General features: G+C 66.3%; 46 protein-coding genes (2 of these 46 cut by a window edge). 26 read left to right on the top strand and 20 right to left on the bottom strand.

The genetic code is table 11. From position 1 onward, the window contains the following. Together AAFP35_RS15135 and AAFP35_RS15140 are read right to left on the bottom strand one after the other, a co-directional pair. Positions 1–537 carry the 5' portion of an LLM class F420-dependent oxidoreductase gene (locus AAFP35_RS15135; protein WP_419222449.1) on the bottom strand. It extends 495 nt beyond the left edge of the window, so 537 of the gene's 1,032 nt are visible here — the first part of the coding sequence; its start codon is at positions 535–537; its stop codon lies beyond the left edge, outside the window. 68 nt (positions 538–605) lie between these two features. Then, positions 606–1,700, bottom strand: a complete 1,095-nt coding sequence (locus tag AAFP35_RS15140; RefSeq protein WP_419222450.1) for an NAD(P)/FAD-dependent oxidoreductase — start codon at positions 1,698–1,700, stop codon at positions 606–608. Positions 1,701–1,800: 100 nt separating this feature from the next. Here AAFP35_RS15140 and AAFP35_RS15145 point away from each other — a divergent pair, with 100 nt between their 5' ends. Then, positions 1,801–2,154 (top strand): nitroreductase/quinone reductase family protein, encoded by a 354-nt coding sequence (locus AAFP35_RS15145; protein ID WP_419222451.1) that lies wholly within the window; start codon positions 1,801–1,803, stop codon positions 2,152–2,154. A 24-nt stretch (positions 2,155–2,178) separates the two neighbouring features. On the opposite strand, the gene AAFP35_RS15150 is transcribed toward AAFP35_RS15145, so the two are convergent. The 3 genes from AAFP35_RS15150 to AAFP35_RS15160 all read right to left on the bottom strand — a co-directional run bounded on the left by AAFP35_RS15150 (position 2,179) and on the right by AAFP35_RS15160 (position 7,891). Further along, on the bottom strand, positions 2,179–4,779 hold the full coding sequence (locus AAFP35_RS15150) for a LuxR C-terminal-related transcriptional regulator (RefSeq protein ID WP_419222452.1): 2,601 nt from the start codon (positions 4,777–4,779) through the stop codon (positions 2,179–2,181). A gap of 119 nt (positions 4,780–4,898) precedes the next feature. Then, positions 4,899–6,038 (bottom strand): catalase family protein, encoded by a 1,140-nt coding sequence (locus AAFP35_RS15155; RefSeq protein ID WP_419222453.1) that lies wholly within the window; start codon positions 6,036–6,038, stop codon positions 4,899–4,901. Then, the gene (locus AAFP35_RS15160) at positions 6,035–7,891 is read right to left on the bottom strand and encodes a peroxidase family protein (protein WP_419222510.1); all 1,857 of its coding nucleotides are present in this window, start codon (positions 7,889–7,891) and stop codon (positions 6,035–6,037) included. The genes AAFP35_RS15155 and AAFP35_RS15160 overlap by 4 nt, the downstream gene beginning before the upstream one ends. Before the next feature lie 322 nt (positions 7,892–8,213). On the opposite strand from AAFP35_RS15160, the gene AAFP35_RS15165 reads away from it, so the two are divergent. Next, positions 8,214–9,029 (top strand): hypothetical protein, encoded by an 816-nt coding sequence (locus tag AAFP35_RS15165; protein WP_419222454.1) that lies wholly within the window; start codon positions 8,214–8,216, stop codon positions 9,027–9,029. A 14-nt stretch (positions 9,030–9,043) separates the two neighbouring features. On the opposite strand, the gene AAFP35_RS15170 is transcribed toward AAFP35_RS15165, so the two are convergent. Both AAFP35_RS15170 and AAFP35_RS15175 read right to left on the bottom strand, forming a co-directional pair. Next, positions 9,044–10,564, bottom strand: coding sequence for a catalase (locus tag AAFP35_RS15170; RefSeq protein WP_419222455.1), 1,521 nt, complete (start codon positions 10,562–10,564; stop codon positions 9,044–9,046). Between the two features lie 178 nt (positions 10,565–10,742). Continuing rightward, on the bottom strand, positions 10,743–10,916 hold the full coding sequence (locus AAFP35_RS15175) for a hypothetical protein (protein ID WP_419222456.1): 174 nt from the start codon (positions 10,914–10,916) through the stop codon (positions 10,743–10,745). Between the two features lie 90 nt (positions 10,917–11,006). Here AAFP35_RS15175 and AAFP35_RS15180 point away from each other — a divergent pair, with 90 nt between their 5' ends. The 4 genes from AAFP35_RS15180 to AAFP35_RS15195 all read left to right on the top strand — a co-directional run bounded on the left by AAFP35_RS15180 (position 11,007) and on the right by AAFP35_RS15195 (position 15,788). Continuing rightward, a complete protein-coding gene (locus tag AAFP35_RS15180; RefSeq protein ID WP_419222457.1) occupies positions 11,007–12,290 on the top strand; it encodes an alpha-amylase family glycosyl hydrolase in 1,284 nt (427 codons plus the stop codon). A 61-nt stretch (positions 12,291–12,351) separates the two neighbouring features. Beyond that, complete coding sequence (locus AAFP35_RS15185) at positions 12,352–12,795, top strand: helix-turn-helix transcriptional regulator (protein WP_419222458.1); 444 nt, start codon at positions 12,352–12,354, stop codon at positions 12,793–12,795. Between the two features lie 10 nt (positions 12,796–12,805). Further along, the gene (locus AAFP35_RS15190; RefSeq protein WP_419222459.1) at positions 12,806–13,213 is read left to right on the top strand and encodes a VOC family protein; all 408 of its coding nucleotides are present in this window, start codon (positions 12,806–12,808) and stop codon (positions 13,211–13,213) included. 157 nt (positions 13,214–13,370) lie between these two features. Continuing rightward, positions 13,371–15,788, top strand: coding sequence for an ATP-binding cassette domain-containing protein (locus tag AAFP35_RS15195; protein ID WP_419222460.1), 2,418 nt, complete (start codon positions 13,371–13,373; stop codon positions 15,786–15,788). A gap of 29 nt (positions 15,789–15,817) precedes the next feature. On the opposite strand, the gene AAFP35_RS15200 is transcribed toward AAFP35_RS15195, so the two are convergent. Further along, positions 15,818–16,114 (bottom strand): hypothetical protein, encoded by a 297-nt coding sequence (locus tag AAFP35_RS15200; RefSeq protein ID WP_419222461.1) that lies wholly within the window; start codon positions 16,112–16,114, stop codon positions 15,818–15,820. A gap of 25 nt (positions 16,115–16,139) precedes the next feature. Beyond that, positions 16,140–17,735, bottom strand: a complete 1,596-nt coding sequence (locus tag AAFP35_RS15205; RefSeq protein WP_419222462.1) for an alpha/beta hydrolase — start codon at positions 17,733–17,735, stop codon at positions 16,140–16,142. A gap of 253 nt (positions 17,736–17,988) precedes the next feature. Between AAFP35_RS15205 and AAFP35_RS15210 the strand changes: the two genes are divergently transcribed. From AAFP35_RS15210 to AAFP35_RS15220, 3 genes are all read left to right on the top strand, one after another. Further along, the gene (locus AAFP35_RS15210; protein ID WP_419222463.1) at positions 17,989–19,428 is read left to right on the top strand and encodes a cytochrome P450; all 1,440 of its coding nucleotides are present in this window, start codon (positions 17,989–17,991) and stop codon (positions 19,426–19,428) included. Positions 19,429–19,610: 182 nt separating this feature from the next. Continuing rightward, positions 19,611–20,441, top strand: a complete 831-nt coding sequence (locus AAFP35_RS15215; RefSeq protein ID WP_419222464.1) for an alpha/beta fold hydrolase — start codon at positions 19,611–19,613, stop codon at positions 20,439–20,441. A gap of 143 nt (positions 20,442–20,584) precedes the next feature. Further along, positions 20,585–21,556 (top strand): helix-turn-helix transcriptional regulator, encoded by a 972-nt coding sequence (locus AAFP35_RS15220; protein WP_419222465.1) that lies wholly within the window; start codon positions 20,585–20,587, stop codon positions 21,554–21,556. A 10-nt stretch (positions 21,557–21,566) separates the two neighbouring features. On the opposite strand, the gene AAFP35_RS15225 is transcribed toward AAFP35_RS15220, so the two are convergent. Next, complete coding sequence (locus tag AAFP35_RS15225) at positions 21,567–22,499, bottom strand: LysR family transcriptional regulator (RefSeq protein ID WP_419222511.1); 933 nt, start codon at positions 22,497–22,499, stop codon at positions 21,567–21,569. Positions 22,500–22,679: 180 nt separating this feature from the next. On the opposite strand from AAFP35_RS15225, the gene AAFP35_RS15230 reads away from it, so the two are divergent. The 4 genes from AAFP35_RS15230 to AAFP35_RS15245 all read left to right on the top strand — a co-directional run bounded on the left by AAFP35_RS15230 (position 22,680) and on the right by AAFP35_RS15245 (position 26,903). After that, positions 22,680–24,476, top strand: coding sequence for an acyclic terpene utilization AtuA family protein (locus tag AAFP35_RS15230; RefSeq protein ID WP_419222466.1), 1,797 nt, complete (start codon positions 22,680–22,682; stop codon positions 24,474–24,476). Further along, on the top strand, positions 24,473–25,987 hold the full coding sequence (locus AAFP35_RS15235) for a CoA transferase (RefSeq protein ID WP_419222467.1): 1,515 nt from the start codon (positions 24,473–24,475) through the stop codon (positions 25,985–25,987). The genes AAFP35_RS15230 and AAFP35_RS15235 overlap by 4 nt, the downstream gene beginning before the upstream one ends. An 89-nt stretch (positions 25,988–26,076) precedes the next feature. Beyond that, positions 26,077–26,472 (top strand): hypothetical protein, encoded by a 396-nt coding sequence (locus AAFP35_RS15240; RefSeq protein WP_419222468.1) that lies wholly within the window; start codon positions 26,077–26,079, stop codon positions 26,470–26,472. 2 nt (positions 26,473–26,474) lie between these two features. Continuing rightward, a complete protein-coding gene (locus AAFP35_RS15245) occupies positions 26,475–26,903 on the top strand; it encodes a MaoC family dehydratase (RefSeq protein WP_419222469.1) in 429 nt (142 codons plus the stop codon). Here AAFP35_RS15245 and AAFP35_RS15250 read toward each other — a convergent pair. The 3 genes from AAFP35_RS15250 to AAFP35_RS15260 are packed head-to-tail and all read right to left on the bottom strand — an operon-like array spanning position 26,888 to position 29,210. Then, on the bottom strand, positions 26,888–27,358 hold the full coding sequence (locus tag AAFP35_RS15250) for an SRPBCC family protein (RefSeq protein WP_419222470.1): 471 nt from the start codon (positions 27,356–27,358) through the stop codon (positions 26,888–26,890). The two genes, AAFP35_RS15245 and AAFP35_RS15250, sit on opposite strands and share 16 nt — an antisense overlap. Positions 27,359–27,415: 57 nt before the next feature. Then, complete coding sequence (locus tag AAFP35_RS15255; RefSeq protein ID WP_419222471.1) at positions 27,416–28,747, bottom strand: aspartate aminotransferase family protein; 1,332 nt, start codon at positions 28,745–28,747, stop codon at positions 27,416–27,418. A 52-nt stretch (positions 28,748–28,799) separates the two neighbouring features. Beyond that, positions 28,800–29,210, bottom strand: coding sequence for a nuclear transport factor 2 family protein (locus AAFP35_RS15260; protein WP_419222472.1), 411 nt, complete (start codon positions 29,208–29,210; stop codon positions 28,800–28,802). A gap of 138 nt (positions 29,211–29,348) precedes the next feature. On the opposite strand from AAFP35_RS15260, the gene AAFP35_RS15265 reads away from it, so the two are divergent. After that, positions 29,349–30,929 carry an aspartate:alanine exchanger family transporter gene (locus tag AAFP35_RS15265; protein WP_419222473.1) on the top strand — a complete coding sequence of 527 codons (1,581 nt, stop codon included), beginning with the start codon at positions 29,349–29,351 and terminating at the stop codon, positions 30,927–30,929. An 11-nt stretch (positions 30,930–30,940) separates the two neighbouring features. Here the strand turns inward: AAFP35_RS15265 and AAFP35_RS15270 are convergent, their stop codons facing one another. Beyond that, positions 30,941–31,822, bottom strand: coding sequence for an LLM class flavin-dependent oxidoreductase (locus AAFP35_RS15270; RefSeq protein WP_419222512.1), 882 nt, complete (start codon positions 31,820–31,822; stop codon positions 30,941–30,943). A 63-nt stretch (positions 31,823–31,885) separates the two neighbouring features. On the opposite strand from AAFP35_RS15270, the gene AAFP35_RS15275 reads away from it, so the two are divergent. Next, the gene (locus AAFP35_RS15275; protein WP_419222474.1) at positions 31,886–32,956 is read left to right on the top strand and encodes a threonine aldolase family protein; all 1,071 of its coding nucleotides are present in this window, start codon (positions 31,886–31,888) and stop codon (positions 32,954–32,956) included. A gap of 31 nt (positions 32,957–32,987) precedes the next feature. Here the strand turns inward: AAFP35_RS15275 and AAFP35_RS15280 are convergent, their stop codons facing one another. Beyond that, on the bottom strand, positions 32,988–34,103 hold the full coding sequence (locus tag AAFP35_RS15280; RefSeq protein ID WP_419222475.1) for an alpha/beta hydrolase: 1,116 nt from the start codon (positions 34,101–34,103) through the stop codon (positions 32,988–32,990). A 17-nt stretch (positions 34,104–34,120) separates the two neighbouring features. Next, complete coding sequence (locus AAFP35_RS15285) at positions 34,121–34,474, bottom strand: VOC family protein (RefSeq protein ID WP_419222476.1); 354 nt, start codon at positions 34,472–34,474, stop codon at positions 34,121–34,123. 178 nt (positions 34,475–34,652) lie between these two features. Here AAFP35_RS15285 and AAFP35_RS15290 point away from each other — a divergent pair, with 178 nt between their 5' ends. The 4 genes from AAFP35_RS15290 (at position 34,653) to AAFP35_RS15305 (ending at position 40,732) form a co-directional block, all read left to right on the top strand. Beyond that, positions 34,653–35,054, top strand: a complete 402-nt coding sequence (locus AAFP35_RS15290) for a VOC family protein (protein WP_419222477.1) — start codon at positions 34,653–34,655, stop codon at positions 35,052–35,054. Between the two features lie 115 nt (positions 35,055–35,169). After that, positions 35,170–36,630 carry a DUF3375 domain-containing protein gene (locus tag AAFP35_RS15295; protein ID WP_419222478.1) on the top strand — a complete coding sequence of 487 codons (1,461 nt, stop codon included), beginning with the start codon at positions 35,170–35,172 and terminating at the stop codon, positions 36,628–36,630. Continuing rightward, the gene (locus tag AAFP35_RS15300; RefSeq protein ID WP_419222479.1) at positions 36,627–37,376 is read left to right on the top strand and encodes a DUF4194 domain-containing protein; all 750 of its coding nucleotides are present in this window, start codon (positions 36,627–36,629) and stop codon (positions 37,374–37,376) included. Before AAFP35_RS15295 ends, AAFP35_RS15300 begins: the two co-directional genes overlap by 4 nt. Then, entirely contained in the window at positions 37,373–40,732 is a 3,360-nt protein-coding gene (locus AAFP35_RS15305) for an ATP-binding protein (RefSeq protein WP_419222480.1), read from the top strand. The genes AAFP35_RS15300 and AAFP35_RS15305 overlap by 4 nt, the downstream gene beginning before the upstream one ends. 16 nt (positions 40,733–40,748) lie before the next feature. On the opposite strand, the gene AAFP35_RS15310 is transcribed toward AAFP35_RS15305, so the two are convergent. After that, positions 40,749–41,501: an alpha/beta fold hydrolase gene (locus AAFP35_RS15310; RefSeq protein WP_419222481.1), complete on the bottom strand. Its 753-nt coding sequence runs from the start codon at positions 41,499–41,501 to the stop codon at positions 40,749–40,751. Between the two features lie 291 nt (positions 41,502–41,792). Here AAFP35_RS15310 and AAFP35_RS15315 point away from each other — a divergent pair, with 291 nt between their 5' ends. The 6 genes from AAFP35_RS15315 to AAFP35_RS15340 are packed head-to-tail and all read left to right on the top strand — an operon-like array spanning position 41,793 to position 48,561. Further along, entirely contained in the window at positions 41,793–42,773 is a 981-nt protein-coding gene (locus AAFP35_RS15315; protein ID WP_419222482.1) for a phosphotriesterase, read from the top strand. Positions 42,774–42,823: 50 nt separating this feature from the next. After that, positions 42,824–43,777 (top strand): phosphotriesterase family protein, encoded by a 954-nt coding sequence (locus AAFP35_RS15320; protein WP_419222483.1) that lies wholly within the window; start codon positions 42,824–42,826, stop codon positions 43,775–43,777. 43 nt (positions 43,778–43,820) lie between these two features. Beyond that, on the top strand, positions 43,821–44,936 hold the full coding sequence (locus tag AAFP35_RS15325) for an FAD-dependent oxidoreductase (RefSeq protein WP_419222484.1): 1,116 nt from the start codon (positions 43,821–43,823) through the stop codon (positions 44,934–44,936). Positions 44,937–44,939: 3 nt separating this feature from the next. Next, on the top strand, positions 44,940–45,884 hold the full coding sequence (locus AAFP35_RS15330) for an alpha/beta hydrolase (protein ID WP_419222485.1): 945 nt from the start codon (positions 44,940–44,942) through the stop codon (positions 45,882–45,884). Then, positions 45,881–46,822: an MBL fold metallo-hydrolase gene (locus AAFP35_RS15335; protein ID WP_419222486.1), complete on the top strand. Its 942-nt coding sequence runs from the start codon at positions 45,881–45,883 to the stop codon at positions 46,820–46,822. The genes AAFP35_RS15330 and AAFP35_RS15335 overlap by 4 nt, the downstream gene beginning before the upstream one ends. 23 nt (positions 46,823–46,845) lie before the next feature. After that, positions 46,846–48,561 carry a CocE/NonD family hydrolase gene (locus AAFP35_RS15340; protein WP_419222487.1) on the top strand — a complete coding sequence of 572 codons (1,716 nt, stop codon included), beginning with the start codon at positions 46,846–46,848 and terminating at the stop codon, positions 48,559–48,561. 7 nt (positions 48,562–48,568) lie between these two features. Here the strand turns inward: AAFP35_RS15340 and AAFP35_RS15345 are convergent, their stop codons facing one another. The 3 genes from AAFP35_RS15345 to AAFP35_RS15355 all read right to left on the bottom strand — a co-directional run bounded on the left by AAFP35_RS15345 (position 48,569) and on the right by AAFP35_RS15355 (position 53,278). After that, positions 48,569–49,831: a DUF2235 domain-containing protein gene (locus AAFP35_RS15345; protein ID WP_419222488.1), complete on the bottom strand. Its 1,263-nt coding sequence runs from the start codon at positions 49,829–49,831 to the stop codon at positions 48,569–48,571. Between the two features lie 180 nt (positions 49,832–50,011). Continuing rightward, positions 50,012–52,249, bottom strand: a complete 2,238-nt coding sequence (locus tag AAFP35_RS15350; protein WP_419222489.1) for an NADP-dependent isocitrate dehydrogenase — start codon at positions 52,247–52,249, stop codon at positions 50,012–50,014. A 177-nt stretch (positions 52,250–52,426) separates the two neighbouring features. After that, on the bottom strand, positions 52,427–53,278 hold the full coding sequence (locus AAFP35_RS15355) for a 3-hydroxybutyryl-CoA dehydrogenase (protein WP_419222490.1): 852 nt from the start codon (positions 53,276–53,278) through the stop codon (positions 52,427–52,429). 359 nt (positions 53,279–53,637) lie between these two features. Between AAFP35_RS15355 and AAFP35_RS15360 the strand changes: the two genes are divergently transcribed. Beyond that, positions 53,638–57,671 carry the 5' portion of a carboxyl transferase domain-containing protein gene (locus tag AAFP35_RS15360; RefSeq protein WP_419222491.1) on the top strand. It continues 1,480 nt past the right edge of the window, so only the first 4,034 of its 5,514 coding nucleotides appear in the window; the start codon lies at positions 53,638–53,640; the stop codon falls past the right edge of the window.

Genomic DNA, 57,671 nt, shown 5'->3' on the forward strand with positions numbered 1-57,671 from the left:
GACGTTCTTGGGCCCCTCGGCGCCGAGCATGACCGGGATGTCCGACCGCAACGGGTGGGTGATCGGCTTGAGGGGTTTGCCAAGCCCGGTGGTGCCCTCGCCGGCCAAGGGCAGCGGATAGTGGGGTCCGGAACTGGTGACGGGCGCCTGGCGTGCCCACACCTGCCGCATGATGTCGATGTACTCCCGGGTGCGGGCCAGCGGCTTGGCGAACTTCTGTCCGTACCATCCCTCGACGACCTGCGGCCCGGACACGCCGAGGCCGACGATGTGCCGTCCGCCGGACAGGTGATCGAGGGTCAGTGCGGCCATCGCACACGCGGTGGGCGTACGGGCCGACAGCTGGAGGACAGACGTGCCCAGGCGCACCTTTTCGGTCGCCGAACCCCACCAGGCCAGCGGTGTGTAGGCGTCCGACCCCCATGCCTCGGCGGTGAAGATGCTGTCGAATCCGGCCGACTCCGCGGCGGTGACCAGTTCGGCGTGGTTGGCGGCGGGCTGTGCACCCCAATATCCCAGTTGTAGACCGAGTTTCATGATTCTCCTGTGTTCCGACGGTTTCCTCACCCTAACGTCGGCGGTAGTGGCGCAGATCTCCGACCGCATCACACCATCGTCGCCACGTCCCGGGCCAGCGCCAGGCACGACGTGAGACCGGGTGATTCGATGCCGAACAGCTGGACCAGCCCGGGGACACCGTGATCGGCCGGCCCCTGCAGCAGGAAGTCGGCCGCAGGCGCTCCGGGGCCGCTGAGTTTGGGCCGCACACCGGCATAGTCGGGCCGTAGGGCGTCGTCGGGGAGTGCAGGCCAGTACGTCCGGATCGCCGCGGTGAACACCCCGGCGAGGGAATCGTCCACGGCGAGGTCGACCTCGTCCGTCCAGGCCACGTCCGGTCCGAACCGTGCCCGGCCGTCGAGGTCCAGGGTCAGGTGGACCCCGAGACCACCGTCGACGGGCACCGGGTAGATGAGCCGTCGAAACGGCACCGACCCGTGGGCGAGGGCGTAGTAGTTGCCCTTCGCGTACCGACGTGGCGGGACACGGTCCGCGGGGAAGCCACGCAACGATGCGGCGACGTCCCAGGCGCGCAGGCCGGCACAGTTGATCAGCGTGCGACAGGCCACCGGGCCGGAGCCGTCGACCTCGACGGTGATCGCGTCGTGGCCGACCGAACCTCCGGTGACCGTGCTGTGCACCGCGACGACGGCGCCGGCATCTTCGGCATCGCGCCGCAGCGAACGCATCAGGCCGTGCCCGTCGATGATGCCGGTCGACGGGGAGAGCAGCGCGGCGACTCCCGAGATGTCCGGTTCGAGTTCGCCCAGTTCGTCAGCGTCGACGGCACGGACGTCGGTGACGCCGTTGCGATGTGCTCGCTGCGCGATCCGTTCGAGGTGCCCGAGGTGGTCGGGTTCGGTCGCGACGATCAGTTTGCCGAGGCGCCGATGAGCCACGCCGTGGTCGGTGCAATACCGGTAGAGCATCTCGCGGCCGCGCACACACGAGTCGGCCTTACGGCTGCCGGCGGGATAGTAGATGCCGGCGTGGATCACCTCCGAGTTGCGTGAACTCGTCTGGGTACCAACGGAATCCTCGGATTCACAGATCACCACCTGACGCCCGTCGCGGGCCAGCCGCCGGCCCACCGCGAGACCGATCACACCGGCGCCGACGACGATGACATCGACCTTCTCCACAGGGCGAGCCTAGGACATCCGGGCCTCTCAATGCGGTCGTGTGTGGGTTCGATCTTGGTAACGTCGACAGCGTTCACCTTCCATGCACCACGCATCACCCATGAGGTTGCCAATGAACGGATTCCAGAAGACCGCCGCGATCTTCAACAAGGGCGTGACCCCACTGCTCCGCCTGCCGGGTATCGGCTCGGCACTGAGCGGGTCGATGACGGTGCTGCATTACACCGGACGAAAGTCCGGCAAGCAGTTCGAACTCCCGGTCGGATACCGCCGCAAGGGCGACGAGGTGATCGTCGGTGTCGCGATGCCCGATCGTAAGACGTGGTGGCGCAACTTCTCCGGCGACGGTGCACCGATCTCCGTCGATCTCGACGGTGGCACCCGGACCGGGCATGCGGTCAGCAACCGCAACGAGCGCGGCGAGGTGTCGGTGCGGATCACCTTGGACGCGTAGGCGACACGTCGACGACGCGGTTGCTCAGCGGCTCTCGCCCTGCCAGACGATGCGGGCGAGAGCCTCTCGGTCGTCGACGTCGAGTTTGATGCATGCCCGATAGATGTGGCCCTCGACGGTACGCACCGACACGGTCAACCGCTCGGCGATCTCCCGGTTGGTGAGGCCCTGTGCGACCAGTGCCGTGATCTCCCGTTCGCGGGCCGTCACCGGGAGCGGCCGGGCGGTTTCCCGGATCGCCGCGGTGGTCGCCCCGTCGCATCGCGCGGAGAGCCGCAATGCACGCGCGCTCGACTCGGCGTTCTCGCGCCGTCGTCCGGCCCGTTCGTGCAGGGCGGCCGCCTGCGCGGCCGTGTCCGCCGCCGACAACAGCATCCCTGCTTCCTCGAACTCCTGGCTGACCTTGTCCAGAGCGATCGCGTCGCCGTCCGCGACACCGATGGCGTGACGGGCATACAGGGCGCCCGCACGGCCTTGCAGGCGTTGTGCGATCTCACCGAGACGCGCGGCGACGGCCCGGTCACCGAGGCGGGCGGCGAGGTGCAGCGCGTCGGCCTCCACGGCATACTGGCCCGAGTCGTGGGCGAGATCGGCCGCCTGGTGAGTGAGGTCGAGTGTGTTCTTTCCACTGCCGGTGGCGGCAGACACCCACGCCCGCGACACCATGCGCTGCGGGTCGTGGATGGCCTCGTGCGGGCCCACGTGCTCCTCGGCGTCCGACAGCACACGTTCGGCGTTGGCGATGTCGCCCAGGGCCGCATAGGCGCGGACGAGTACCAGCCGGGCCGGAAGCATCCACGGCAGCGAGTTGTCGGCGTTGAGTGCCGCGAGGGCCTGTTCGAGACTGTCCACGGCCTCACGGAATGCGCCACGATAGGTGGCGACGACACCCCCCATGATCTTCGCGATCGCCCACCCGACGAATTGACCTGCCGACGAGAATTCCGCGTACTCGTCGGCCCGACGCTGGGCAAGGTCGAGTTCGCCGGTGGTGACCAGCGCCAGCACGTCGCCGTAGCGGACCATCGCCTTGATCATGCCGTCGGTCGCCTTGTGTTCGGGACGACAACGGTCGGCGATCAGTCCGAAATCGCGGCCACGGCCGGCCACCGGCATCGCCAGACCAGCGCCGAACGCGGCGAAATCGACGGCCTGCGAGGGTGCGTTCGGATCGGCGAGGACGCGCTCGGCTTCCGCGATGCCCTCGTCGATCCGGTTCTCGTGCACCGACATCGCGCTCGCGGCGGCATCCACCACGAGGCGAACTGCCGGGTGGGTGACCCTGGCCCGCAGGAGATCCAGGATGCGATGGGACTGCTCGACATCACCCATCGACCAGAACAGCAAGCTCATCCGGGGCAGACCCCACTGTGCGAGTTGCAGTTCGTCGAGTGTGTCGGGGTCGAAGGGCGCCAGGGCATCGGTGGCCTCGGCGATGCGGCCCTGCCACATCAGGGCTCGCGAGAGGAGTTCGGCCGCAGGCAATCCGCCGCCACGCTCGTATGCGGCACGTGCCAGGCGTTCGCCCAGTGGGAGATTCGTCAACGCGACGGCATCCTTGGCCGCGGACACCAGCAACTTGACGTCGAGCTCCTGGTCGCCGTCGACACACAGTTTGGCGAGTCGGATCCGATCGGCCGCGGTCTCGACGGAGTGATCACGCAGCACTGCGACGATCCGTGACCGGAGAGTGCGTCCTGCCGCGGTTCCGATCCGCCGGCGCATCACGTCGCCGTAGAGCGGATGGCTGAAGCGCGCATTGACCACCGACCCGTCCCGGGTCACCCGGATGAGACCGCGGACCTCCGCGGCGTCGACCGCCTCGTCGCCTGCCAGGCCGATCAGGGTGTCGATGTCGAGCGGCTCGTAGAGCGCCAGCAATTTGAGCGCGTCGACGACGCCGTCACCGGCCCGATCCATCCGATCGTCGAGCAACGCGACGAGACCCGACGGCACCGCGGTGGGCCCGCGTAGCTGCCAGACGCCGTTGACCTCCGACAACGTGCCCGCATCGACGGCACCCTCGACCATGTTCCGCAGGAACAGCGGGTTGCCGCCCGACGACTCCCACATCACATCGGCGCTGAGGCCCTCGAGCGTGCCACCGAGCACCATCTCCACGAGGGCGGTGCATTCGTCTTTGTCGAACGGCTCCAATTCGATTCGGGTGAGGTACCCGTCCTTCCAGAGCGAGGTGATGGCGTCCGGGACGGGTTCACCGCTGCGGACGGTGGTGATCACACGCGCCGACCGTTCCACCGCGATCTGATGTAACAGCGTCGCCGACAACGGATCCAGGAGATGGGCGTCGTCGACACCCAGGACGGTGTCAGGCTCGGCCAGCAGGGTTTGACGCGCCGACGTCAAGGCCGCGATCGGGTCACGCGATGCGGTCCGTTCCACCCAGGGAGCAAAGGCGCCCAACGGGATCGCGCGTGACGACTGGGTACACGCAGCCCAGTGCACGGGGCCGGCGAACTCGGCGGTGACGTTGCGGGCCAGGGTGGTCTTGCCGACCCCGGCGGTGCCGACGAGCACGACGCCACTGCCGTCTGTGCTGGTCAGCGCAGAACGGATCGCCTCATGCTCGGTGGGCCGGCCGAGCAGCTGCCAACGGCCACCCATGGGGCCAGAGTATAGAGCTCCCAGGTGTGTCACGGCACCGGATTCGCCGAGGTGAACGGCCCCGGGCACGCTGGCGTCGGGCGCGCCTCCGCCGTTGTCGTCCGCCCAGGTGACCGTGCTCATCGAGGCAATTCGCCGACATCAGAGGGTTCGATCCGGGGTGCGTTGTTCGCCTGGTGCCGGAAGTCGCTCGACGCGTCGTACACGCGACGCTTGAGGCGGTTGATCGAGCCGAGTGGTCGATGCGCTTGCAGCCCGCGCCACGAGTTGAACGAGAGCACGTCGTCGGCGAACGCGACCCGCTCCGGCGTGGCGGGATCCTGGCTCGGGAATCGGATGGTCGCCACCGTGACGTACGGCGACTCGCTCTCCTTCCATTCCGCGGTCGCGTCCTCGATCGGCATGGTCGCGAGGTCGGTGCACAGCTGGACCTGCAGTGCGTACTCGGCACTGTGCAGTGCGTAGAAATCCACGATCGAGTCGCGCAGCGCGTTGACCCCGGGGTCGTCGCCGATCAGATGTCCGCTCAGCGCTTTCACCTCCGGTGAGCTGGGCACGATCTGCATCTTGGCGACGTGGCGGCCGTAGCGCAGTGGCGCCGACGTGTGGAACCAGTCGCCGAGGATGTGCGTGTTGGGTTTGACGAACACCATCAGCGATTCGGGAAGCGAGCAGCGTCCCGGGAGACGTGCCAGGACCTCCTGGTCGAGCGCCGCCAGGAGCTTGCTGCCCACTTTGAGAAGGGGATCGGGCAGGCGGGCGAGCCAAAACGCGAACACCATGCCCTTCGTGGCGTAGTCCCGAGCGCCCTTGAACAGGAACTCTCGATGCGTGACCATGATGAAGTCCTGGGTGGTCGCATCGTCGTCCTGGAGGCGGTCGCCGTCGACACCGATCACCTTCACGCCGAGCCCGCGCACGCCCCGGACACCGTCATTGCGGATGGCCCCCGACGTACTCGAATAGCGGGCCACGATCGGGTACGTCTTCGACTCGGCGAACATCCCCTGGGCGAACTCGGGCGGCAGATCGGCCGCCACCTCGAGTTCACCTCGCAACAGTCCGTGCCCCTTGGCATGTGCGTCGCGGATGCCGTGCTTGTACTTGCGGTAGGCGCGCTCGTTGTTGAGTCGGAGCACGCGCACCATCGTCTCGATGTCCTCGGCCTCGCGAGGTTCCGGCGTCTCGATATCGTCGTGGTACTCGACGTAGGTCCGGTTCGGATCGGTCGATGTCGTGACCGGGTCGGTGTCGGTCATCGCGGTGCATCCTCTCCGTCGCGGTTCGGGACATGCCAGGGGGCAAAGGGATTGGCGACACCGGCCAGGGCGGGTGCCAGGGTGGGGAAGTGGCGCAGCAGCAGCGTCCGCATCGAGTTCGTGCGCAGCCAGGTCATACCGACTTCCGTGTAGTTGCCCGGTCCCAGGCCGTCGGTGAAGAACCGATCGCACGACAGTCGCCGCGACGCCATCAGGATGAACAGCCGAAAGGCGGTGTCGCTGAACCCGAATCCGTCCGGCTTCGGCTCCGCGTACAGCCCGATCATCAGATCGACATCGTCGACATGGCCGTAGACACCTTCGAGCTCGGCCGCTGCCGTGACGTCACCACCGGTCAACTCGAGGAAATCGGACGCGGGTGCCAGACGCAGCAATTCACGGAACTCGTTGTAGCGCGGCACCCCTCGCTCGCGGACACGCATGATGTCGATGGTGGCGAGATCGATCGGGTCACCTATGGGCCGGGCCAGATTCTGCAGTGCACCCGGAAAATTGTGCAGGCTCAGGCTGCCGGGATGGGCGCGCCCGAACGAGTAGAGCAGATCGGCCATCGACGCCTCACCGAGACGCTTGCGCACATCGCCGACCATGACGTCGGCAATGGGGTGCCGCACCTTCACCTCATCGGTGGCCAGGTCTCGGACGGCGATGTCGTCGGGCATCAGGGGATGCATGCGGTAGATCGCCACGAACTCTTCGGTGAGCGAGAACGGAACCCCGTGGGACTGTGTCCTGCTCCCGGGGATGCCGCTGATCAGCTCGTTGTCGACGACGTGCCCCCAGCGGTTGGCGAACTTCTCTCCGAGCAGCCCGAACCAGTTGCCCCGCAACGAGAAGGCCGTCGTCGGATGCGCGATGATCGCCGGGGTCCAGTCGACCGTGTGGATCTTGGCCATCAGTGCGCAGTTGACGAGTCGCGCCGTGTCGTAGACCTCCTGGCCGGACATGTGCGGATAGGCGGTGATGAGACGACGACAGATGGCGTTGTGTTCGCGCAGGAACAGGGAGTGGATCAGTGCGAGTCCCACCCAGAAGTTGGCGGCGGGGCCCTCCTTGTCGAGAAGGTCGTCGGTCTCCACGGGGGGTAGTCCGACCTCGTCGAGATCGATCTGCCCGTCGGGCAATCGGATTGCCTCGGCATAGGCCGGGTCGTCGCCGTAGATCTGCGACCCGTCCCACCAGAACGTGGCGGTGGTCGTGTGTGTCGGCGGATGGTGGGGTTCGGCGCCGGCGATCGGCTCGTTGCGGGGAAAGGTGATCGGTGCGGTCCCGAACGGATCGCCAGGCGGGCGGGGAATCTCCCAGGACGCGTACCGGTCGGGCTCGTTCGGGGGAACACGGTGATTGAACCAGTCGTGCACCTCGAACTGAATCCAGGCCGCCGCGAGCAGGTTCAGACTCTCGGCAGGCCGAAACTCGCGGCGGTCCAGCAACGTCAGGCTGACCAGACGCGGATTCGGTTCGAGGATCGTCTCCTCGGTCTCCGGGAAGCCGCGATCGAGCGGGATGTTGCGTCCGAATCGGCTGCCGGTGGACCCGATGCGGGGGACGGCGACGTCGTTGTAGGTGCCGGGCACCGTGCGCGCCCGATACTCCTCGATCGTGCCTGCCGGGAGCGGACCGGCGGGGTGCGAACCGGTGTCGAAGAGGTTCTTGGCGCGCAATTGGCTGCGCAGGCCGACCAAGATGGCCACACCCAAGGGGAGGGGCAGGTTGGACCAGCCGAGTATCCCGTCGATCCTCTCTGCGGTACCCGCCAGCGTGCGCGTCAGTATCGGCCGACGATCGGTTTCGTCGGATCCTCCCGACCACAGGCCCCCGAGCAGGGACATCACACGTGCCCGTCCGAACATCGCCACCTCCGCACCAGCGCCTCCCGACGCTGGATTCTCGTGGATTCGCCCTGGTGATCTCGCTGTACCGCCAAGTATGGACGTGTGGGGGTCAAGCCACATGAGTAGTCGACTACTCGTTCCGGAGCGGTCATCCGCGCGTGTCCGCCGTTCACGCCGCCGATCCCATTGACCACAGCGAATCCACCATGTCCGGACATACGCCGTGACGCCGGGCGACGATGCCGTCGAAGCAAGGTCTGGGCGCCTCGAAAAGTGAGGTAGTGGCGTACTCGCGCGCCCGTCGACCTTCCCGACGACGATGGGCCGTACCGACGTGGTTCGGATCGTCCGCGCGTCGTCATGGCACCCGAAGAAGGGCGGTAGCGTGGTGATCCCACCGATCGAGATCAAGGTCAACCTCGACGGCGAGGTGCCGTATGCACTCGATCGTCTCGGCATGACGTCGCCACCGGCGGAACGCCGAAAGATCTGGTTCGCCGAAGCACGCAGCACTCCCGGGAGCTGTGCGCTACCGCTGCTCGACAGTCATCTCATCATCCGAATGCGCAGCGGAGAGCATCACGACGACCTGACCGTGCGGTTACGGCCCTGCAGTCCGCGGCAGCTCCCGGCGCGATGGTCGGAACCGTTCACCGACGGTGATTTCTCATACCGACTCGAGGGCGACTGGTGTGGCTCGCACCGAGCCACCGCGGCGTCGGCGATCAGTCGTCGGGAGCCCGGATCGCTGGCCGAGGCGATGAGCGCCGGAGCCGATCCCGCTCACGTCCTCGATTCCGGACAACGACAGTTCCTGGTGACCTGCACCCCGGCCGGTGTGCCGATCGACCATCTCGTACCGCTGGGACCGATCGACTCCTGGCGTTGGTCGGATGTGCTCCTCGACGGGGCCGAGGTCGCTGTCGAACGCTGGTCGGTCGCCGACGTCGACATGCTGGAGATCTCCACCGTGGTGCACGCCGAGCCCGGGGAGTCGGCGGACGATCTCGAAGCACGGGCAGATGCGGCCCAGGTCGCGTTGGAGAACGCGGTCAGGACGCGCGGTCTCACACCGTCACCGACGGACATGAAGACCCAGCGTGTCCTGACCGCGTTGTCCTGTCTGCTCGCCTGAGGCGGGTCCCAGGATCAGACCTTGTGCTGCATGGACGTGCGCGCCGGATTGCCCTGGTCGGCTGCCTTGGGATCCGACTCGTCCTTCTGCGCCTGCACACCGGCCTTGATCCGCGCACCGATGTTCTCGTCGACGCGCGCCCAGTATTCGAAGGCACGCTCCAGGACCGGCTCGGACACGCCGTTGAGCAGATGGCCGACGACGTTGTCCACGAGGCGTTCTCGCGCGGCGTCGTCGAAGACCTCCCGCACCATGGTGCCCGGTTGGCCCCAGTCGTCGTCCTCGGGATGATCCACGTAGGCGCTGCGGACGATGTCACCGTCGGCCGCCCACTGGGGCTCGGCCTGTCCGGGATAGACCGCCGCAGGCCCGCCCTTCGAGTTCGGCGCGTACACGGGATCACTCGCCAGATCGATCCGCATCGCGCCGTCCTTCGAATAGCTGTGGACGTCGTTGCGCGGGGCGTTGACCGGGATCTGCTTGTAATTGCCGCCCAACCGTGCGCGATGCGCGTCGGCGTAGGAGAAGACCCGGCCGAGCAACATGCGATCCGGGCTGAATCCGATGCCGGGGACGACGTTGTTCGGCTCGAACGCCGCCTGCTCGATCTGGGCGTGATTGTCGGTCGGATTGGTGTGCAAGGTCATCTTCCCGACCTCGTGCAGCGGGTAGTCGCCGTGTGGCCACACCTTCGTCAGGTCGAACGGATTGAACCGGTACGCCGTGGCATCCTCGTACGGCATGAGTTGGACCTTCAGCGTCCAACTCGGGTGATCACCTGCGGCGATCGACTCGAAAAGGTCGCGGGTGTGGAAATCGGTATCCGCCGAGGCCATCTGATCGGCCTCGTCCTGGGTGAAGCACTCGACTCCCTGATCGGTGATGAAGTGGTACTTGACCCAGTGTTTGACGCCTTCGGCGTTGACCCACAGATAGGTGTGTGAGCTGTAGCCGTTCATGTGTCGCCAGGTCTTCGGGATCCCGCGGTCGCCCATCAACCACGTGACCTGATGCGCACTCTCCGGGGACAGGGTCCAGAAGTCCCACTGCATGTCGTGATCACGCAGGTTGTTGTCGGCGCGCCTCTTCTGCGATCGGATGAAATGCTGGAACTTCATCGGATCCTTGATGAAAAAGACCGGGGTGTTGTTGCCGACCATGTCGTAGATGCCCTCGGTCGTATAGAACTTCAAGGCGAAACCCCTTGGATCGCGCCAGGTGTCGGGGCTACCGCGCTCGCCGGCCACGGTCGAGAATCTGGCCATCATGTCGGTCTTCACGCCCGGTTGGAACAGTCCGGCACACGTGTAGGCAGAGACGTCCTGCGTGGTCTCGAACGTACCGAAGGCCCCGCTGCCCTTGGCATGTGGTTGGCGTTCGGGGATACGCTCGCGATTGAACTGCGCCATCTGCTCGATCAGATAATGATCGTGCAGGACGATCGGCCCACCTGCCCCGACCGTGAGCGAATGTTCATCACTCCCGGCGGGCGCTCCCGAATCTCGGGTCGTATACAAAGGATTGTTGTCGGACATATCGCCTCCGAAAAGGGTTGATCCGGTACAGGGCTGACTGTGCGTACCCGGACTGTTTCAGGTCCTCACAGCATCTTACGCCGGTGGTCGAGCACTCGTTGCACGTTGCGGGTTTCGGCCACCTCGAACTGGATCGACAATCTATGCAGCACAGTGATTCTCACACACCGCCACCACGTCAGATGGCCATCACGTCGGCGCCACGCGCGGTCCAGCACATCGGCACCCGCGCCCTGGCGCACGCAGATTCACCGATCGTGCTGGTGTGACTCCTGTGATTCCAGTGCTCGATGAGGACACCGTCGAATCCGGTCTGCCCGGTCATCGGTGCGTAGCCGAATCGTGTCTGCATGGAACGAGGTTTACCCGAACAGCAGACCGGCAAACCGGTGCCAGCGCCAGGGTGCTCGCATGCCACCGTCGAGATCAGTAGGGTGCACCCATGCGAGTGCCAGAGCCCGACTGGGTTGCGACGTCGATCTGGTGGCATGTCTATCCGCTCGGAGCACTCGGGGCCGACACGACCGGGGTGGATCGCACCTGCCACCGACCGTTGTCGGCGTTGATCGACTGGCTCGACCATGTGATCGATCTCGGCGCCAACGGACTCGCGCTGGGACCGATCTTCCGTTCGGCCACACATGGATACGACACTCTCGACCACCTGGCAATCGACGAGCGCCTGGGCACGATCGACGATTTCACCCAGTTGGTCGACGCGTGTCGGTCGCGCGGCATCCGCGTGATGCTCGACGGTGTGTTCAACCACGTGTCCAAACATCATCGCGCCGTTGCCGATCCGGGTGGGACGGGGCATTCCGGGTGGGCGCGACGCGGTGACGGGCCGGACGGTGTGGCGGCCTTCGAGGGGCACGCCGACCTCGTGGAACTCGACCACTCGCGACCCGAGGTGGCCGATCTCGTCGTGGAGGTCATGACGCACTGGGCGCAGACCGGCATCGACGCATGGCGCCTGGATGCCGCTTACGCGGTCCCGAATGACTTCTGGCACAGCGTGATACCCAGAGTTCGCGCCGACTTTCCGGATGTCTACGTGGTAGGCGAGATGATCCACGGTGACTACCCGGCGGCAGTACGCGAGGGTGGGCTGAACTCCGTCACCCAGTACGAACTGTGGAAGGCGATCTGGAGTGCCGTCACCGACGTCAACATGCACGAGCTCGCGTGGTCACTGCAACGCCACAACGACATGCTGGACACCTTCGTGCCGTGGACGTTCGTGGGCAACCACGACGTCACCCGGATGGCGAGCAGGCTCGACACGCAGATGATCGACCTGACCACCGTGATCCTGGCGACCGTCGGTGGCACGCCCGCGGTCTACTACGGCGACGAACTCGGCTGGACCGGCGTGAAGGAAGAGCGGTTCGGTGGCGACGACGCAATCCGGACGGCATTGCCCGACCACCCCGACGAAGCACTGCCGGACAGGTATCGAGTCCACCAACGACTCATCGGGCTGCGTCGACGGCATCCCGGCGTGCATCAGAGCCCGGTCACCTGCCAGACCGTCGATCAGGGCCTGCTCGTCTACCGTGTCGAGATCGATCCGGCGCTGGTCGTCGCCGTGAACGCCAATCCCCACGCGGTCACCACCGAGTTGCACCACGTCGACGAACTCGACGGGGATCGGTCGAATCATCATGACGGACAGCTGCATCTGGATGCCGGTGGCTGGTTCGTCGGTGTCGTCGCCGCTCACTGACGTCGGCCCCACGTGCGCCGCACGCTGGGAAACCCCCACGCGACATGGCACGATCACTTCCGTGGCCTCAGCGACAGACGACGAGCAACGCCTCCGCGATCTCACCCGATTGCGACGCGTGCGCGACCGTATCGATCGCGAGTACGCCCAACCGTTGAACGTGGAGGCGCTCGCGCGTGGTGCACACATGTCGGCCGGGCACCTGAGCCGGGAGTTCCGTCGGACCTACGGCGAGTCGCCGTACAGCTATCTGATGACGCGCCGCATCGAACGGGCGATGACCTTGCTGCGACGCGGGGACATGAGCGTGACCGACGTCTGCTTCGAAGTCGGTTGCTCGTCGTTGGGCACCTTCAGCACTCGGTTCACCGAACTGGTCGGGATATCTCCCAGCGCCTACCGCAACGGCGCGGCGGTCTCCACCGACGGCATTCCCGCGTGTCTGGCGAAACAGGTCACCAGACCGATCAGGAATCGAGAAGCACAGGGCACCGGCCGGAACTAGCGTGGTGGCCATGGCAATCAAGATTCAGTACGCATTCCTCCCACAGACCGATCCCGAGGCAGCACTGGCGTTCTACCGGGACACCCTCGGATTCGAGGTTCGCAAAGACGTCGGGTACGAGGGCATGCGGTGGCTCACCGTCGGTCCCCCCGATCAGCCCGAGACGTCGATCGTCCTGTACCCGCCGGCGGCCGAACCCGGGATCACCGATGATGAACGTCGGACCATCTTGGAGCTCATCGCGAAGGGCAGCTACGGCGCCCTGACCTTGTCGACCGACGACCTCGATGGCCTTTTCGATCGCCTGGTGGCAGGCGGCGCCGAGGTGTTGCAGGAACCCACCGATCAACCGTACGGGGTCCGGGACTGCGCTTTCCGGGACCCGACCGGCAACCTGCTGCGTATCGACCAGGTGTGAGCGCGCATGTGCGGACACCTGCTGGGCCGTTTCCACCCCGGCGACCCACTCATCTCCTCGAGCCAACCCGTCTCGTTCAGTCCGCTGCCGCCACCACGCGACACCGGCCACACACCACCTGTCCACCCACTGACCAGCGCCGATGGATGGAGAACCCATGAGTACCGCCTCGCGAACCCCGACGTCGGCGAAGAGACCGACGAAGAAGTCGACGTCGCCTGAGCCGCACGTCGCCGACAGCCACGATCTGATCCGCGTGCACGGGGCGCGCGAGAACAACTTGAAGAACGTGAGCCTCGAGATCCCCAAACGCCGGCTGTCGGTGTTCACCGGGGTGTCCGGCTCGGGCAAGAGTTCGTTGGTCTTCGCGACCATCGCCGCCGAGTCGCAACGCATGATCAACGAGACCTACAGCGCGTTCGTCCAGGGGTTCATGCCGACGTTGGCCCGTCCCGACGTGGACGTCCTCGAAGGACTCACCACCGCGATCATCGTCGACCAGGAACGTATGGGCGCCAACCCGCGGTCGACGGTGGGTACCGCCACCGACGCGAACGCGATGCTGCGGATCCTGTTCAGCCGTCTGGGCACCCCGCACATCGGGTCACCCCAGGCGTTCTCGTTCAATGTGGCCTCGATCAGTGGAGCGGGCGCCGTGACCGTCGAGAAGGCCGGGCGAACGGTCAAGGAGCGACGGAGTTTCTCCATCACCGGCGGCATGTGCCCGCGTTGTGAAGGGCGCGGTTCGGTGTCGGATTTCGACCTGACCGCCCTCTATGACGACTCGAAGTCGCTCAACGAGGGTGCACTGACCATTCCCGGATACAGCATGGAGGGCTGGTACGGCCGGATCTTCAAAGGCTGCGGGTGGTTCGATCCGGACAAGCCGATCCGCAAGTACACCAAACGCGAGCTCAACGACCTGCTGTACAAGGAGGCGACCAAGATCAAGGTCGAGGGGATCAACCTCACCTATCTTGGCCTGATCCCGCAGATCCAGAAATCGTTCTTGTCCAAGGATCGCGAGGCGATGCAGCCGCACATCCGGGCATTCGTCGACCGCGCGATCACCTTCCAGACCTGTCCCGATTGCGACGGAACCCGCCTGACCGCCCAGGCACGGTCGTCGACGATCGGCGGGCTCAGCATCGCCGACGTGTGTGCGATGCAGATCAGCGACCTGGCCGATTGGGTGCACGGTCTCGACGAGCCGTCCGTCGGTCCACTGCTGACGACGCTCGGTGAGACCTTGGATTCATTCGTCGACATCGGGCTCGGATACCTCTCGCTGGAACGGCCCGCGGGCACTCTGTCCGGCGGTGAAGCCCAGCGCACCAAGCTGATCCGGCACCTGGGATCGTCACTCACCGACGTCACCTACGTCTTCGACGAGCCCACGATCGGACTGCATCCGCACGACATAGCACGAATGAACGACCTGCTGATCCAGTTGCGGGACAAGGGCAACACCGTACTCGTGGTGGAACACAAGCCCGAGGCGATCGAGATCGCCGACCATGTGGTCGATCTGGGCCCGGGCGCCGGCAGTCTGGGCGGGGAGATCGTGTTCGAGGGCACCGTCGAGGGGTTACGCAACAGCGGCACCCTCACCGGCAAGCATCTCGACGATCGCGCCGCGCTCAAGTCCGAGGTCCGTTCGGGCAACGGCGCGATGGAGATCCGCTCGGCATCGACGCACAACCTGCGCGACGTCGACGTCGACATCCCGCTGGGTGTCCTCGTGGTGGTCACCGGTGTCGCAGGCTCCGGCAAGAGTTCGCTGATCGACGGGTCGGTCGCCCGGCGCGACGACGTGGTGTCGATCGACCAGACCGCGATCAAGGGCTCGCGGCGCAGTAATCCGGCCACCTACACCGGCCTGCTCGAACCGATTCGCAAGGCGTTCGCCAAGGCCAACGGCGTCAAGCCCGCCTTGTTCAGCGCGAACTCCGCGGGCGCCTGCCCCAACTGCAAGGGCGCCGGCGTCATCTACTCCGATCTGGCGATGATGGCCGGCGTGGCCACCCCGTGCGAGGTGTGCGAGGGCAAGCGCTTCCTGGCCGAGGTGCTCGACTACACGTTCGGTGGCCGCGACATCAGCCAGGTGCTCGGCATGTCGGTCGCCGAGGCCGAGCAGTTCTTCGCCGACGGTGACGCCAAACTTCCTGCGGCACACAAGATTCTCGTCCGACTCAACGACGTCGGCCTCGGTTATCTGACGATCGGCCAGCCTCTCACCACCTTGTCCGGCGGCGAACGCCAGCGCCTCAAGCTGGCGTCACAGATGGGGGACAAGGGCGACATCTACGTGCTCGACGAGCCGACCACCGGTCTGCACCTGGCAGATGTCGACCAGCTCCTCGAACTGCTCGATCGTCTCGTCGATGCGGGCAAGTCGGTGATCGTGATCGAACACCACCAGGCCGTGATGGCACATGCGGACTGGATCATCGATCTCGGTCCGGGGGCCGGTCATGACGGCGGCGCCATCGTCTTCGAGGGCACGCCTCATGACCTGGTGGCAGATCGTTCGACGCTGACCGGACAGCATCTCGCCGACTACATCGCGGGATAGAACCCGTGTTCGCGGCGGACGGTCGGAGATCAGGGGGAAGAACGTGGGTCATCGAGCAGGGGAGAGGTTGCGATGTGCGTTGTACCGTCGGCCTCGCGATATCGGAGGGTGGCCAACCGGGTCGTTCGGTAGATGGCGTCCGCATCGCCGGCGAGACGGTGCAGGTCGGCCCGTCGGGCCGCGACGTAGTCGGAGATCGCAGCCCGTACCCGTGGTGGCCACGTGAGTCCGTCGTCGAGCATCGACGCGCTCGACGCCGACAGGTCCGTTGCGGCCTGCCGCCACGCGTCGACGATCCGTCCAATCGCGACCGGATCGATGTGCATGGGGCACAGTCCTTTCCGTCAGGGATCACCGGTCGCGCCGGCGGGCCGGGTCGGTGCCCGCGAGCACATCCCAGGTGCTCTTGCGGTTCTCGTGGGTGATCTGATCACCGTGTCCGCTGATGATCCGCGCCAGGTTGCCCAACGATTCGGTGTCCGTTGTCACGTATCCGCTGTGTGAACCACCGAATCGGGTGGTCGGGCCGCCTTCGGCGCGGAACCGTTCCGCGCCGAAATACGTCGTCGCCGGATCCACGCCTAGGCCACCGAGCCCCGTCCAGCGCTGGGATCCGGCGCCACCGAGACGGGCGACGACGTCATCGGACGCCGAGCCGACGTACACGTGCTCGGCGCCGATGCCGAACTCCGCGGCCCGGGTGACTCCACCAGCGCCCGGAGAACCGATCAGGGTCACCGTGTCGACGAGCCCTGCGAGCCGCCCGTCGTCGCCGGCCCACCCGACCGTCGTCGCGCCGTAGCTGTGCCCGACCAGGTGCACGTCGAGATGATCGGCTGCACCGGTGCCCTGCCCGCGGCCCATGCCCGCCCGGTCGGCGACGAATCGCCGTATGTCGGCGGCCAGCAGGTCACCGCCGTCGCGAGCGGCCCCGGAGGTGAGCACGGCGCCGGTGTCGGAGTCACTCGGTGCGTCGTATCCGATCCAGCTGATCACCGCGACGTCGGCGTGCGCTCCGCCCGCGGCCGCGAACAGTGTTGCCGCCGTGGTCACCCCGGGGCCCGCCTTGGTGATGTCGGTGGACATGCCCGGCACGTGCCACGCGACATGACGAGCGGAGTCCAGATCACCGATACCGATGAGCGACCTGCCGTCGCCGCCGTTCGCGTCGGCGTCGTAGCCATAGAGCAGGACATCGGCGCCCGCCGCCGCGTGCTCGGCCTGCGCGAGTGCGTCGAGCACCGACCGTGCATTACGCAGCACCCGTTCGGCGTCACGGCGACGACCGGGATCGTCGGATTCGGCCAGCGCACGGCGTGCGTGTGCGATGTCGGACTCGAGTCGTCGCCGGTTGACGACGTCGCGGGCATGGGCAGGGAGATCGGGGAGCTCACCGCTCAGCCTGCGGCCGGCCTCGCCGCCGATCCCGTTGCCCCTGACGATCCCCTTGTCGATGACACCCGCCATCGACAGTTCGTCGACGAGTCCGTCTTCGGCCGCACGGGTCGACTCCTGCAGCGCGGAGTTGTCGGTCGTGTACGCGGCGACATGTGCGGTCAGCATCGCCACGCGTGCGTTCGTGTCATCGGCGTGCGCCGCGCCCGCGCGCGCCGCGAGATCGTCGATCGCCCGATTCAGCGCGATTTGACGACTCGACAGATCCCGGTGTAGCGACTGCAGAGCGGACAACGCGTCACCGTATCGGGCCAGCGAAACGGCACCGCGTGTCAAGCATCCACGCACACTGTCGGATTCACGATCGAAGGCCCGGCCCACACCCATGTGGCCCTGTGCTCCGTGACCCGCCCACGGTGCGTCGGTGGCCACCACCGGTGGGTTCTCGAGCAGTTGCGCCGCCCGGGTCAGCAGACGCACCAGGATCTCCACCTCGTCGGCGACGTCGGCGATCGGCGCGGGTGGCTCGGGCCGTGGCGGAAACACGATCACGGGCGTACCTCCTGTCGTCGCAGCCTGCGTTGGTTTGGCAGCCTGCCTTGGTTTAGATGTGTCGGCCGCCCGAACGGTTCCGCCGGTGCCGCGACCTCGAGACGCGTACGACACGGATATTCGCCCCGGAATTCCCTCTACAGACATCTCGACGAGTCGTACACTCAACCTTGAGACAAGTTTCACCTTTCGTTCCAACGATTCGGGGGTACCTGCCTCGGGTCAGCGACGACCAGAAGCTGGGGAGTGGCACATGCAAACCGCGACACGAGCCTTTCAGTCGGTATTGGCGGGTATGTCCCGCGCATATCCGACGCGCGTCGAACCACTGGCGGAACCACCCGCGGGTTCCGGCCTGAAGCCGGTCATGGGGGATTTCGGACTGCCGGTGTTCGGTCACGGCCTCGAGAGTCTCGCCGAACGCGGATCGCTGGCGATCGCGATGGAGCGCTACGAGCGTTTCGGACCGATCTCGTGGTCCGGGACGGTGGGCATGCGTGTGGTCAGCCTCATCGGTCCCGAGGCGCTCGAGGCAGCGTGGATGAACCGGGACAAGGCGTTCTCGAGCGAGCGGGGATGGGAGCCCGTCATCGGGCCGTTCTTCCACCGCGGGATCATGCTCCTCGATTTCGAGGAGCACATGCAGCACCGCCGCATCCTGCAACAGGCGTTCACACGGCCCCGGCTGTTGGCCTACCTCGACCTGATGACGCCGATCATCTCGCGCACCCTGTCCGAATGGGAAGTCGGGCAGGGCTTCCCGATGTACACCCAGACCAAGGACATGCTGCTCAAACTCGCCAGTGAGGTCTTCGTCGGGATGACACTCGGCGACGAGGCCGATCGCCTCGAGAAGGCGTTCGAGGCCGCCGTACGTGGGGGACAGGGCCTGATCCGTGCGGACATCAAGTTCGGGACTTGGTCGCGCGGCCTGCGCGGTCGCGAGACCCTGCAGAAGTACTTCCGATCGGAGATCCCGTCACGGCGTGCCGGTGACGGAGACGACCTGTTCAGCGTCCTCTGCCACAGCGAGAGCGAGGACGGGCACACCTTCACCGACGAGGACATCGTCAACCACATGATCTTCGCGATGATGGCGGCACACGACACGAGCACGATCGCACTGTCGATGATGACGCACTTCCTCGGACGCCATCCCGGTTGGCAGGACCGGCTGCGCGAGGAGTCCCTGGCGCTCGGCAAGGAGACACTCGACTACGACGACCTCGACGCGCTGCCGAGTCTCGATCTGGCCTTCAAGGAGACGCTGCGGTACAACTCGCCGGTCGGTCTGCTGTTCCGAAAGACGGTGAAGGACACAGAGATCATGGGGTACTACATCCCCAAGGGCACCGAGGTGGTGATCGACCCCTGGGCCACCATGCACCGCCCGGAGTGGTGGCCCAACCCGGAAGTGTGGGATCCGGGGCGTTTCTCTCCGGAACGTCGCGAGGACAAGGTCCACCGGTTCGCGTGGGCGCCGTTCGGAGGCGGCGCGCACAAGTGCATCGGCATGTACTTCGGCGGCATGGAGGTCAAGGCGATCATGCATCAGATGTTGCAGCGCTTCGAGTGGTCGGTGCCCGCCGACTACGAACTCGACCTGACCTACGGCACCGGACCGCAGCCTGCCGACGGACTACCCATCGACATGCGTCCGCGTGTCACCGGTGCGGTGCCGTTGACCACGTGAGCGCCTGACGCGCGGACCCGGCTGTACGTGCACGGTTGTGTGTCCTGCGTGCACACCTCGCCGATCCGGGGGCTCGGCCCGTCCGAGCCCCCGGGATTCATGCTGCACTGATGGCACATTCGCACGTCTGCGACGGCACGTCCGTTGGCACGGCGTGCATCGATTCGAGAGGAATCCGCGCCATGCCAGTCCCCAGAGACCCCTCCGGCCGCCCGCTCGTGGTGCGCACGATGATCGTGGTGTTCGCAGTCGTGCTCGGTGTTCTCGGGTTCACCGCACCCGCGGCGGCCGCGCCCGCGAAACCGACGATCGTGTTGGTCCACGGGGCGTTCGCGGACTCGTCGGGATGGCGTGACGTCGCCGCGACACTCACCGGCCGCGGCTATCCGGTGCAGACCTTCGACAATCCGCTAAGGGGTCCAGCCCATGACTCCGCGCTTCTCGAAAAGAAGCTCGCCACGATCTCCGGACCGATCGTCCTCGTCGGTCATTCCTATGGAGGCATGGTCATCACGAACACCCACGACCGCGACGTGGTCGCCAACGTCTACATTGCCGCCTTCGCGCCCGCGCAAGGCGAGTTCGTCCAGGGGCTGCTGAATCCCCTCACGTTCCCGGGCAGCCGATTGCTCCCGCCGGCGCTGGCACTGAAGGTGGTCGACGATCCGTCCGGTCCGGGTGGCAAGAACCTCGACGGTTACATCACTCGTGAGTACTTTCACGACATCTTCGCTCAGGACGTCAGTGCGGCCACGGCGGCAGACATGTTCGCACACCAGAAGTCCGCAGCCCTGGTCGCCAATCTCGAGCCCTCGGGCTCACCGTCGTGGCGCACCGTGCCGAGTTGGTATCTGGTGTCGCGTCAGGATCGCGTGATCCCGCCCGCCCTCCAGCGATTCATGGCGCAGCGTGCGGCGCGCGGACACTTCCGAGGAGTTGACGCCGGACACGCGTCCCTCGTCTCGCAACCCGACGACGTGACGGCCATCATCCTCGCGGCGGCCCGCAGCTGACGTCCGTGTATGGGGAGATCGAACCGCGGATCACCGATCCGTGATCGATCTCCCCAGATACCGCTCGCGGGCGGCTGTTTTCACCGATAATCGTCTCCACGACGGGCCCACCGAGAGGGCCCCACGGGAGACGACGGACCGGCATGACACTGCTCCTGGATACATCGACGATCGGTGTTCGTTCCCTGCGCGCCGAACTCACCTGCGCATTTCGCAGCGCCGGCATGGCCACCGGGACGACGATCACACCGCTGGTTCCCGACCATCGGTTCCATGCCCGCCTGCACCGCTGGGACATGGGCAGCGGCTGTTCGCTCGTGCATGTCGAATCCGGTCCTGTTGCGTTGTCGCACAGCATCTCTGATCAATCGCCGGATTCTCGACAGGTGGCGCTGGTCGCGCTCTCGCCGGGGGATTGGATGCACTGTCGGCCCGGCGGTCCGGCGGGGCCGGACGCACGAGGGGCCGGACTCGTCATCCTCGACTCGGACGGACGATTCGAGTTCCGTCGCAACGACCACGGGACCGCGACCGCCCTCGTCGTCACCACGTCCACTCTGCACCTGTCGCCGGCGACCGTTCGCAAGGCTGCCGAGCGTTCTGGTCCATCGGGCCCGCTGTACGCGCTGTTCGTGACCTACCTGGCCGAGCTCCGCACCATTGCGTACGCCTCTCCGGGACTCCTGCCCGAACTCGGCCCGACGACCATCGCCCTCGCCGACACCGTGCTCCGCGACATCGCCGACTGCGGAGCCGCCGACGTCAGGGGCGATCTGGTCCGCCGGATCCGTGCTCACATCGACGCGTCCATCGCCGACCCGGACCTGAACGCGGCGAGTATCGCGGCCGCCCACCACGTATCGATCCGCACCGTCTACAACGCATGGACGGTCACGGGCCGCAGACTGCAGGACTACATCATCGATCGTCGCCTCGATCATGCCCGTGAGATGCTTCGCGACCAACCCCATCTGAGCATCGCCACCGTCGCACACCGGCACGGTTTCGTCGACGCCACGCATTTCGCCCGTCGGTTCCGCACGCGCTTCGGCGTCAGCCCGCGTGAATGGCGCCGACGCTTTGAGCACCGGACCGCACCTGTTGCGAGCGATTGACCGCGGCTCCCTAGGGGTCGACTCGGGATCCGGCAGTCGGGGAGGGCGCCGGGATCTCGAGGGTGTCGGCGACCGCGACGAGATCTGCCACCAGAGAGTCGGTTTCGGCCCGAGTCGCGCGCCACGCGGCCACCGTGCTGATACTCGCTCGCATGCCGTCGATCGGCAGGATGCGCACCGGCTCGCCGTGGAACAGCCGGCCGGCCATCCCCTCGCCGAGGCCCACCAGGGTGAATGCCTGCCCCGTCGCGACCAGGTGCGCCAGTCCGGCAAAGTTGTCGCCGGTCAACGTGATCCGTTTGCGCACCCCGTGACGATCCAACAGGCCGTCGAGATTGCGGTAGATTTCCGGTGCGGCGTCGTGATTGATCGACGCGAACGGGATGTCGGCGAGGTCGCCCAGCGCCACCGACTCACGGTCCGGTCCGATCGCCTTGGCACCCACCGCAACTCCGACCGGCTGTCGGTCCAGCAGTCGGGTGCGGACGTCGGCACCACTCGCCGGTCCGTGCACCAGTGCGATGTCGATGTTGTTGGCGCGCAACTCCCGCAGCAACGGCTCGGAACTCGCAGGAAGCAGTCGGGCCCGGATGTCGGGGTGTTGACGGGCGAGATCGTCGAGAAACGTGTCGCGCACCGTCGCGGAGACCTCGGGTGCGATCCCCACCACCGCCTGGCGGGCCCGCCCACGGTCCGCCGCGCGGACGACGTCGGGGATCGCGTCGAGGCGTTCGAGGATGTCGACGGCGCGGGGCAGGAGTGCTTCGCCCGCATCGGTGAGATCCACCCGACGGTGCGCACGCACGAACAGTTCGGTCCCGAGTTCACGCTCGAGATCCTTGATGCGCTGGCTCAGTGGCGAGGTGGCCATGTGCAAACGGGCCGCGGCTCGGGTGAAACCTCGTTCTTGCGCGACCGCGACGAAATACCGCAGATGGAGCATGTCCACATCGGCAACCATAGCCGTGGCCGCCGCGCGGGTGACGCGATGCCCACCCGCCGCCGGCTTGCGTGACCGATCCGGTCATCCGTGCGTTCGCGAATCGATGATGGTGGCCCACGACCGCGGCCCCTAGCGTGGAGGCACGGTCGGTACCTGCCGGCCCGTGTCGAGGAGGTGTGCATGAGCCGCGAACCGATCCGGATCGCGAATTTCTCCGGCTACTTCGGTGACCGCCGCACGGCGATCGACGAAGCGATGGCCGGAGATCGGTTCGACGTGCTGATGGGCGACTACCTCGCCGAGATCACCCTGGCGTCGCTGTCCGCGGCTCATCAACGGGACCCGAGTCGCGGTTACGTCGAGTACTTCGTCGACCAACTACGGCCGCACCTGGCCGACATCGCCGACCGTGGCATCAAGGTGGTCACCAACGCCGGTGGCTTCCATCCGGCGCGCCTGGCCGACGTCCTGCGTGCGGAGATCGCCGCGGCCGGCGCCGATCTGCGTGTCGCCCACGTGGAGGGCGACAACATCCTCGCCGATCTACCACGCCTGCGTGCTGCCGGCCATCGACTCGACAATCTCGACGGCGGAGCGCCGCTGACCGACTGGTCGGCGACGCCGATCGCGGCGAATGCGTATCTGGGTGGCTGGGGGATCGCGGCGGCACTTCGGGCAGGCGCGGACATCGTGGTGTGCGGACGGGTCACCGATGCGTCGCTCACCGCCGGCCCGACTGCCTGGTGGCACGGTTGGGCCGTCGACGACTGGGATCGCCTGGCCGGCGCCGTCGTGGCCGGCCACATCATCGAATGCGGCCCGCACGCCGTGGGGGGCAACTTCTCCGGGTTCCTCGACATCCCACACCGCAGGGTGCCCGGCTTCCCGATCGCCGAGATCGCCGCGGACGGCAGTTCGGTGATCACCAAGCACGCCCGCGACGGTGGGGCCGTCACTGTCGACACCGTCACCGCGCAAATCGTGTACGAGATACAGGGCCCGCTGTATCTCAATCCGGACGTCAGCGTCCACCTCGATCGTGTGCGGGTCGACGATGCGGGTCCGGATCGCGTCGAGGTGTCCGGTGCCACCGGTTCGCCACCGCCCCCGACCACCAAGGTCGCCATGTTCGGTCCGATCGGGTTCAGCGTGGTCAACAGCGTTTACGTCACCGCCCCACATGTGCAGGACAAGGTCGCCCTGATCAGAGAGCAGATCGAATACGATCTGCCCGAAGGCGTGGCCTTGGAGGTCACACCACTGGGCACTGCCGCCGACGATCCCGAATCACAGTGGGCCGCAACGGTTCCACTCCGGATCATGGCCACCGCACCCACCGCGGAGCCGCTCGCCGCTGCGGACATGACGGTACGGTTGGGCAGCCTGTACCTGCAGAGCATCCCGGGGTTCTTCCACGACGTGGTCGCGGGGTTGTCGTCGACACCACGCCCACGGATCGACTACTGGCCGGGATTGCTGCCGATGACGGAGATCGCCCATCGTGTCGTCCTCGACGACGGCCGCGCGATCGACATCGACGTGCCACCGCAGACCACCACGCTGATGCAGCCGCATCATCCCGAACCCGAGGAGGTACCGCTCTCCGACCGTGTCACGCGCGTGCCCCTGGGCACCGTCGTCCATGCCCGAAGTGGCGACAAGGGCGGCAACAGCAATGTGGGCGTGTGGACGCCCGATCCGCGGGTCTGGCTGTGGCTGCGCCGTTTCCTCACCACCGACGAGATCCGGCGTCTGGTTCCGGAGACCAAGGACCTCGACATAGTCCGCCACGAGCTTCCCGAACTGCGTGCCGTGCACTTCGTGTTCCGGGGGTTGCTGGGCACCGGCGGTTCGTCCAACACACGAGTCGACCAGGTCGGAAAGGCCATCGGCGAGTATCTGCGCGCGCGACAGGTTCTGATACCCGACGATCTGCTCGTCCACGAAGTCGATCCCGGAACGGACACGGCCCGATGAGCACATTGACCGAGCGACTCCGAGCATCCATCGCCGAGCCGCTGACCGACGATTGCTTCGACCCGGCAACCGAACTCGCCGATGTCCTCGCCGGCATCGGCATGGTCCCGGCCGACACCGGCGGCGCCGTCACCTTCCGTGGCGCCGATCCGGTGGTGCCCAGCACTCTGCGGCTCGGTGGCGCCGCGGCGATCGCTCTCGCCGCGAAATCCGCGGCCATCGCCAAGCTGTGGAGGCTGCGCGGCGGCGACGGTCAGGACATCGCGGTCGACCTGCGCAGCGCACCTCACCGGCTGTGCCCGTTCTATGACCGCCGCTGGGAACTGGTCAACGGGTATGCGGCCGGCACCCCGGCCAACCCGTCCAACGCCCTGGGATTCCGGTTCTACCGCACCGGCGACGACCGATGGATGATGCCGCTCAATCCCTACCCCAAGATCAAGGTCGGCGCACAGAAACTGCTCGACGTCCCCGACGACGAGTCCGCAGTCGAACGTGCGATCGCGACCTGGAAGGCACGTGAGCTCGAGGAGGCCGCCGCCGATGCCGGGGTCGTCATGCCGATGCTGCGGTCGGTGTCGGAGATCCTCGACGAACCACACTATCGCGACGTGTTTGCCGACATGCCCCTGATCGAGATCACCAAGGTCGCCGACAGTGATCCGGTTCCGCTGCCGCACAACGGTACTCAGCAGATCGTTGGGGCCGCGCCGCTCGACGGCGTCCGCGCACTCGGTATGGGACATGTGATCGCCGGTGCGGGAGTGGGTCGCGCGCTGGCCCTGCACGGCGCCGACGTCCTGAATCTGTGGCGGCCGAACGAACTCGAACACGATGCCACCTATGTCAGCGGGAACGTCGGGGTTCGGTCGGCGACGGTGAACCCCTACCGACCCGAGGGGGCACAGCGCATCCGTGAGCTGTTGGCCGAGGCGGATGTCTTCTACGCCAACCGCAGGCCCGGATACCTCGCCGACATCGGGCTGTCGGCCGAACAGGCCGCCGATGCCCGACCGGGCATCGTGTATGCGACCGCCTCGCTCAACGGCGAGACCGGGCCGTGGTCACGGTGGGTCGGGTTCGACCAGACCGCGGGCAGCCTCGCAGGCATGATGTTGCTCGAAGGGGGTGGGACGGTTCCCGCATTGCCGCCGATCCTCGTCGTCAACGACTACATCGTCTCGTGGTTGCTGACCGCGGGCATCGTCGAGGCGTTGGCCCGGCGTGCACGTGACGGCGGCAGCTACCGAGTCCACGTGTCGCTGACGCGTGCGGCCTTGTGGATCGTGGGGATGGGGGTCTTCGACAAGGACTATGCGGCCGCGATTTCCGGACATTCCGACCGCGAACACCCGCACCACTATCTGGATCCGGAGACCTTCACCGCGGACACACCCCTCGGCCGTTATCAGGGCGTCACCGACCAGGTGACCATGACGGGCACACCCGGCGGCTATCGGACGATCCTCGTCCCGCGCGGCTCGTCACGCCCGGAATGGCTCACGGCCTGAGCCGACCACGACAGTGCTGCTCGGATCGTCGCCGACGGGGAGACCGATTGGATGATTGGCAATCATCCGCCGATTCGCTAACGTGAATCATGGCAAGAGACCTGGTGGAGGGCATGACCTTCGCCACCCCGGCCGCCATCGCCGTCGACACCGACCTCGTGGCCGGGTTCGCTGCGGTGCTCGGCGGTTCGGATGACTTTCTCCTGCCGGTGCTCTTCCGGGTGTCGACGGTTCTGGCGCAGACCGCGATCCGGTCCGGCACTGTTCCGCACGACGGCCTCGTGCACACCGCGGAGTCGATGCGGATCCGCCGCGAACCACGGCTCGGTGACCGACTGAGCGGTTTGTTGACCGTCGAGACGATCACGCACCGGGCCGGAGCCACATGCCTTCAGGTGCGTAGCGACATCGTCGCGGAGGGGGAGTCGGCCCCGATCGCGGTCGCCACCTCGACCTTGGCCTTCCGTACCCCGACGGGGCCGTGACCGTGTCCGGCACTCAGACCGGGATCTCGGTAACCGAACCCGCGCAACTGATCTGGGATGTGATCGAAGAGATCACACCGATGCGGGTGCGGCAGTACGCAGACGCCTCCGGCGATCACAACACGATTCACACCGACGTCGAGGCCGCCCACGCCGCCGGCCTGATCGCGCCGGTGGCCCAGGGGTTGCTCGTCGTCGGCATAGTCCTCGGCCACGCCGACGTGTGGGCACGACGCCACGGTGTCCGGCTCACCGGTTACGACACCCGATTCGTACGGCCGGTCTATCTCGGCAGTGAGTCCACCGCCCTGCACGTCACCGGTCGACTGGTGTCGCCGGGCCATCTGTCGGCGACGGCCGCCGTCCTCGACGACGACGGTGCCTCACGAGCTGTGCTGCGACCCATACGGATCCTCTACACCGCCGACTGATCGGACCCCAGGATCGCCGCGGCGCGGTCGAGATCGTCATGCACCACACGCGGGGCGACACGCTTGAGCGGCGCCACACACGGCATCAGACCTACGGGTACGGTCACGAAGACCTGCGCCCCCACGAGCGTCGAGCGGTCCGAGCGTGCGTTCAGATCCAATGTCAGCCGCGCATCGACGAACCACCACCGCCCGATCTCGGTCCACGTGCGGGGCGGCATCTCTTCGGTGACCTCCATCCGCGGGGCGACGCCGGGGATCACCGTGACGTCGGTCCACGTGGTGCCCGCGCCACCCGGGCGGCGCCCGACCGGCGCGAACCGATCGATCCGCTGGAGACTGGATTGCCACTCGGGCCGCATCTCCGGATCGACGAGATAGTCGAAGGTGACGTCTGCAGGGCTCTCGAAAAGCACTGAGACATCAGCGATACGCGCGCGGTAGGTCTGTCGCATGTGAGCTCCCGATCGACGAGAGCAGTCTAACGCGTCGTCCGCGCACCGCAGTCCGATTCACGAGTCGTGATCGGTACAGTCGGCGATCGCCTGCTCCAGGATCGCCATGCCCTCGCCGAGTTCTGCGTCGGTGATCGTCAGCGGGGGCGCGATCCGGAAGATGCCGCCCATCCCGGGCAGCTGCACCACGTTCATGTGCAAACCGAGGTCGAAACACCGTGCCGTGATCGCCGCTCCCAAAGCGTCGGTACGCGAATCGCTTCCGGATGCGTCGGCGAGTTCGATGCCCTGCAGCAGACCACGACCCCGGACGTCGGCGACGACCCGATGGCGTCGCCTGATGGCCTCGAGGCCATCGCGCAGCATCGTCCCGGCTTCGACGGCTCGTACGTCGAGGCGATCACGGATCAGCACGTCGAGCACCGTGTTGCCGACCGCTGCGACCAACGGATCGGAGACGTGCGTGGTGAAGAACAGGAATCCGCGTTCGTGGGCGAGTGCCTCGATCTCGGCCGACGTGATGGTGGCCGCCAACGGCAGTCCGGCACCGAGTGTCTTGGACACCGTCAGGATGTCGGGCACGATGCCGTCACGTTCGAACGCATACCAGCTGCCCGTTCGGCACAGTCCGGTCTGCGCCTCGTCGACGATCAGCAGCATGCCCCGCTCGTCGCATTTGCGCCGGAGGGCGGCGAAGTAGCCGAGGGGAGGTTCGATCACGCCACCTGAGGACAGGATCGGCTCCACGATGCAGGCGGCTAGTGAGCCCACCGACTGGGCGTCGATCAGATCGAAGCCGAAGTCCAACTGACGCTGCCAGTCCAGGGTGCCGTCGGGATGGGTGAAGTCGGGGCGGAACAGGTCCGGGGTGGGCAGGACCAGGTTGCCGGCCGCGACGGGGCCGTAGCCGATGCGCCCGGAACTGTAGGTCGCCGCCGCGGCCGCGTGCGTCATGCCATGCCATGAACGGCTGAACGAGACCACCTCGTGCTTGCCGGTCACCAGCTTCGCCATCCGGATGGCAGCTTCGTTCGACTCCGCACCGGTGGTCAGCAGTAACACCTTCGACAACGACGGGGGCAACGAATCCGACAGCCGCTCAGCAAGATCCAGCACGGGTTGGGAGAGCATCCCGCTGAACAGATGATCCAGCGTCGCGACCTGACGTGTCACTGTCGCGACGATGTCGGGGTGCGAGTGGCCGAGGATCGCCGACATCTGACCGGAAGTGAAGTCCAGGATCCGCCGGCCGTCGACGGTGTGCACGTAGCTGCCCTCGGCGCCGGCGATCAACGCGGGAGTGAAGGAACCGCCGTACCTGACGAGATGGCGGGTGTCGATACCGGTATCGATCGAGGGGCCCAGGTCGTCTGTGCTGCCGATGGACATGGGCTTCACGGTACGTTCGTCGAGCTCGTCGGGCGAATCCGGCGAGCCTACGTCAGAGGTTCGTGTTCTCGGTCTCGGCGGCAGCCTCGGCGGCGATCCGCTCGAACTGTTCGCCCATCGCCTCGGCGAGCGCGGTGGCGCCCGACAGGGGACGCACCATCACCATGAAGTCGTCGATCTTGCCGTCTGAGTCGACATGCAGGAAGTCGCAGCCGGTGATCTTCTTGCCGCGCACCACCGTCTCGAAGATCAATGCGTGATCGTGGCCGTCGGCGGCACCGATCTCCCGGACGTATCGGAAGTCCTCGAAGACACGGAGCACCCCGCGCAGAATCGCGGAGGTGATGGCCTTGCCGGTGTAGGGCGCGAACGCGACGGGACTGGTGAAGACGACGTCGTCGGCCAGCAGGTCGGCGATCGCTTGTTCGTCCCGACGTTCGACCGCTTCGCGAAACGCATGCATGAGTGAACCTCTCGTTCGGTACGGGCCTCGCGGTGGACGATACCCGGGTCGGGGGCACGGAAATCTGCAGATGTCGGTGGTTGTCCCGTTACGCTCGTGGTGATCATGCTCACCGAGTGACCGACCCCTGGAGACTCGATGCACTGGTTCGTCGACAGTCCGCTGCTCACCCTCTTCTTCTGTGTCGGGGTCGGAGCGCTGTTGGGCCGCATACCATTCGGGCCGGTCTCGTTCGGCCCGGCGGGCGCCTTGTTCGTGGCGTTGGCGCTGTCGGCGATCGACGAGGACGTGGCCCTGCCCGCGATCATCACCAACCTGTCACTCGGTGTCTTCTGCTACACCGTGGGAATCGCGGCCGGGCCCTCGTTCGTGCACGCACTGCGCACCGGCTGGAAGCCGGTCCTGGTGTCGTTGACCGCCATCATCGCGATGGCGGCCACGGCGCTCGGCGTCGGCAAGGCACTGGGTTTCGACATCGGCACCATTGCGGGCGCTTTCTCCGGCGCCGGTACCGCCACCGCCGCGCTCGGGGCCGTTCAGCAGCAATTGGCCGGCGAAGGCGACATCCCGCCAGAACCGGCCATCGGATATGCCGTCGCGTATCCGATCACCGTCCTGCTCACCATCCTCGCCTGCGCCTACCTGATCGGTGCCGGACGTCGGAAGCCGACCACCGAGGATCGTGAGAAGGTCCCGCCGATCGTCGTACACACCCTGGAGATCGTGGGCGCGCCAGACCTCACCGTGCACGCTCTCACCACACGGTACGAGGTCGTCGTCTCGCGTATCACCAGGGACGGCGAGACCGTGGTGGCGCACGACGACGAGTCCTTGGCCTCAGGCGATGTCGTCACCGTCACCGCGCGCGAGGACGTCTTCGGACGTCTGGTCGCCGATCTCGGCCGCCCGGCCACCGACGATGTGTGGCTGAATCGATCGACCATCGATTTTCGACGGATCACCTTGTCCAACCGTGGGTATGTCGGAAGAGAGTTGCGGCAGTTGCGCTTCGAGGAGCGCTTCGACGCAGTCGTCAGCAGGGTGCGCCGTGGCGATGTCGATCTGATCGCCACACCGGACCTGGTGTTGCAGAGCGGGGATCGGCTCCGGGTGACGGCTCCACGGGAGCGGCTGCCGGAGATCACCGCCGACCTCGGTGACTCCGAACGCTCGGCGGGCGACATCAACCCGATCGGTCTGGGACTGGGACTGACCATCGGTCTGATGCTGGCGTTCGTGGAGATCCCGCTGCCCGGTGGCGGGACGCTCGTCCTGGGGACGGCCACCGCACCGCTCATCGCGGGAGTCGTGCTCGGTGCTCTCGGCCGTACCGGTCCGGTGGTGTGGACGTTGCCCGGCAACGTCACCAACACCCTCAACCAGTTCATGCTGATGGTGTTCCTCGTGGCGGTGGGCACCGGCGCCGGCTCGGGGCTGGTCTCCGCGCTCGCCGACGACGGCGTCGCGCTCGTGGTGCTCGGCGTGCTGATCTCCGCCGCGCATGCACTTGTCTGCGTCATCGTCTTACGGTCTGTGCTGCAGTACGGCACCGCGCGGTCACTCGGCGGACTGACCGGCTCACAGCTCAATCCGGCACCGTACGCCTACGCGATGGGCAAGGTGCCCGATCAACGTGTGGCGCTCGGCTATGCGGTGCTGTTTCCCGTCAGCATGATCGTCAAGGTGTTCCTGGCGCAGTTGATGGTCGTGTACTTCTGACGTCGGTGAGGTCAGCTGAACTCGCGTGCGATCTCGGTGGCCCGGCGCAGCTGATCGAGATCCGAGCTCGTCGGGATGAGCTGCACCTCGTCGGTACCGATCTCCGCGAATCGGCGTAGGACGTCGACGAGTTCGTCGTCGGTACCCGCCCAACCGGTGGTCGGCGCCATGGCGTCGACGAAGTCGGCGGGAATCCAGTTCATGTAGCGGCGCAGGTGACGGTGAATCTGTTCACGTGGCTCGTCGCCGGTACCGAGTGCGAACCAGAACGACGTCGCGAGGTGCGGTGCCGGCTTGCCCGCCTCCGACCAAGCCGTGCGGGCGATGTCGAAGAGTTCGGCCTGACGGACCAGATCCAGATCCAGTGTCACGCCTGCGACACCCGTGGCCCATGCGGCGGCGCTGCGAATGGTCTTCGGCCCCGTGGTGCCCACATGCAGTTCGGGACCGCGCCGACGATGTGGTCGCGGCCCCACCGGCAGCACCGATTCGGTGATCTTCTCGCCGGCCCACACCCGACGCATGATCTCGGCGCGCTCGGCCATGCCCCGCATGGTCTGGGTTTCGGTGTCGGCTCCGACGGCGCGATAGTCCTCGTCTCGACCTCCGATACCCAGACCGACGGTCAAGCGGCCCTCGCACAGCATGTCTCCCGTTGCCAGCGATTTGGCCAACATGACCGGATCGTGGAGTTGCGGTACGACCACCGTGGTCACCAAACTGACCCGCTCGGTCCACGCGGCGAGCGCGCCGAGAAATGTGAGGCAGTCCGGATTGTCGAAGGCGATCCGTTCGCCCCAACACAACGAGGAGAACGGCCCGTCGTCGATGGTGGTGGCCCAGGACCGCAGCAGCTGCCTGTCGAGTTCCGGTTCCATCACCGGCATGGTCATTCCGATACGCACACGCTCGATTCTGACACCCCGTACGGCTCGTCCACCAATAGACTGATTCCGATGTCTGCATCCCTCGACGACACAAAGATGTTCGCCAGCGACAACGCGGCCGGTGCGTCCGGTCAGATCGTGGACGCGGTGGTCCGGGTGGCCTTCGATGCGCAGCCTGCCTACGGGCTCGACCCCGTGACCGCGTCCGCCCGCATGCGCATGAGCGAGGTGTTCGAGCGAGACGTCGACCTGCATTTCGTCGCAACCGGGTCGGCCGCCAATTCGCTGGCCCTGGCCGCACTGGCGCGACCGTGGGGCTCGATCCTGTGTCATCGCAGCAGCCACATCCAGGTCGACGAATGCGGTGGACCGGAGTTCTTCACCGGGGGAGCGAAACTGGTACTGCTCGACGGGGACGACGGCAAGGTCGATCCCGCCGCCCTGCAGCGAGCGGCGCGTGACCGGGTGGGGGACGTGCACAGTGCGCAACCTCAGGTACTGAGCATCACCCAGGCGACCGAGACCGGTTCGGTGTACACGCTCGACGAGATCGGCACCCTCACCGACATCGCCCGCGACGCGGGGCTGCGAGTGCACATGGACGGTGCTCGTTTCGCGAATGCTCTTGTGTCCGTGGGGGCGAACCCGGCCGAGATGTCGTGGCGAGCCGGTGTCGACATCCTCTCGTTCGGTGTCACCAAGAACGGCGGCATGACGACGGACGCCGTCGTCTCGTTCGATCCGACGCTGGCCGGCGAACTCGCCTTCCGCGTCAAACGGGCCGGCCAACTCGGTTCCAAACTCCGATTCGAGGCGGCTCAGGTCGATGCCTACCTGGCCGACGACCTGTGGCTACGCAATGCCCGACACGCCAACGCCATGGGCGAACGTCTGCGCACCGGTCTCGGGGCGATCCCGCAGGCGCGTGTGCAGGGCAGCCCCCGCGCCAACATGGTCTTCTGCGCGTTGCCCGATCCCGTCGTCGACGCTCTCATCGACCGGGGATTCGTCTTCCATCACGGGATCGGCGGCCCGGGCGTCGCGAGGTTCGTGACCTCACACGCGACCACACCGGAGGGCGTCGACGGGTTGCTGTCGGCGATAGGGGATCTGACCGAAGCCACTCGGCCACAGACCTGACCGGGCGCCATCTACCAGGTGGACCCCGGCGTCAATGCGTTTGCTGCGCTTCGGGATCCGGCGTGACATGACCGCCGGTCAGCTCGTGCAGGGCACGGAAGACCCGTCGCGACGACTCGGCCCACGGCATCAGGATCGGGAACACGTGGAACATGCCGAACTCCTCCATGGCGTACACCCGGACGCCGGCACCCTCCAGTGTCTTGGCGAACTCGCGGATCCCGTCGCGGAACATCTCGTCGGCACCCCAGCAGACGAAGGTCGGCGGGAACCACTCCGGATCCGGCTCGGCATGCATGATCGACACGCGCGCATCGTTGGGCTGGATGCCCTGGAGGTAGGCGGTCACCGGCACGTTCCACGGAAGGATGTCCAACGGAGCGTTCTGGGTGATCGACGGATGATCCAGATCCAGATCCACCTCGGGCGAGAACAGCGCCACGGCAGCAGGCACCGGCATGGACTGCGCATGCAGATGTGAGATCAGCGAGGTGGCAAGTCCGCCGCCACCCGAGTCGCCTGCGATGACGAGATGGGTCTCGGGCACCCCACGATCCAACAACCCCTGATAGACGTCGGCCGCGTCGAGGACGCCCGCCGGGAACGGGAACTCGGGCGCCATGCGGTAGTCGGCGATGAACACCTCGTAGCCGGTGGTCTTGACCAGGGAGGCCGCGAACCCGGCATACATGATGGGTGAGGTGCCGATGTAGCCGCCGCCATGCAGGTACAGGATGGTGGCACCGATGGCCTGCTTGTCCTCACCCGCATCGACATAGGCGTCGGAGCTCGCCTTGGCCCGACACCAGATGCCGGGAACGCCGCCCACGGTGTCGTCGGTGATCTCCACACCATCGGTGACCCCGATGAACGGCGGCATGACCGTCCGACAGATGTCGTCGAGGATCTTCTCCATCGACCGGAACTCTTCGATGGGCAGACTGATCGAGTAGCCCATGAACGAGCGAATGGCCTGCCGGGTGACCGATTGTCCGAGATTGTCCAGCAGGCCTCCCGGCCCCTGCCACGGACGCCGGAACGGCACCCGCGCCAGACCGTTCAACATGCATTCGGCGAGGCCGACGACCGTCAGGGCGGTCACCGGTGCCGCGGCCGTGGACACTTCCGGTCGGTCTGCCATCACCATGGCATCAAGCCTAGAGCTCAGCGCGCGAGCGGGCTGTAGAAGACCAGACCGTTGCCCTTGTTGTCGTAGACCACCGCACGCCGTTCGTGGGCGTCATCGTACGGACCCTTGACGATGCCGCCCCCGCTGTCCTCCACCGCCTTGGCGGCGCCGTCCACGTCGTCGGTCTTGATTCCGACGACCACCTGACCGTGGATCGGGTGATCGACGGCGGTCGCCAACGCCACCGTGATGCCGCCGCCGTCGAGTGCCGCGAAGTGTGCGCCGTCGCGGAACTTCAGCGGCATGCCCAGCGTCTCGCTGTAGAACTTGATCGACTCGTCCAGATCGTCGGTCGACAGGACGATCATCTTCACTTGCTGCTCACTCAACGGTTCCTCCTCGGTCGGATCGCTTCCAACGTAATCGTTCGGCGGCTCGGGAGGTTGGGGCTCGGGAGGATGGGTCTGAGGTCACTTCACGGTTGGCGGCGCGTCGCACCCGACAGATACCGTCGTGCCGAGGTCGGAGACCACCCGGAGACCGGCCGCCGAGACCGAGGAGCCACCGATGCGGATCAACCTGATGAGCGTCTCCGTCGACGACCAGCGCGCAGCCCACACCTTCTACACCGACGTCCTCGGGTTCCGTACCCACCGAGACATCCCCATCGGCGACGACGCCTGGCTCACCGTGGTGTCGCCGGAGGCTCCCGACGGTCCGGAGCTACTGCTCGAACCCGCACATCATCCGGCCGTGCGGGCATACCGGGAGGCGTTGGTCGCCGACGGGATCCCGGTCGCCCAGTTCGCGGTCGACGACGTCGAGGCCGAACACACACGGCTGACCGCGAGGGGAGTGGCGTTCACCCAGCCACCGACCGACATCGGCGCTGCCGTGATCGCGGTGTTCGACGACACCTGCGGCAACCTCATCCAGATCATCACCGAGAAGCCCGAACAGGCTTCCTGAGTCGCTCTCGCGCGACGTCCGCGCGCGCCGGGACGTGGTGGCGGTCACGGCCGGTGGGCATGGGAGACTACCTCGGGTCTTGTGTCCGAAGTCCGATCAGAACCGTGAGGCAGCGATGGAGAGTGCGGAGCAGACCACGCTGGCACAGGCGTGGGAGGCCAACAGGTCGATCCACAAGTCGGCCGCGGTCAGGCTCTTCGCGGCGAACAACTCCGCCCTGTACGTGACGCTGATGGAGCGCCACCTGGACTTCGGGACGCGGCTGTCGGAGACCGAGTTGGCGATCCGGCTCGAGCGCGACATGGCCGAACTCGGCATCGCAGATCAGGCGGGTGGACTGGACCTGGTCAAACTGTGGGCAAAGCAGGGGTGGTTGCACCGGGTGACCGACTCGACGGCCGCCACCGCCGACATCCAGTGCTCGCTCACGTCCGAGGCTCGTACCGTTCTCGATTACGTGCGTCGACTGCGACGCGAGGACAGCGTGGCCACCGGCGGCTCGATCAACGGGATCGCGGCCGGACTGCGTCGAGTCGCGGGCCAGGTGGCCAACGACCCGCGGCAGATCCGGGAGGAGATCGAACACCAGATCTCCGAACTCGACGCCGAACTGGCAGATCTCGATGCCGGTCGTCGGCCGGATCCGGATCTGCGGGTCGCCGAGGACGAAGCCCGCGCCATCGCCTACCAGATGGAGCAGATCATCTCTGACATCGGCCAGTACGGCGCCATGCTGGATCGAATCACCACCGCACTGCTCGACGACCCCAACGACTCGGACCTCGCCTACCGAGATCGGCAACGCCAGATGTTCGACGATTACGAGGCACTGCTCGCATCGTCGCAGAGCGCCTCGTATCACGCCTTCACCCACATGATCCAGGACCCGCAGCAACGTGCCCGTCTCGTCGGCGACATCGAGACGGTCACCGACCAGCTGCCCGGCATCGATTCGGGTCTACGGGCGGTGATGGATGACTTCTTCGGTCTGGTGTCCCAGCAGATGGCCGATGTGGGTCGTACACGTCAGCGGTGCGCGCGGCGCATCCGCAGATTCGTCGCGTCGGGCACCCTCGAGCAGAGCCGCGGCGTGGCACGTCAACTCAACGATGCGCTCGCCACCGCGAACGAGTTGCTCAAGACCTCGCTCGCGGATCGACGCCTCGGACACGAGGTGCCCCTGGCAACGCCTGCCGCGACGTCCATCGGCAGACTCGCCTTCGAGATCCGGGACCCGGCACCACCGGCGGCGGCGCTGCCCGCGACCGCAGGCGCCGACCTGAGTTCCTTTGCGTCGCTGGCGGGTCAGGTCGACACCGTCGAACTGACCGAGGTCGTCAACGCAGCCGTGGTCGATGGCCCGGTCACCCTGTCGCAGGTGATCGAAGGCCTCGACGAGCCCTATCTGGCGCACGTCATCGTGCTGTGGTCGTGGGCACTCAAACAACCCGGCGGCGCCGGCGACGACTCGGTGGTCGTCCGGTTCCGTTCCCTGGAGGGCCAGGACCGCGGCATCGAGATCCCCGCACTCATGTTCACCGAACCGATCCCGACCGCGGAGGTCGACGCATCATGACCACACATGTCCACGGATCCGACGAGTTCGCCGGTTACGACGACCTGCCCGCGGTACCGAAGGCAGGCGTCGACGACGGGCCACGTATCCCGCGCTTCGACGGCGATGTCAGCGCGTTACCCGACCGCGCCTGCTGGGCGCTGCAGAATCTGTTGACCCGGCGCTACGTCAGTGGCGATCGGCAACCCCAGCTCTGGTCCTGGGTCGCCGAGTACCAGGACGTGCTGCGCACGCGGTTGTCCGAGCTCGATCTGCGTTTGCGAATCGTGGAAGAACTCGAGGTCGCCTTCGTCGAACAGGCCGGCTATGAGTCACGCTGGGGGCGAAGGATTCTCAAGCGTGAGACGATCCACACCTACGATGCGATCCTCGCCTTGCACCTGGCCAAACACCTGCGCGCCGCCCGGGACGAACACGTGCTCATCACCCGCGAGGAGATCCACGAGATGTTCGCAGGTGTCACCAACACCATCGACCGCGATCTGGCACTGTTCGACAAACGGATCGACCGCGCCATCGACAAACTCGAAGAACTCGAATTCCTGCGCAGTCATCGCGACGACCCGGACACCCTCACGGTGAGCCCGGTGATCTCCGCGGTGATGACCGCCTCGGTGATCACCGACCTGCAACGTCAATTCGACCAGTTCATCGGGTCCGGCGAGGAAGCCGACGACCCGGTGGAGACGACGACCGACACCGACACCGACACCGACGACGAGAACGACGAAGGAGACGACTGGTGAGCGGACACGTCGACCAGTACAGTCTGTCCCGGTTGCAGCTGATCAACTGGGGCGTCTTCGACGGTTACCACTCGATCCCGTTCAGCACCGCCGGATCCCTCATCACCGGATCATCGGGCAGCGGCAAATCGTCACTGCTGGACGCGATCTCACTGGCCTTCCTGCCCGATCACCGACGCAATTTCAACGCTTCGGGCGATGCCACGGCGGCCGGATCGTCGAGCGGCAAGCGAACCGTCGGCAAGTATGTCCGCGGCGCCTGGGGCGAGCGCCGCGACGGCGCCAACACCCGTGAGGTGATGTATCTGCGCGGCACCGGTCCCGCGTGGGCGGCGATCGCCGTCACCTACACGTCGACCGACGGCACCTCCATCACCGGACTGGTGCTCAAATGGCTGGCCGCGGGCAAGATGACCGACGCGCACAGTTCCTATTTCATCCACGACGGTGACGTCGACATCGTCGAGGTCTGCAACGATTGGGCCAAGAGCAATTACAACTCGGCGAGGTTCCGCGAACAGGGGTGGCGGGGCGGGCCCGGCGAGGGCAAGTATCTGGCCACGCTCTACTCGCTGATCGGCATCCGCAGCTCCGATGCGGCGCAGCAGCTGCTCGGAAAGGCCAAGTCGCTCAAGAGTGTCGGCGGGCTGGGCCAGTTCGTGCGCGAGTTCATGCTCGACGAGCCGACCAGCATCGTCGGCATCAAGGACGCCCTCGAGCAGATCGACCCGCTGGTCGAGGCACGCGAACTGCTCGACGTCGCACGCCGGAAGCGGACGATCCTGGGCAACATCGAAGCGGTCCAGGAGCGCTACACGTCCGAATCTGCGACGTTCTCGGTCCTCGACACGATCGACAGCGCCACCATCCGCTCGTACGTCAGCAATCTGCGCCGCCGCAATGCCGAACCGGAGATCGGAGACCTCGACGATCAGATCGCCCGTCTCGACGCCGACCTCGCCGCACTCACCGCACAGCACGATCAGCTGCGCTCCGACCACAGTCATCTGTTGTCGCGGATCGCCACCTCGACGGGTGATCTGGCCCCGCTGCAGGAACAGCTCACCGCTGCACAGACCCTCGCCAACGAGGTGTCCATGCGCCGGGAGAGCTATGAGGACAAGATCCTCGCACTGGACTTCACGCTGCCGAACGACGCGGAGGATTTCTGGTCGTTGCGTGAGACCTTGCTGGAGGAGGCCACCCGGATCGACGGTCAACTCGAAGCGGGCAAGGGACATTTCGCGGAGGCGCTGGCCCGCGAGGTCGCGGCTCGCGAACAGCGTGACGTCGCCCGTGACGAGCTCGAACGTGTCCGTCAGGCGGGATCGGCGCTGCCGCGGACCGAGCACGAGATGCGCAGGATGATCGCCAACGGCCTGCAGATCGACGAATCGGAGTTGCGGTACGTCGCCGAGTTGGTCGAACTCGACCCCGACCAGGAACGCTGGCGATTGGCCGTCGAGAAGGTGCTCCGCAATGCAGGCCTGCGGCTTCTGGTGCCCGACAAGCACTTCCGTGCCGCGCTACGGTACGTCAACAGCCACGACATGCGCGGACGCATCCAGCTCCACCAGGCCGAGAACCGGCAGGCCCCGGCTGCCGAGCGGGGCACGCTGGGCGCAACGCTGCGGGCCGTCGATCCGGCGCACCCCTGCTCCGCCGAGGCGTTGTCGATCCTCGCCCGCCTGGGCAACTACGTGTGTGTGGACAACCCGGTGGACTTCTCTGACCACGCCAAGGCGGTCACCGACCAGGGGTTGCGCAAGGACTCTGCGAAACTCGCGGTCAAGGACGACCGGCAGACGCTGCGTCCGTCTCAGTACATCTTCGTCGGCAACGTCGATGCGAAGATCGCTGCGCTGCAGTCCGAGCTCGACCACGAGCAGCACGCGTACGACGCGGCGCGCGCGGCGAGTGAGGAACTCGACCACGAGCGTACCGACAAGCAGCGCCGTCGAGACGCCAATCGTCGGGTGTGTGAGCAGTTCACCCAGTGGAGCGCCATCGACACCGACTCCGCCGACGAACGACTCGACCAACTGACCGAACAATACGACCTGCTGATGTCCGAGCATCCCGACATCGAGGCCCTGCAGCGCAAGGCCGAGGAAATCTGGGAGCAAGTTCGCACCGCGATCTCCCAGGCCGCGCTGGTCCGCGACAAGATCGCCTCCCATGACGACCGCCGTACCCAATTGCTGGACCTGCTGGATCGGCTGAAGCTCGAAGACGTTGCCGCGCAGGCCGAGAACACTCTCGACGGCTTCCGCGAGGATTCTGCGGCGACCCTCGACGTCCTCTCGCCCGAGCCTTATCGGCAGGAGCTGTCGAAGGCCGTCGGCAGAGATCGTGACCGCATGCGTGCCGATGCCCGGCGATCCCGCGACGAGCTCGTACGCATCCTCGACAGCTACGACGAGGAGTTCCCGGACGCGATTCCCAACGACAGCGACGATTTCGAGGAACGGATCCACGACTACGTCGCGCTGAGCCGACGTATCGACGAGCGGGAGTTGCCCGCCGCCTACGAGCGGATGCGACGGTTGATCACCGAGCAGGCGCCGGGGGCGATCCTGAGTCTGCACATGGCGGCCGACGCCGAGGAACGGCGCATCGTCGAGCAGATCGAGCGGGTCAACACCGGCCTGGGCGCGGTGGCCTTCAACCGTGGCACACGATTGCGGCTGCACCCCGGGCGCAAGAACCTCGCAGCTGTGGCCGAGCTGACCGACAAGGCCCGGCAGATCTCCCAGCGCACCACCGCGGTGAGCTTCGGAGACGAACAGGCGATTCTCGAGCAGTATGCCGACATCCTGTTGCTACGTGAACGCCTTGCCGGCGCCACACCCGAGGATCGGCAATGGACCCGGGACGCCTTGGATGTGCGCAACCGGTTCGACTTCTACTGCGAGGAGCATGACGCCCGCAGCGGTGAGCCCATCCGGACCTACAGCAACGCCGGCGACAACTCGGGCGGTGAGCAGGAGAAGTTGATGGCGTTCTGCCTGGCGGGCGCGCTCAGCTTCAACCTGGCCAGTCCGAACGGCGACGACAACCGCCCCATATTCGCGCAGCTGATGCTCGACGAGGCGTTCTCGAAATCCGATCCGCAGTTCGCCCAGCAGGCCCTGTCGGCGTTCCGCAAGTTCGGGTTCCAGTTGATCATCGTGGCGACCGTGCAGAACACGAGCACCATTCAGCCCTACATCGACAACGTGATCATGGTGTCGAAGACCGAGGTTGCCGACGGCAGCGGTTCGACGCCCGCGCGGCCGGTGGCCACCGCATTGTCGACGTCGATCCAGGAATTCTCCGAGCTCCGGCGCTCCAGCGGGGGACGCCTGCCCGTGTGAGCCGTGCGCCGTCGGCTCAGTCGTCGAGGAAGCGGCGGATCAAGCTCAGACTCGCGTTCACGAGTGCGGCGTCGACGCCCCCGTCCGGGCCGGCACCGAGGTAGTCGCCGTGCCCGGCCGGCAAGACGAGCGCCTGCCCCCGGGGCACCAGTCGAGCCATCTCGATGGTGTGCTCGGGTCGGACGACGTCGGCATCGCCGCTCACGAACAGCATCGGCGCCTCGAGGGTGACCAGCTCGTCGTCTGACCAGTCGGTGAATCCGCGCATCAGGTCGACGTCGAGTTCGAACATGCGGCGCAGATCGGCCGGATCGGGATTGATCGCCCGGTAGGCCTCGGAGAGCGGCGTGGGCACGGAATCCGGTGTGGCATCGCCGAATCCGTCCCAGAAGCCGTCGACCATGCCGTCGCGGCGGACGAATCCGGAGGCGACAACCACACGTCGGGTCAGCCCTGGGTGACGGGACGCGAACCGCAGCGCAGTCGGGCCGCCGTTGCTGAACGCCATGATGTCGACCGACGGCACACCGAGTTCGCCGACGATGGCCGCGATGTCGTCGGCCGAGTTCTCGAAGGTGTAGGCCCGATCCGCATGGGGAGTGTGGCCGTGCCCCTGCAATTCGACTCCGATGACCTGTCGGTCCACGTCGAACGCGGGAATCACCTGCCCCCAGTCGGTCGCGATCGATCCTGCGCCGCCGTGTACCAGCAGCAGGGGAGTTCGGGGGCCGGTGCCCGATGTCTCGTGGTAGAGCCGCAGTGTCGTCATCGTCCGCCTTGTCGGTGAAGTGATCGTGTCCATCGTGCTGACCGTCCACGAGACGAGAACTCATCGTTGCACGCGCCATTCACAGCAGCAGTTGCCCATTCTCGCCACGATTGACATGCCGACCACTCACTTGACAGTGCGTAAACTCATGTGACACCGTTCATACATCAGCCGCATATGCAGTGGCCTCGCGCATCGCCGAACGACCGACGTCTCGTCGGAGTCCGTTCTCGACAGATCACGCATCCCGCTGCCGCACCTGTGCGGAGAGATCGAGGAAGGGAAGTGCCCATGACCGGCGCCCAGACCACCGACACCGTGAACACCGTCCTCGGCCCTGTGCCGGTCGCCGAACTCGGTGTCGTGGCCGTTCACGAGGCATTGCTCTCCGTACTGCCGGGCGCGCAGTACGCCTTCGACATCACGATCGATCGTGCCGAGGTCTTCCGGGATCTTGCGCGCAAGTTGACCGACTACCGCGAGAGTGGCGGTACCACCATCGTCGACTCGACCGGGATGTTCCATGGCCGGGATCTGCCGCTATATGAAAACCTCTCCCGTGCAACAGGTGTGCACATCATCGCTTCCACGGGACAGGGACCGGAGTCGATGCTCGGCGGCTATTTCCTGACCCCGCAGACGAATCCGCCGACACCCTGGCCGGCGGACAAGTTCGCGGACCTGTTCACCAAGGAGATCACCGATGGCATGGTGATCCCGCGACGTGAACGCCGGGCGCCTGCCGGCCTCGTTGTCAGCGCGGCCGATCCCGCCGGGATGACGGCCACCGAGGAGAGCCTGTTCCGCGGAGCCGCGCGTACTGCTGCGAAGACCGGTGTCGCCGTGTCGATCCGCTACGGGGCGGACGCGATCGCCGACCTCGAGGTCCTGCTCGACGAACAGCTGGCCGCCGACCGGATCGTCGTCGGCGGCCTCGACCGCCGCGACGCGGTCGAGGCGGACCTACCCCGGGCGGTGGCAGAGCGGGGAGCGTTCGTGGCCATCGACCACGTCGGCACCGACGGGGGTTTCATCACCGACGCCGAACGTGTCGCGCTGGTGGAAGAACTCATCGCCTCCGGATACGGAGATCGAATCCTGCTCTCCAGCAATGCAACCGGCGTGGCGAAAGGTCACCCGGCGAACGACGTGCCGTTCGGGCGACTGCTGACCACATTCGTACCGCAGCTGGTGGCGGCAGGCGTCGGCGACGACGACGTCACGCGCATCCTCGTCGAGAATCCGCGCGCCCTGTTGGCTGGTGCGCGTTGATCGCGGCGACGACTGACCGTCGAGCGTCGACTTTTCGGAAGGGGAGTGTTGTGTCGAGAGTGAACACCGTCCTGGGGCCGATCGCCCCGGAGGAATTGGGGATCGTCGCGATCCACGAGCACATCGGGTACGGGATGCCAGGCTCGGAGCTGGACAGCACGTGGTGGAAGACACCCGAGCAACGGTACGAGGAGACCGTGCCGAAGCTCCGTCGGTTCGCCGAGTACGGCGGCGGTACGTTTGTCGACGTCACCGGGATCTGCAACGGCCGCGACATCGACTATTACAAGTCACTGTCGGCGAAGACCGGTGTCCACATCGTCGCCTGCACCGGATTCGTCGGCGGCGACACGGCCCTGCCCTACTTCGCACAGGCGAGCGTGGAGTACCTCGCCGAACACTTCGTCCACGAGATCACCGTCGGGATCGGTGACACCGGCAGTCGCGCCGGGGTCATCAAGGTCGGCGTCAGCCGCGGTGGCCGGATGACCGAACTGGACAAGAAGATCTACCGTGCCGCCGCCCGCGCCGCCAAGGCGACCGGGGTCCCCATCCTGACGCACCTGGCCATCGACGCCGAGAATGCGATCACGATCTTCGACGACGAGCAGCTCCCGCTGGACCGGGTGCTCTTCGGTCACGCCGACGACGGGGTCAACGCGCAGAAGACCCGCGACCGGTGGATCGCCGACCAAGGCGGACGAGTCGGCTTCGATACATTCGGCTACGAGACAGAACTCCCGGACCCTCCCTTCTGGGCCCGTCCGCGCGCCGAGCGCCTCGCCCATTTCCTCGGCTTCCTCGAGGCCGGTTATCTCGACCAGGCGCTGGCCGGGGTCGACGCGAACTGCAGTCCGCTGGGATGGCCAGGGGTGCAGGGACACACGGTGAACTACCTCTTCGAGGATCTGATCCCCGATCTCCGTTCGGCGGGCGTCGACGACGCCACCATCACCAAGCTCTTCGTCGAGAGCCCCGCAGACTTCCTGACCATCCAGAGCTGAACACCCGAGCGCAACGTCGCGCAACGTCGGAGAAAGAGACACCATGCATCCCTCGGACCTGAAAGACCTGAAGATCGCCGTCGTCGGCGGCGGCTATGGCGGCGCCGCAGCGGCAAAAGCACTGAGCCTGCTCGGCGCCGACGTCACCGTCTATGAGCAGGCGTCACGGATCCGTGAGGTGGGTGCCGGTATCGGCCTGCGCCCGTCGACCATGGCGCGCTTCAGGCAGTGGGGCATCTTCGAGGCCATCGCTGCGGTCAGTTCACCGAGTGACTATTTCGAAATCCTCAGTGCCACCGGCGAACCGATCATGAAGGATTCGTGGCCGGCACACGGTGAGCAGATCCACACACACCTCATCCACCGCGGCGACTTCATCGAGACGCTGCTCGGGGTGTTGCCCGAAGGCATGGTGAAGCTCGGTCACAAGCTCGAGACCATCAGCGACAACGGCGATCACGCCGACCTCACCTTCGCCGACGGGTCTTCGGTGACAGCCGATCTCGTCGTCGGCGCCGACGGGATCAAGTCGGTGGTCCGCTCACAACTGTTCAGCGATCGCCCGCCGCGATTCTCCGGTGAACGTGCCTATCGCGCGGTCATCTCCGTCGATGATGCCGAGGGCATGGTCACCGACGACAACCTCCGGATGTACATCGGCGCAGGTACCAAGGTGTACCTCCTGCCGTTGCGCCACCGTCGCGGGGTGTCGTTCGACATCACGGCGCTGTGTCCGGACGACACCTGGTCGCCGGACGCATCCCCGGCGGAGATGCGCCGGACGGTCGAGGGCTTCGACCACCGCATCGTGTCCATCACCGACAAGCTCGACCCGGCGACGGTCAACGTGCGCGGGGTCTACGACATCGACCCGGTCGACACCTGGCATTCCGATTGCGTTGCACTGCTCGGCGATGCGGCGCATTCGATGCTCCACCACCAGGGGCAAGGTGCGAACTCGGCGATCCTCGACGCCGGTGAACTCGCCGACGCCCTGCGTACCGCCGACTCGGTGCCGGCAGCGCTGGCGCGTTACCAGCAGGTGCGCAAGCCGATCACCGATGAACTGCAGCGGATATCTCGTCAGGGATGGAGCGAAGGCGAACTCGACGACGTCTTCCCCGGCCAGAAGTCTGCGACGATCGGCACGGAGGGCTGAGCCATGACCTTGCATCCCGAGATCGCGAGAGTTCTCGCGGACATGCCCGCACCGGCCCCCGGACCACTGGACCCGGCCGCCATGCGTGCCGACGAGCAGGCACAGGTCGCCCCGCTCGACGAACGTCTGCCCGTCCACGACGTCCGCGACACCGTGGCCCGGACGCCGTCGCGTGATGTGCCGGTCCGCATCTACACCCCGGCCAAGGCCGCGTCATACGGATTGATGGTGTACTTCCACGGTGGCGCGTTCTTCCTGGGCGACCTCGACACACATGACCACATCGCACGACACCTGGCCGTGGCGACCGGGCTCGCGGTCATCTCGGTGGACTATCGACGCGCGCCGGAGGCGGCCTTTCCCGCGGGACTCGACGACTGTGCCGCGGTGGTCCGATGGGCCGCCGAGCACACCGAACTCCAATGGAACGGACAGGTTCTCGCGATCGCCGGGGACAGTTCCGGCGGTACCTTCGTCGCCGCGGTGGCGGCGATGGCACATGACGACGGGTTCGACCGGATCACGCACCAGATCCTGTTCTATCCCTCCCTCGACCTGGATTTCGACCCCGACCGGTATCCCTCGTTGCGCGACAACGCGGTGGGGTTCGGAATGCCCACGGCCGCGCTCAAACCGTTCAACGCCTTCTACATCGACAGCGGCGCGGACCCGGACGACCCGAGGGTGTCGCCCATCAAGCGCGCCGACCTCAGCGGTCTGCCCGCGGCGCTGATCGTCACCGGAGAGCACGACCCGCTGCGTGACGAGGGGGAACTCTACGGGCAGCGGCTCCGCGAAGCAGGCGTACCGTCCGTCGTCAGCCGATACGCCGGCGCCGGACACGGATTCGTCCAGCACTTCTCGTGGATTCCCGAGTATCACCGAGTGTTCGCGGAGACTGCCGCCTTCATCGACGGCACCCGGTCACCGAGCGCGGGGGAGTCATGAGCGACCCGGTCGCCGTACACCCCCTGTTCTCCCCGTGGGGTCGGTTCGGGTTGTACAGCTTCTACATCGATGCCCCGGAACCGGCGATCGTGGACACCGGGATCGCGTCATCGCCGGCACAGGGCATGGCCCCGGCGCTCGAAACACTCGGCCGAGACATCGCAGACGTGCGATGGATCCTGTTGACACATGGCCACATCGACCACGTGGGAGGCGCGCATGCGTTGTGGGAGATGACCGGCCGCAAGGCGCAGGTCGTCATCCACGAGGCCGACGCGCCGTTGTTGCGGAGCCGGCGCGCCCACGTCGAGGAATACCTCACCGGCCGTGGCAGATACCTCGACGACCCGCAGGGCGAAGCCAAGCAGATCCAGGCGACCGAAGCCGTCATCTCCGGTGAGATGGAACCGACGATGATCGTCACGGGCGGTGAGACATTGCCCCTCGGCGGCGATGTCACCGTGTCCGTCCATCCGGTCCCCGGTCACACCGCCGGATCGGTGGCCTACGTCATCGACGGTCAGGACGATGTGTTCGTCGGAGACGCGGTGCAGGTGCACGGTGCTGCCAACGGTTTTCCGGGATTCGAGGATCCGGATGCGTATCGGTCCGGTCTGGCGTTCCTGCGGGACATGATTCGCCCACGGCACCTCTACCTCGGGCATCCGTACCGGCGTGTCAGCGGCGAACCATACGGGGTCGAACTCGACGCCGCACAGGCCCGCGAGGCCCTCACACAGAGCCTCGAGATCGAGGGGCGCGTGGCCGACGCGGCTCATCAGTGCCTGTGCCGCGGACTGGTGGACACAGATTCTGCCTATTCGCCCTTCGCAGCGGTCGCCGAGCAGGTCGGCTACACGGGTGATCCCACACTCGAGCCGTCCCCGTTCTTCACGTCGATGCACGCCTACCGCAGCCGCTTCACCCGCAAGTCCTGAGCGAGAACAGGAGTCACGAACTCATGACCGACATCCGAACAATAGAGGCCGGCGGCGAGAAGATCACCGTCCGCAAGGACCTGCGGGTGCCGATGCGCGACGACGTCGCCCTCGTCGCCGATGCGTACGCGGGCACCGACGATACGCCGCGCCCGGCTCTTGTGGCACTGAGTCCCTATGGCAAGGAGTTGCAGGCCATGTCGCTCACCATGCCGCCACAACGGCGCCCCAGCCCGCTGTGGGACGGTTGCATCGAAGCAGGCGACATCGCACGGGTCGTCCGCGAAGGCTACGTGCACGTCATCGGTGACGTGCGTGGCTCCGGTGGGTCCGAGGGTGAGCACATCGGCAACTACAACGCGGGCGGTGTGTCACTCGGACAGGACGCCCATGACTTCATCGAATGGGTTGCCGCGCAACCTTGGTGCGACGGCAACGTGGGCATGATCGGCATATCCTACTTCGGTTCCATGCAACTGCTGGCCGCTGCCGAACGACCGCCACATCTGAAGGCGATCTTTGTCAGTGGCGGACACTACGACTTCTACGAGACCACCTACCACGGCGGGATCATGTGGTTCATGCCGCGCGCCGCACGTGAGGGGCGCGGCGGCGACTCGGGCTGGGCCTTCACCGACCGCATCCGCTCGCGCATGCTCGAAACCTGCTCCGAGGAGGAACTCGAACGACGCGTGGCGCGGCGACTCGCCGACCCTGACGTCGCCGCGTGGCCGAATCTCGTTCACGTGCTGAACTATCCGAAACACCACGAGGCATGGTTCGACATCATCACCAACGAGGTGGACGGACAGTGGTACGAGGAACGCAATCCGGTCACCCTCGCCCCGAACATCGACATCCCGGTCTGGCTGCAGATCGATCAGGGACGCGGGTGGACCATCGACGGCACGATCGAGGTGTTCAACGCCCTGCACGGGCCGAAGAAGCTGGACATCGGCGCATATCCGCCGATGCAGTCGCGGCCGTGGATCGAAGAGTACGACAAGATGTTCCGCTGGTACGACCACTGGATCAAGGGGATCGACAACGGCGTGATGGACGAGCCGCCGGTCACCACGTTCGTGGAGGGATCGCGGCAGTCCGTGACCGGGACCCGGTGGCCACCGAAAGATGTGGAGTACACGTCGCTGTACCTGCGTCCGCGCGGCGGGCTCACCCGGGCACCCGAGCCCCTGGGGCCCGAACATGCTGCGCCCGAGGGGTTCTACCAGGCGCCGCTGACGGTGACCGACAAGGTCGAGATGTTGCGATGGGCCACGGTACCGTTCGACGAACCGACCGAGATGATCGGCACCGGTGCCGCACATCTGTTCGTGGAGATCGATCAGGACGACACCAATCTCATCCTGCGGCTGTGGGACGAGACTCCGTCCGGCACACGGCAGTTGATCACCTCCGGCTACCTCAAGGCGTCACATCGCGAACTCGACGAGCGGACACAGGAGGGCAATCCGTATCACCCACACACCCGAGCGGTGCCCGTCGAGCCGGGAACCGTCGAGGAATACGTCGTCCGTCTCTACCCGTTCGCGGCATCGTTTCGAACGGGGCACCGACTGGTGGTCGAACTGTCCTGCGACGAACCGCTGATGGACGAGCACAACTCGCTGCTACCACCCGACGCATTCCACCTCCCGGTGGGCCGACCGGTGACCCACAAGGTCTTCCGTGACTCCGCCCATCGATCGCGCCTGGTGCTGCCTTGTACCCGACCGTGACGCGCCGTCAGGGCACCGCCACCGGTTCTGTCACCCGCTCTGGCTCCGGTGCGGTGACGGGTGCGCACAGGGGCGGGATATCGACGATCCGCGCCCTCTCGACCTCGTCTCTGCCGATCAGACCGTCGACCCACCAGGTGACGTTCTTTGCACGCTTGCGGTCGGTGTCGGTGGCCTGCCCGCACCACCGTTCATAGGCGGGCCTGGCGATGTACAGCGGCGTCGCGCCGTCGCTGCGCAACTCCAGCAGCCGCGACTGGCGTCGGTGTCGAACGATGCGCTTTCGCGGATCCAGCACGCGCACACAGAGTCTGATCACATTGATGGCCTGATAGACGGGATTCATCGACGAGTTCGGCTCGTATCGTGGGTCGGCGCAGTCCGGGGCAGGCAACGTGGGCAGCCGGTCGAAGTCGAAGGCCAGGCCGACCTGACGTGCCTCGTCCACCATCCAGGCGAGGGTCAGCTCCGAGGGGCCAGGACGTTTCAGTCCGCCGCCGATGTCGGAGTGCACTCCTTCGAACCAGACCTGTTGGAGGTCGGTCCGGGTGTTGCCGTCCCTGGTCCACACACACGGGTCGAAGGTCAGTCGCCGCTCATCGATCGCGAGCGCTTGACGTGCGACGTCGACCGAGTCACCGAGCGTCACGTCGAGGAACTTGTAGCGGTGGCGGGTCACGCCCGGGACGCCCATTGCGCCGACCGTGTCGAACACGCCGACGAATCGGATGCGCGGCGCCGGATCACCGTGGGTGGTGCCGTCTTTGAACCGGTCTCGCTGTGCGCGCCACGCCTCCTGCTGTGCGGCACTACGTGCGCTGCGTGATTCCTGGTAGAGGCTCAGCGCCTGTTCGAGGAGATTCTCGTCGGGCCGGTCGGGTGAGGCCAGGGCGTCCGCTGTGAGCAGTCCGACCTTGCCGATCATGCCGACCAGGCTGCGCGCGGTGTATGCGCCGCGACTGAATCCGAACACGAAGATCTCGTCGCCCGGTTCGTAGTTGAGGACCAGGAAGCGGTAGGAGTCCACCAGGGCGCCGTTGAGCCCGTGACCGAATGCGCCGCCGACGATGCGGTCGGACAACGTTGCACCCGTACCCACGCCGTTGCAGTAGTGCACCAGCTGCGGGGTCTCGCCGTCCCAGGTGGTGATCGCCCGCGCGATCTTCTCGATATTCGAGATGCGCGGATCCTTGAACGACTTCCACGTCCCGTCGCAGCACACGATCAGCCGCTTGCGTGGCTTGTTCGGTTCGGCAGTCCCCGGCTCCATCAACTGACCCCTTGCGTCGGATTCGTCGGATACAACGACTATCACAAACCGTCGGGTATGGGTCACGCGTAGTGCACTACCCAAGTGTGGTGAGGTGACTACTCGTCGCTTCCATACACTTTCGGCCCGCACGCCGGGTGCGTGCGGGCCGAAAAGCGACGATCGAGGAGATCTAGGACATCATGCCCGGGCGTTCACGAGCGCTTCGTTGAACGTCTTGCTGGGCCGCATCACCGAGGCGGTCCGATCCCCGTCCGGTGCATAGTAGCCGCCGATGTCCACCGTCTGGCCCTGTGCCTCGTTGAACTCCTTGACGATGGCTTCCTCGTTCTGGGCCAACGTGTCGGCAAGTGCGGCAAAGTGTTTCGCGAGCTCGGCATCTTCGGTCTGCGCTGCGAGCTCCTGCGCCCAGTAGAGCGCGAGGTAGAACTGGCTACCCCGGTTGTCGAGTTCACCGGTCGTCCGTGACGGACTCTTGTCGTTCTCCAGGAGCTTGCCGGTCGCCGCATCGAGGGTCTTGGCCAGGATGGTGGCCCGTGCGTCCCCGGTCTTCTTGCCGAGATCCTCGAGGCTGACGGCCAGCGCGAGGAACTCACCGAGCGAATCCCACCGCAGGTGGTTCTCCTCCAGCAGCTGCTTGACGTGCTTGGGTGCCGAACCGCCCGCGCCGGTCTCGTACAGCCCACCGCCGGCCATCAACGGGACGATGGACAGCATCTTGGCGCTGGTGCCGAGCTCCAGGATCGGGAAGAGGTCGGTGAGGTAGTCGCGCAAGATGTTGCCGGTCGCCGAGATGGTGTCCATCCCGCGGATCAGGCGCTCCATGGTGTACCGGATTGCCCGGACCTGCGACATGATCTGGATGTCGAGGCCCTCGGTGTCGTGATCGGGCAGGTACTTGTGCACCTTCTTGATCAGCTCGTTCTCATGCGGACGGTACGGATCGAGCCAGAAGACCACCGGCATACCGGAATCACGCGACCGGGTGACGGCCAGCTTGACCCAATCCTGGATGGGGGCGTCCTTCACGATGCACAGCCGCCAGATGTCGCCTTCTTCGACGTTCTGCGAGAGCAGTACCTCACCGGTCTGCAGGTCGACGATGTCGGCGACGCCGGTCGCGGGCACTTCGAAGGTCTTGTCGTGCGAGCCGTACTCCTCGGCCTTCTGCGCCATGAGACCGACGTTGGGCACGGTGCCCATCGTGGTCGGGTCGAATGCACCGTTGGTCTTACAGAAGTTGATCATCTCCTGATAGATCCGGGAGAAGGTCGACTCCGGGTTCACCGCCTTGGTGTCCTTCGGGCGACCGTCGGCGCCGTACATCTTGCCGCCGGCCCGGATCATCGCCGGCATCGAGGCATCCACGATGACGTCGCTGGGGGAGTGGAAGTTCGAGATGCCGCGAGCCGAGTCCACCATCGCGAGCTCGGGACGGTGCTCGTGGCACTTGTGCAGGTCGTCGATGATCTCTTCTTTCTTCGACGCCGGCAGCGTTTCGATCTTCGCGTAGAGATCGGACAGACCGTTGTTCACGTTCACGCCGAGTTCCTCGAAGAGGTCACCGTGCTTGGCGAACGCCTCCTTGTAGAAGACCCGCACCGCGTGGCCGAACACGATCGGGTGCGACACCCGCATCATCGTGGCCTTGACGTGCAACGAGAACATGACGCCCGTCTCGTAGGCGTCTTCCATCTGCTCCTCGTAGAACTCGATGAGGGCCTTCTTGCTCATGAACATGCTGTCGATCACGTCACCATCGGTGAGCGACACCTTGGGCTTGAGCACGGTGGTCTCGCCACTGGCGGTGGTGAGTTGCATCTTGACCTCACGGTCGCCCGACACCGTCATCGACTTCTCGCCGTGGTAGAAGTCGCCCGTGGTCATGTGCGCGACGTGCGTGCGCGAGGCCATCGACCACTTGCCCATGCTGTGCGGATGTTTGCGCGCATACTCTTTCACCGCCTTGGGCGCGCGACGGTCCGAGTTTCCTTCGCGCAGAACAGGGTTCACCGCACTGCCGAGGCACTTGGTGTAACGGTCGTGAATTTCCTTCTCTTCGTCCGTCTTCGGACTTCCCGGGTAGTCCGGGAGGTCGTAACCCTGTTCCTGGAGCTCCTTGATGGCCGCCGTCAGCTGCGGGACCGAGGCGCTGATGTTCGGCAGCTTGATGATGTTGGTCTCGGGCAGCTGCGTCAGACGGCCAAGCTCGGCCAGATTGTCGGGCACCCGCTGTTCGTCGGTCAGACGGTCGGAGAATTCGGCGAGGATGCGCGCGGCCACCGAGATGTCACTGGTCTCGACATTGATGTCGGCGGCATCCGCGAATGCGCGGATGACCGGGAGGAAGGCAAAGGTCGCCAGCATGGGCGCCTCATCGGTCAGGGTGTAGATGATTGTCGGCTGCTCCGCGGTCATGTTCCTTCTTGGCCTCCAGTGTCGGGCACGCGACTTGTGGTCCGTGCTACTCGCGTTACCAGTATCGCGGTTGGTATCGCATCGCGCGCACAGATGGGATGGGCGTGCGCGGAGCGATGAGACGTCTCACCCGCCAAACCGCGGTGACGGGCGAGACGGAACTCCATGGGTCGGCGATCACGCCGAGTAGTCGTAGAAACCCTTGCCGGTCTTCTTGCCGAGGTATCCGGCGTCGACCATGCGTTGCAGCAGCGGAGGCGGGGCCAGGTGAGGCTCCCGGAACTCCTGGTACAGCGATTCACTCACGTCGAGAACCACGTCGAGTCCGACCGTGTCCGACAAGGTCAGCGGCCCCATCGGGTGACCGCAGCCGTTGATCATGCCCGCGTCGATGTCTTCCTTGGTCGCGTAGCCGCTCTCGAGCATCCGGATGGCACTCACCAGGTAAGGGATGAGCAAGGCGTTGACGACGAAGCCACCGCGGTCGCCCGCCTGGATGGGCTTCTTACCGAGACGATCACGCACATAGTCGGTCACCGTCTGCACGGCGGCAGGCGCGCTGGCCAGGCTGGCGATGATCTCGACGAGCGGCATCACCGGGACCGGATTGAAGAAATGCACACCGACGACGCGGGACGGGTCGGCGACATTCTTGGCGATCCGGATGATCGGGATCGACGACGTGTTGGTCGCCAGGATCGTCTCGGCCGGGGTGATCTCGTCCAGCTTGGCGAAGAAGTCGACCTTGAGGGCCTCGATCTCGGGGAGAGCCTCGATCACCAGTTCACGGTCGGCGAAGTCCGCGATGTCCGTCGTGGTCTTCAGGCGTCCCAGCGTGGCGGCGACGTCGTCGTCGGAGATCTTGCCCTTCTTGGCCGCACGACCGAGAGAGGTCTCGATCCGGGCCCGTGCCGCGTCGGCGGTCTCGCTGGTCTGCTCGAGGATCAGGACCTCGTCACCGGCGCGCGCGGCCACTTCGGCGATGCCTGCACCCATGGTGCCGCCGCCGACTACTCCCAGACGTGTCATGCAATATCTCCCGTGTCGAGGTCGGAGTTCCGAGGTCGAAGCTGTCGGCATACCGCTCTCATCACCGACATACTGCGTCACGTCAAACCTAGCGCGCGCTCGGTCGGTGCCCGTCGTGTGGGGGGCGTCGTCACCGTCGCTGACCATGGCGAACCGCCACTCGATCCGTCCTGTTGTGAGAGTCGCGCACAAACCGTACTCGCGCGTAGCGAAACGATTCGCAAGAATCATGCGCGTTCCGTCGTCTGCCGTCCGTGCCGACCGGAATGATCCGACCTGTGCGACGAAGAGCCGCCGAGGCCGGCAGTGCGACCCCCGCGCGCCGATCGGCAGGTCTGACGATGAGAAGGGAGCCGATGATGTTCACTCGGATTGCCATCGTGAACAGGGGCGAGGCCGCGATGCGCCTCATCCACGCCGTTCGTGGACTGTCCGCGGAAACCGGGCAGCCGATCGAGGTCGTCGCCCTCCACACCGATGTGGACCGCACGGCGACCTTCGTGCGCGAGGCCGACCTGGCCTACGAACTCGGGCCCGCGTCCGCACGGCCCTACCTGAATCTGAAGGTCCTCGAGCGTGCACTGCTCGAAAGCGGCGCCGATGCCGCGTGGGTCGGCTGGGGCTTCGTCGCCGAGGATCCGCTGTTCGCCGAACTCTGCGAACGCATCGGCATCACCTTCGTCGGACCGTCTGCCGACGCGATGCGCAAACTCGGCGACAAGATCGGCGCCAAGCTGATCGCCGAGGAAGTCGGCGTCCCGGTCGCCCCGTGGAGTCGGGGAGCCGTCGCCGACGTCGACGAGGCCGTTGCCGCGGCCGCCGAGATCGGCTACCCCCTGATGCTCAAGGCGACCGCCGGCGGTGGTGGCCGCGGCATCCGCGTGGTCACCAACGACGCCGACCTGCGTGACGCATACGAGCGCACCCGCGACGAGGCGGCCCGCGCATTCGGTAGCGGCGTCGTCTTCCTCGAACGTCTCGTCACCGGGGCCCGACACGTCGAGGTCCAGGTCATCGCCGACGGGCAGGGCACCGCGTGGGCGCTCGGCGTGCGGGACTGCTCGGTGCAGCGACGCAATCAGAAGATCATCGAGGAATCGGCCTCCCCGGTGCTGTCCGACGCGCAGGTCGCCGATCTCAAGGCGTCGGCAGAACGCCTCGCGGTCGCCGTCGGCTACCGCGGCGCGGCCACCGTCGAGTTCTTGTATCACCCGGGCGAACAACTGTTCGCGTTCCTCGAGGTGAACACCCGTCTGCAGGTCGAGCACCCCATCACCGAGCTCACCACCGGCTTCGACCTCGTGCGCGCACAGCTGCTGGTGGCTTCGGGCGGCCGGCTGGAGGGCGACGCACCGGCTGAGCGCGGCCACGCCATCGAGGCCCGCCTCAACGCCGAGGATCCGGATCGCGACTTCGCACCGTCACCCGGGCGGATCGCACGCCTCGAGCTGCCCGCGGGGCCGGGCATCCGTGTCGACACCGGCGTCAGCGAGGGCGACACCATCCCCGCCGACTTCGACTCCATGATCGCCAAGATCATCGCCTACGGCCGCGACCGCGACGAGGCGCTCGGCCGTCTCCGGCGCGCGATGGCCGAGACACGCGTCATCATCGAAGGTGGCGCCACCAACAAGAGTTTCGTGCTCGAGTTGCTCAATCAGCCCGAGGTGATCGACGGCAGCGCCGACACCGGCTGGATCGATCGGGTCCGTGCCGACGGCGGCCTCGTCGCACATCGGCATTCGGCCATCGCTCTCGCCGCGGCGGCCATCGACGCCTACGAAGAAGAGGAGTCCGTCGAACGACAGCGGCTGCTGTCCACGGCCGCGGGCGGGCGCCCACAGGTCCAGCACCGCAGCGGACGACCCCTTGACCTCAAACTGCGCGGTGCCGGCTACCGCGTCCGAGTGGCCCGCATCGGCGCACACCGCTTCCGTGTGGGCATCGAGGCAGGCGACGACACCCATACCGCAGACGTCGATCTCGAGCGTTTCGACGAGCACACGGCACAGATCGTGCTCAACGGCATGCGCTATCGACTCGTCACCGACACGCACGGGCCCGTGCACCTCGTCGAGGTCGACGGAGTCACCCATCGCGTCAGCCGTGACGAGGGCGGTGTGGTGCGCTCACCTGCTCCCGCCCTCGTGGTCGCCACACCGCTGGAGGTGGGTGCCGAGGTCGATGCAGGCGGACCCGTGCTGGTGCTGGAGAGCATGAAGATGGAAACGGTGCTGCGCGCGCCGGTGCGGTCGCGGCTCAAGGAATGCCTCGTGTCCGTCGGCACCCAGGTCGAGACCGGCGCACCCCTGATGCGGTTGGAACCGCTCGCCGACGACGGCGAAGACGAATCGTCCACCGAGACCGCCGCGGTCGTCGACATCGTGCTGCCCATCGCGCCCGACGACATCGAGCCGCACGAGCGCACCACACGCAGCCAGGAGGACCTGCGCGGTCAGCTGCGTGGTTACGACGTGGACCCGCACGAGCGCACCCGCCTGCTCGACGACTACCTGGCCGTCCGGCATGCGGCGATCGAGAACGGCAGACGCCCACTCGGTGACGAGCTCGAGCTGATCACCGTGTTCGCCGACCTGGCCGCACTGAGCCAGAACCGGCCCACCGGTGAGGACATCGGCGACGATCACGTGCACAGCGCACGCGAGAACTTCCACACGTACCTGCAGAGCCTCGACATCGAGCGCGACGGACTACCCGAGTCCTTCCACACCCAGCTCGCCACCGCGCTCGCGCACTATGGGATCTCCGACCTCGAACGCACCCCCGAACTCGAGGCCGCCGTTTTCCGCATCTTCCTGGCGCTGCAGAACCCCGGCGACTCGGTCACCGTGATCACGGCGCTGCTGCGGGAGTGGCTGGCCGAACCGACGCCCCGCGACGAACTGCGCGAGCGTGTGGGTGCGGCGCTCGATCGGCTCGTGGCCGCCACCCAGGTCCGGTTCCCGGTGGTCGCCGACCTGGCCCGTGGCGTCATCTACTCCTGGTACGGCCAGCCGCTGCTGCGGCGCAACCGTGCCAGGGTCTACAACAACGTCCGCGACCACTTGCGCTATCTCGACGCCAATCCCGATGCGACCGATCACGGAGAACGCATCGCGGACATGGTGCGCAGCACCGAGCCGCTGGTCCGTCTGCTCGGCCAGCGGATGCAGCGCGGCGACACCGACAACCGGGTCATGCTCGAGGTCCTGACCCGTCGCTACTACGGCAACAAGGGGCTCACCGACGTCCGCGTCCAGCGCGCCGGCGGGGCAGGCTTCGTGATCGCCGAGCGGGACGGATCGAACCTGGTCTCGGTGGCGGTCCGGTTCGACGACCTCGCCGCAGCGATCGGCGGTCTGGCCGAATTGGCCCGCGGCACGGTGTCGATCGACGCGGACATCTACCTCAGCTGGGAGGACCAGCCGGAGGACTTCGATGCCATGGCCGATGCGCTGCACCAGATCATCGCGGCCGGCTCGCTTCCCAATCAGGTCCACCGCATCACCACCACCGTCGCCGGACGCGAAGGTGCGCTGATGCATCATCACTTCACCTTCCGGCCGTCGGCGACCGGTATGACCGAGGAACGGTTGATCCGTGGTCTGCATCCCTACATCGCGCAGCGGATGCAGATGGAGCGCCTGCACAAGTTCGATCTCACCCGGCTCCCGTCGTCGGACGACGAAGAGGTGTACCTGTTCCGGTGTGTCGCCAAGGACAACCCGGCAGATGACCGTCTCATCGCGTTCGCGCAGGTGCGTGATCTGACCGGGATGCGCGAGCAGGACGGACGTCTGCTCACGTTGCCGACCGCGGAGACCATCCTCGCGTCGTGTGTCGACTCCATCCGCCGCGCGCAACGGCAATCGGATCGGAGCGCGAGCACCAACCGGATCATCATGTACATCTGGCCGCCGATCGACGCGACCGACGCCAACCTGGACACGGTCGCCGACTACATCCGCGGCACCGCGACCGGGGTCGGCCTCGAAGAGGTACAGCTCATCGCCCGGCAACGCGATCAGGACACCGGAGAGTTGTCGAAGGTCGCCGTGCGCTTCTCGGTCAACGCGACCGGCGGATTCGACGTCATCGTCGGTGAGCCGTCCGACGATCCGATCGAGCCCGTCGACGCCTACCGGCAGAAGGTGTTGCGGGCGTCGCGCCGAAACACCGTGTACCCCTACGAGTTGGCCGGCATGCTCGGCGACTTCGCGGAGTACGACCTCGACGAGACCAGGGCATTGGTGCCCGTCGAACGCGCCAAGGGCCGCAACACCGCGGGGCTGGTCGCCGGTGTGGTGACCACCCCGACCGAGAAGTACCCGCAGGGCGTCACCCGCGTCGTCTTGCTCGGAGACCCGACGAAGTCGCTCGGCGCATTGTCGGA

Origin of the sequence: Gordonia sp. CPCC 206044 (assembly GCF_048537895.1) — a bacterium.
Lineage (GTDB): Bacteria > Actinomycetota > Actinomycetes > Mycobacteriales > Mycobacteriaceae > Gordonia.

Bases quoted from the DNA above. Each gene is read 5' to 3' on its own strand.
- AAFP35_RS15335 (WP_419222486.1), top strand. From the start codon at position 45,881: ATGAGCGACCCGGTCGCCGTACACCCCCTGTTCTCCCCGTGGGGTCGG.
- AAFP35_RS15145 (WP_419222451.1), top strand. From the start codon at position 1,801: ATGAGGTTGCCAATGAACGGATTCCAGAAGACCGCCGCGATCTTCAAC.
- AAFP35_RS15290 (WP_419222477.1), top strand. From the start codon at position 34,653: ATGCGGATCAACCTGATGAGCGTCTCCGTCGACGACCAGCGCGCAGCC.
- AAFP35_RS15255 (WP_419222471.1), bottom strand. From the start codon at position 28,747: ATGTCCATCGGCAGCACAGACGACCTGGGCCCCTCGATCGATACCGGT.
- AAFP35_RS15160 (WP_419222510.1), bottom strand. From the start codon at position 7,891: ATGTCCCTGCTCGGGGGCCTGTGGTCGGGAGGATCCGACGAAACCGAT.
- AAFP35_RS15180 (WP_419222457.1), top strand. From the start codon at position 11,007: ATGCGAGTGCCAGAGCCCGACTGGGTTGCGACGTCGATCTGGTGGCAT.
- AAFP35_RS15230 (WP_419222466.1), top strand. From the start codon at position 22,680: ATGAGCCGCGAACCGATCCGGATCGCGAATTTCTCCGGCTACTTCGGT.
- AAFP35_RS15260 (WP_419222472.1), bottom strand. From the start codon at position 29,210: ATGCATGCGTTTCGCGAAGCGGTCGAACGTCGGGACGAACAAGCGATC.
- AAFP35_RS15295 (WP_419222478.1), top strand. From the start codon at position 35,170: ATGGAGAGTGCGGAGCAGACCACGCTGGCACAGGCGTGGGAGGCCAAC.
- AAFP35_RS15310 (WP_419222481.1), bottom strand. From the start codon at position 41,501: ATGACGACACTGCGGCTCTACCACGAGACATCGGGCACCGGCCCCCGA.
- AAFP35_RS15275 (WP_419222474.1), top strand. From the start codon at position 31,886: ATGTCTGCATCCCTCGACGACACAAAGATGTTCGCCAGCGACAACGCG.
- AAFP35_RS15240 (WP_419222468.1), top strand. From the start codon at position 26,077: ATGGCAAGAGACCTGGTGGAGGGCATGACCTTCGCCACCCCGGCCGCC.
- AAFP35_RS15170 (WP_419222455.1), bottom strand. From the start codon at position 10,564: ATGTCCGACAACAATCCTTTGTATACGACCCGAGATTCGGGAGCGCCC.
- AAFP35_RS15325 (WP_419222484.1), top strand. From the start codon at position 43,821: ATGCATCCCTCGGACCTGAAAGACCTGAAGATCGCCGTCGTCGGCGGC.
- AAFP35_RS15210 (WP_419222463.1), top strand. From the start codon at position 17,989: ATGCAAACCGCGACACGAGCCTTTCAGTCGGTATTGGCGGGTATGTCC.
- AAFP35_RS15190 (WP_419222459.1), top strand. From the start codon at position 12,806: ATGGCAATCAAGATTCAGTACGCATTCCTCCCACAGACCGATCCCGAG.
- AAFP35_RS15215 (WP_419222464.1), top strand. From the start codon at position 19,611: ATGCCAGTCCCCAGAGACCCCTCCGGCCGCCCGCTCGTGGTGCGCACG.
- AAFP35_RS15280 (WP_419222475.1), bottom strand. From the start codon at position 34,103: ATGGTGATGGCAGACCGACCGGAAGTGTCCACGGCCGCGGCACCGGTG.
- AAFP35_RS15200 (WP_419222461.1), bottom strand. From the start codon at position 16,114: ATGCACATCGATCCGGTCGCGATTGGACGGATCGTCGACGCGTGGCGG.
- AAFP35_RS15150 (WP_419222452.1), bottom strand. From the start codon at position 4,779: ATGGGTGGCCGTTGGCAGCTGCTCGGCCGGCCCACCGAGCATGAGGCG.
- AAFP35_RS15300 (WP_419222479.1), top strand. From the start codon at position 36,627: ATGACCACACATGTCCACGGATCCGACGAGTTCGCCGGTTACGACGAC.
- AAFP35_RS15265 (WP_419222473.1), top strand. From the start codon at position 29,349: ATGCACTGGTTCGTCGACAGTCCGCTGCTCACCCTCTTCTTCTGTGTC.
- AAFP35_RS15235 (WP_419222467.1), top strand. From the start codon at position 24,473: ATGAGCACATTGACCGAGCGACTCCGAGCATCCATCGCCGAGCCGCTG.
- AAFP35_RS15340 (WP_419222487.1), top strand. From the start codon at position 46,846: ATGACCGACATCCGAACAATAGAGGCCGGCGGCGAGAAGATCACCGTC.
- AAFP35_RS15155 (WP_419222453.1), bottom strand. From the start codon at position 6,038: ATGACCGACACCGACCCGGTCACGACATCGACCGATCCGAACCGGACC.
- AAFP35_RS15350 (WP_419222489.1), bottom strand. From the start codon at position 52,249: ATGACCGCGGAGCAGCCGACAATCATCTACACCCTGACCGATGAGGCG.
- AAFP35_RS15165 (WP_419222454.1), top strand. From the start codon at position 8,214: ATGGGCCGTACCGACGTGGTTCGGATCGTCCGCGCGTCGTCATGGCAC.
- AAFP35_RS15175 (WP_419222456.1), bottom strand. From the start codon at position 10,916: ATGCAGACACGATTCGGCTACGCACCGATGACCGGGCAGACCGGATTC.
- AAFP35_RS15225 (WP_419222511.1), bottom strand. From the start codon at position 22,499: ATGCTCCATCTGCGGTATTTCGTCGCGGTCGCGCAAGAACGAGGTTTC.
- AAFP35_RS15270 (WP_419222512.1), bottom strand. From the start codon at position 31,822: ATGACCATGCCGGTGATGGAACCGGAACTCGACAGGCAGCTGCTGCGG.
- AAFP35_RS15355 (WP_419222490.1), bottom strand. From the start codon at position 53,278: ATGACACGTCTGGGAGTAGTCGGCGGCGGCACCATGGGTGCAGGCATC.
- AAFP35_RS15330 (WP_419222485.1), top strand. From the start codon at position 44,940: ATGACCTTGCATCCCGAGATCGCGAGAGTTCTCGCGGACATGCCCGCA.
- AAFP35_RS15220 (WP_419222465.1), top strand. From the start codon at position 20,585: ATGACACTGCTCCTGGATACATCGACGATCGGTGTTCGTTCCCTGCGC.
- AAFP35_RS15250 (WP_419222470.1), bottom strand. From the start codon at position 27,358: ATGCGACAGACCTACCGCGCGCGTATCGCTGATGTCTCAGTGCTTTTC.
- AAFP35_RS15345 (WP_419222488.1), bottom strand. From the start codon at position 49,831: ATGGAGCCGGGGACTGCCGAACCGAACAAGCCACGCAAGCGGCTGATC.
- AAFP35_RS15315 (WP_419222482.1), top strand. From the start codon at position 41,793: ATGACCGGCGCCCAGACCACCGACACCGTGAACACCGTCCTCGGCCCT.
- AAFP35_RS15195 (WP_419222460.1), top strand. From the start codon at position 13,371: ATGAGTACCGCCTCGCGAACCCCGACGTCGGCGAAGAGACCGACGAAG.